Consider the following 52,745-nt stretch of genomic DNA (forward strand, 5'->3'; position numbering starts at 1 on the left):
TAACCGCCTGATTTCAACCAGACATGCCTGTTTAAACTGTTTTGCAAATGTTTTTCCAAAGAATATTTATTAATAAGATTTATTTTCTTTTCGTCGTTAAAAGAAGCACAAATATCAGCTGCTTTCAAGCTTTCATATATCTGCTCAACATCTGTAATAACCATACCATCTTTTTTTAATACAAAATCTTCAAGTACTTCCAACTGTTTATCTTTTTTGTAAACAAGGGTTTTAGCCTTTAAGAAATTAAATTTATTAACTGTTTGATTGTATATTTCAATAGCTTCATTTATATTATTTTCTAAATTCTTTAAGTCTTTGCTTTGGGCATTTGTTCTTAAAATAAAACCATATTCATCAGTACAGAAATGAGAGAAACTATTCTTGTACTGTTCTCTTAACAAACTGTCATCTATTTTTTTTGAAATACTAAAATTATTGTTTCCAACAGTCAAAATAACACTACCAACAGAAATATTAAGTTTCCAGGTAAGAAGATAATCCTTAGTCTTAACCTTATCACCAGCTACCTGAACAAGAATTTTGTCACCCTGTTTTATTTTATGAGGATAATTTTTGAGAGATAAAAAACCTTTACTTTCGCCATCAATTTCCACAAAAGCCGCATTAAGATTTTTTACAATATCCTTAACGTAACCAACATAAATGTTTCCAACAAGAGATTTGTTTTCCAAATTATAAATTCTACTTAATTTATTTTCTTCAAATTGAAAACCTATTATTTTATTTCTTACTTTTGATACTACTAAAATATTACTCAATGTTTCCTCCAATTTCACTAAGAGAAACCAATTTATCATTTTCTAAACAATACATATCCATACGCTCATATTGAACAAATTCCGGTAACTTAGCTCCTGTAAACTGTTCTAATGCACTCATTACCAAATCAGGTTTCAGGTTAGCCGCACTACCCTGAGATACTTTCATAAAAATACCATCTTCATTAAACTTCATTTCATGAATCATTGGCTTTATGTCTACTATTTTCTCACTTTTCTTTGTTTTCTTAAGAATGTTGATTTCATCCTGTGCATAAAAGTCATTAACCTGTTCTTCGGTAAATAAGTCTGTGTAAACAAAATAATCTGCTCCTGCCACAATTGACATGGCGTTTTTTGCACCCTCTGGTAACTCTTTATAACTTACAACTTTTACACCCTCTACATTTTGAGCATTGATGTTTTTAATCATTTCTTTACTTGAAAGAGAGCTGTTTACCTCAATATCAAAATACTCTCCTTTGCTAATTACGCCAACACTTAAAGGGGCAGCAAAAGACATTTTCTGATGTGGGGAAAAGCCTTCTGAATAACAAATATCAACATTGGCACGTCTCATAACTTTTTGAAAATATCTAACCATATCCAAATGACCTATAAATTTCATTTGGCCCTGTTTTTCAAATCTAATTCTAATTTTCAAAACATACACCTCCTCCAAAACTTGCAGCTCCGCAACCTGAGCACTGCATTCTACAGTTCGGAGTTACTTTTTCATTTTGAGCATTGTGCCATTCGTTTAATAAAAATCTCTTTGTTACTCCTGTATCTATAAAATCCCAAGGGAATATTTCGTCATCGCTACGTTCTCTTGTAATATAGAAATCCATGTCTATATTAGTTTCTTCAATTGCCTCGTCCCAAATCTGTCTGTTGTGATACTCTGACCAGGCATCATAAATACCACCTTTTTCGTATACTCTCAAAAGAGTTTTTGATAATTTTCTATCACCTCTTGCAAGTAAACCTTCCAAAATACTAATGTCAGATTCATGCCAGTGATATCTGATACTTTTTCTGTTTAATAAAGTTTTCATTTTGTCATTTACTTTGTGAGCCTTATCTAAAAATGTTTTAGCTGTACACATTGGTGCCCACTGAAAAGGTGTAAATGGCTTTGGCACGAAAAATGAGGTACTTGCTGTAATCTGGCACTTTCCATGTCGTTCTTCTTTTGGAACTGTTTCATAATAAAGTTCAGCAATTTTTTCGCACAAATCCATGATACCGTCTACATCATCATTTGTTTCCGTTGGCTGACCTAACATAAAGTATAATTTTACCTTATTCCAACCACCTATAAATGCCTGTTTACAGCCATTTAAAATATTTTCTTCTGTAAGACCTTTGTTGATTACATTTCTCATTCTCTGAGTTCCTGCTTCAGGTGCAAAAGTAATTGAACTCTTTTTCACATCCTGAACCTTACTCATAACATCAAGAGAAAAAGCATCAATTCTAAGAGAAGGTAATGAAATATTTATTTTTTTCTTCTTACATTCTTCAATTAGGAAATCTATCAATTCCTTTAACTTGCTATAATCACTTGTACTAAGAGAACTTAATGATATTTCATCATGGCCTGTACTTTGTAACTGGGTAAGAGCAATTTCTTTTAATGTCTCAAGACTTTTTTCCCTTAAAGGCTTATACACTGAACCTGCCTGACAGAATCTACACTCTCTAATACAGCCTCTTTGAATTTCAAGAACACATCTGTCCTGAACAATTTTTGTAAAAGGTACTACAGGCTTATCAGGATAGCATACATTATCAAAATCAAGAACAATATCTTTTTTTATTACATCCTGAATATTTGGATTATTGCATTTCATTTCCTTAATCGTTCCATCTTCATTATAAGAAACATCATAAAACATAGGCACATACATACATGGTATGTTTGCTGCTTTTTCAAGAAACTCTCTTCTTGTACCACCATTAGCTTTGTTTTCTTTATACAAATCAATTAAATGGTAATATTCTGTTTCACCTTCACCCATATAAAAGATATCAAAGAAATCTGCTATAGGCTCAGGATTATAAGTGCATGGCCCACCACCAATAACAATTGGATCATCTTCACTTCTATCAACTGACAAAAACGGTATATCGCTTAAGTCAAGTAACTGCAAAATATTTGTGTAGCACATTTCGTACTGAAGAGTAATGCCTAAAAAGTCAAAATTCTTTACAGGTTCCTGAGACTCCAGTGCAAATAATGGTATGTGCTCCTCTCGCATGATTTTATCTAAATCAACCCATGGAGAATAAACTCTTTCGCAGTAAATATCATCACGTCTGTTTAATAAATCATATATAATCTGAATTCCTAAATGAGACATCCCAATTGTATAAACATCAGGAAATGCCATTGCGAATCGAACGTCTACTTTTTTAGGATCTTTTTTTATCATATTAACTTCTCCACCTATATACATAGATGGCTTTTCTATTTTCATTAGTATTTCATCACTAAGTGCTAATTTTCTCATTAAAACTCCTCTTAAATAGTTTATTATTTCCCCATCAAAATAAAATGACGAAATTTTAACATAAGTATTTATATTATAATACAGATTAAGTTTTTTCACAATTTATATGTAGTATTTTGCCATAAACTTTTTGCTGAAATATGTTATACTTATAAATATTAAAATATAGAGGAAAAAACAATGTATAAATACGAAACTCACTTACATACAAACGCTGCCAGTGCCTGTGCTTCTATTTCAGGCAGTGAAACAGCTATAGAATTTAAGAAATTAGGCTATACAGGTATATTTGTTACGGATCATTTTTTTAGAGGCAATTCTAATATCCCTCATAACTTTCCTTGGATTAATAGAATTAATATGTTTTCACGAGGTTACGAAGAAGCAAAAAAAACAGGCGATAAAATTGGTCTTCAGGTTTTCTTTGGTTGGGAAGAAACTTATGATGGACAGGATTTTCTAATTTACGGTTTAGATAAACAGTGGATGATTGAACATCCCGAAATGGAATATTGGACAATTAAAGAACAGTTTCAGGCGGTAAATGATGCCGGCGGAATGGTAATTCATGCACATCCTTTTAGGGACAGACCTTATATACCTGAAATCAGATTATTTCCAAACTATGTAAACGGCGTAGAAATATTTAATGCTAAAAATAATCAGGACGAAAACGACCAGGCATACATGTACGCAAAAAAATATAATCTGCCAATGACTGCCGGGGCGGACAACCACCACATTCCTATCGTTAATTCTGGAATTGATGTTATGAAAAAATTTAATAGCGAAAAAGATTATGTGAATCTTATAAAAAATAATTTGCCAAAGGATTTGATTATATAAGAAATCACGGATAAATTTCTTATTTCATAAATAAAAGGTCTAAAACCATTATTGTTTTACACAATTGATTTAGACCTTTTTATGTAGTATAAAATTTCCGTTACATGAAAATTTATTATTCATTGCTATCTTCTTGATAATTCTTTTGTAATTTCCTTCCAGCTTACTCCTTTTTCAGCCATAAGTACCATTACATGATATAAGAAATCAGATATTTCATATTTTACTTCCTGTGGATCAGGATTCTTAGCAGCTATAACAATTTCTGTTGCTTCTTCTCCTACTTTCTTAAGAATCTTGTCGATGCCCTTGTGGAATAAGTAATTAGTGTAAGACCCTTCTTTTGGATTCTCTTTTCTATCCAAAATTACGTTAAATACATCTTCAAATACTTTCATTGGATTAGTATCGTCATATTCTTTTTTCACAAGATTATTAAAGAAACATGTATCTGCTCCTGTGTGACATGGCACACCAACCTGTCTTACTTTTGCAAGCATTGTGTCCAAATCGCAATCCATAGCAAGTTCCTTAACATACTGGTAGTGACCTGATGTTTCACCCTTTACCCAAAGTTCATTACGGCTTCTGCTAAAATAAGTCATTTTGCCTGTTTCGATTGTGTTATTAAATGCCTCTTCATTCATGTAAGCCAACATAAGAACCTTGTTAGTTTTATAATCCTGAACTACAACAGGAATCATACCGTCTGAATTTGTCTTAAAATCAGCAAACTTCATAGGACTTTCAAAAACATTAACCTTAATGCCCTTTTCCTTTAATTCTTTTTTATATTTCATAAAGTCAAAATCATTTACAAATGTCTCAGAGCAAACACCGTAACATTTATTGTCTGCTACAGCTTCAACATTGTTGCTTATATAGAGCACATCTTTCAATGACTCAATATTTTCTTTTGTAGTAATTACTAATGAAATTTTCTTCTCAATATCTTCTGACAAATTATAATTTGAAATAAGTGCTATGTTATCGCTACCAAATCTGCTTGAAGCTTCTTCTAAAAGATGCATATCTGTATCAACATTTAGTACAGCCTTTTTAGCACCTGTATAAATGTATTTTTTAACATCTTCAAGTCTTTTAATATTGCCACCAACAAGCATTGGTATATCAACAGAGTCTGCAATATTAATCATGGCACTAATATTTGCTTCGTGTTCACTGTCATTTGAAGAAATGTCAAAAACAAGAAGTTCATCTGCTCCATTATTGTCATAAACAGTTGCTATTTCTACAGGATTACCTGTACCAATAACTTCCTTTGTATCTTTATTTACCACCTTACCTTCAAATAAATAAATTGAAGGAATTAAATTTATGTAATTCATTATAATGTTCCTTTCGTAGATAATACGTCTTTAATTCTGTCATCAAATAAAGTTGCCTGGTCAAGAGCTTTCGCAAAAGCTTTGTATATGCCTTCAATCATATGATGATTATTGCCCGGTTCTAAAATATTAATATGCAAATTCATTCCTACCCCATAAGTAATTGCATGGAAAAATTCCTTAACCATTTCTGTATCAAAATCACCAACTTTATCTGTTGTAAATTCCCCCTTAAAAACAAGATATGGTCTGCCTGACAAATCAAGAGCACATAAAACCAATGACTCGTCCATTGGTAAAATTATGTTGCCATAACGCTTAATTGATTTCTTGTCTCCCAAAGCTTCTTTTATAGCCATGCCAAGAGTGATACCTGTATCTTCAATTGTATGATGACAATCCACATACAAATCGCCATTGACCTTAACGTCTAAATCAAAGAAACCATGTTTTGCAAAACTTATAAGCATGTGGTCAAAGAAACCAATGCCTGTATGTATATTTGATATTCCACTACCGTCTAAATTAATGGAAATTTCTATTTGCGTTTCACTTGTATTACGAACACATTTACCTATTCTACTCATTTAATATTCCTTTCTGTTAAAACAAAAGTTTAATATCTCTAAAACAAGAGACTTATTTGATTATCTATTTAGTCATCAAATCTGACTTTAATTGAGTTTGCATGAGCTGTTAATCCTTCAGCCTTAGCAAATTTCTGAATATCCTGACTCATTGGTTCAAGTGCTTCTCTTGAGAATGAAATAATACTTGATTTCTTAATAAAATCATCAACACTAAGTGGTGAGAAGAATTTTGCTGTTCCATTTGTTGGTAAAACATGGTTTGGACCTGCAAAATAATCTCCCAAAGGTTCAGAACTGTATTCACCAAGGAACATGGCACCTGCATTTTTTACTCTTGTCATTGTATCGAACGGATTCTTTGTTAAAATTTCTAAATGTTCTGATGCTATTTCATTTGCTGCATCAATGGCATCATCCATAGTTTCAGCAACAAGAATATAACCATAATTTTCTAAAGATTTTTCCATGATTTCTGTTCTGCTAAGTTCTTTTACAAACTTGTCTACCCACTTTGAAACTTCATTAGCAAGTTCTTCACTTGTAGTAACTAAAATTGCCGATGCAAGTTCATCATGTTCAGCCTGTGAAAGTAAATCAGCAGCAACATATTTTGGATTAGCTGTTTCATCTGCTAAAACTAAAATCTCACTAGGACCTGCAATTGAGTCAATACTTACAAAGCCAAATACTGCTTTCTTTGCAAGAGCAACAAAAATATTACCAGGGCCAACAATTTTGTCTACTTTCTTAATAGATTCAGTTCCGTAAGCTAAAGCACCAATAGCCTGTGCCCCACCAACTTTATAAATCTTATCAACGCCTGCTTCATTTGCAGCAATTAATGTGTTAGGATTAACTTTTCCATCTTTTCCAGGTGGTGTTACCATAACAATTTCTTCAACGCCTGCAACTTTTGCCGGTATAACGTTCATTAAAACAGATGATGGGTAAGCTGCCTTGCCCCCCGGTACATAAACACCCACTCTTGCAATAGGTGTAACTTTCTGTCCAAGTAAAGAGCCATCAGGCTTTGAATCAAACCAGCTATATTGTTTTTGCTTTTCGTGATAAACTTTTATATTATTTAATGATTTTCTAATAATATCTACTAATTCTTTGTTTTCTAATGAATCATACGCTTCCTGTATTTCTTCTTTTGTAACCAAAATATTTTCAGCGTTAATATCCGCACCGTCAAATTTCTTTGTGTAATCAAAAATAGCCTTATCGCCATTTTCTTTTACATTAGAAAGAATTTCATTTACGCTGTCTGCATACTGATCATAGTTGTTAGGACTTCTTTTTAATAAATCCTCTAAAATATTTTTCTTTGAATCTTCATTTAATTTTACAATTCTCATGTATATCACCTTTCCCAAAACAATAATATTTTTGCTATATTGTATTTTTAACTGCAAATCCACTTAGTAATAAATTTTTAATTGTTGATTACTTCCTTTAAATCAGCAATTATTTTTCTAATTCGTTCATCTTCCATTTTCATGCTTACCTGATTAACTACCATTCTGGCTGATAATGGACAAACTTCTTCTAAAACACCTAACCCGTTTTCTTTTAGGGTTGTACCTGTTTCAACAATATCAACTATTACTTCTGACAAACCTACAATTGGTGCAAGTTCTACAGAACCGTTAAGTTTGATAATTTCTACAGTCTGATGTTTTTTATTATAAAAATAATCTTTTGCAATCTTTGTGTACTTTGAAGCCACACGAATCATACCGTGATTATTAAGCAATTCTCTTGCTGATTCAGGTCCGCATACACACATTTTACACTTTCCAAAGCCTAAATCCAATACTTCATATAATTTTCTGTCTTCTTCTAAAATTGTGTCCTTTCCAACAATACCAATGTCCGCCGCACCATATTCAACATAAGTAGGTACGTCACTTGCTTTTGCTAAAAAGAAACGTAATTTCAATTCTTCGTTAACAAAAATTAATTTTCTTGTTTTTTCATCTTCCATTTCTTCGCACTGGATACCTATTTTTTTAAACATTTCCATTGCTGTCTTTGCTAATCTGCCCTTTGCTAGAGCGAAAGTTAAATATCTCATTTTATCTCCTATAATCTTATGCCTTATTCGTTAATATATGTTACTTTTGTAGCACCATCCTCTGTCTTAAACTGCTTATATTCTTCTATGTCAATGTCTTTTTTCTTTAACAATAATTCAGTTTTGACACCTTTATCTCTTAATTCAGTTGCGTACACAAATGCTTTTTTTCTATATTTGGGTTCATAAATTACTACTTCATATTCGTAATCTGTTTTTTCGTTTTTACCACTGTGTGCAATAAGAATCTGGTCCATATAAATTGCAAAACCAATGGCTGATGCGTTTTTACCAAACTGTGCTAAAAGCTTATCATATCTTCCACCTGCAGCAATTGGTTCACCTGTTCCATAAGTAAAACCTTTAAAAATAATACCTGTGTAATAACCATAATTGCTAAGAGATGCTAAATCAAAACTAATATATTTTGTCACACCATATTCTTCTAATATAGCATATAATTTTTCTAATCTTCTAATTGCATCTAATGCTTTCTTATTAGTTGTTAAAGTCTTTGCTGTATTTAACACTTCTACTGAACCGAAAAGTTCAGGTAACTTTAACATAGCATTTTTTACTTCTCCAACTACAATATTTTCATCAAGAATTTCTTCTACACCAAAGTCGTTCTTATTAACAATCATTTCTCTTAATTTTTCTTCTGCTTCTTCATCAAGGCCGCTTTCTTCAATTAAACCATTGTAAAAATCTACATGACCGATTTCTACAAGAAATTCTTCAAGGCCTGAGGCTTTCAATGATTCAACAGATAAGGCTATCATTTCAGCATCTGCTTCAACAGAATCATCATTAATTAATTCGCAGCCAAGCTGTGTGTTTTCTTTTAATTTTCCCTGAAGTTCAGAATTGTTTACGTATGTATTTGCATTGTAACAAAGCTTAATTGGAACATTCACGTCCATATAATATTTTGCTGCAAGTCTTGCAATTGAAGGAGTTATATCAGGTCTTAAAACCAATGTATTACCTTCTCTGTCAAAGAACTTATACAAATTCTTTGAAGCAACAGAACCTCTTTCTTTATTAAAAATATCAAAAAATTCAAACGTAGGTGTTTGAATGTTATGATATCCATATAAATTAAATACCTTGTTAATGTTATTTTCTATTGTTAATTTTACAGCACATTCTTTGCCATAAACATCTCTTACTCCAACAGGAGTATGTAATAATGCCTTACTCATAATTCCTCCAGTATATTTCGTTTTCGCTTTAGTGTTGTAAAGTGGTAATTCGCTACTATGTTAGTGAGTTGAAATCAATTTTACAACAATCTAAATTTTATGTCAAGTTAGTTATTTCCTATATATTAATTATATCTTTTTAGTTATCTCTTAGAGATAAATCTCTTTGAATCCCTTCTAAATAATGTACTGGTGCTCCCGGAGCACTTTTTAAAATAAACTCTTTATCAATTTCTTCAAATCTGAAACTTTTTCTACCACCATTTATGCTTCTCTCATAAAAAGCCTTAATTTGTGTAAAAGGCAAATAATAAATTTCGTTTCTATGGGAATAAAATAATATAATAAAGGATATGCCACCCTGTTCTTCAAAATCTTCCATAAACTTAACCTGATGCTCATGAATATTCATCATTGGAAAAGTATCAACAGCGCACTCTTTAGCATCAAAACAAATTGGAATTCCTTGAACAGCTCCAATATAGTCAACTGTACTTTGCTTTTCAAAATAAGCTAATGTAATATGTCTAGTTTGCTGATCTATTTTTACGGGAGTAATAGGTGTTGGTATTTTCTGAATCAAAGCAAGCTTTTTATCTCTATAATTTTCATTTGTCATATTAATCATGTCTTCAAGAGTTGAACCTCTAAGACCTCTAGACGACCAAGTACCCATTTTTCTTCCTTTCTCTATTCAAAATTGTTCATATAAAAATAAAAATTTCGTTACAATCTGTTCTGTTTGGTTTCGTTATTTGTTTTGAAAATCAATGAAATTTGCATATTCTTTTGAAGGTCTTGCTACAAAAGTTTTGTATGATAAATTCCTGCAACTACCCTCTACCTTTTCAAAAATCAACTGCCATGAATGTAACATTTGATTTTTTATACCATAGGTTTCTTTGTATTTATCGTTAATCTCTTTTTTGCCATATTTGTAATCACCAATAATCGGATGATTAATTGAAGCCAAATGTGCTCTAATCTGATGTGGCTTGCCTGTAACAAGTTTTACTTTAAGAACTGTAATTCCAGCCTGTTTAAGTCCCTTCTTATATTCTAAAGGCTCATAAGCCGTTTCAATATAGTCACCATTATTTTCAGCCTGTGAAATTGTAACCTTGTTTGTTTTGCTATTCTTACTTAAATAACCTTTTATGTTCATGGACGAATCAACATATCCACTTACAACAGCTAAATAATACTTATCCATTGTACGTTCCTTGAACATTTTAGACATTATCTGTAATCCTTCCAATGACTTTCCGGCGACAATTAAACCACTTGTATTTCTGTCTAATCTGTTACAGACTGCCGGTTTAAAAGTTTCTAAGTTCTGCTCTGTTATCTGACCTGAATTTACTAAATAAGAAATAACGTATTCATTTAAAGACACATCGTTGTCATTTGCTTTTTGGCTTAACATTCCTGCCGGCTTATTTATGAATAAAACATTGTCATCTTCATATACAATATCTAACTTAACAGGCTTAACTATATTAGTTTTATGCTCACCTTTAAATTTTGCAATGGTGTCCTCAGCCATAAAAATTTTAATACTATCTTTTTCTTTTAGCTTATCTTTTCCATCAGATTTTTTTCCATTAAGAACTATATTTTTCTTTCTAAGCATTTTGTATATAAAACTACTTGGAGCTTCCTTAAAATACTTAAAAAGAAATTTATCAAATCTCTGTCCTGCCTGATTTTTTTCTATAATAATTTCTTTCATTTAAATTCCTTATTTTTATATTCTAATCTTATACATTGCTATTTTTAATTAAACCTATCTGCCAGATATCTCATATTATGATTTGCATTTCAGCTAAACCTTTTATGAAACAACTTTAATTGTTTAATTATCCTTATGTTTTAGTAAAAAATTAATTTCATCTTTACTTAATTCTCTATATTCTCCCGATGCCAAATCATCATCTAAAACCAGCGGTCCCATTTCCAAACGTTTTAAGTAAGTAACCCTTAAGCCGAAATGCTTAAACATTCTCTTTACCTGATGATATTTTCCCTCTGTTATTGTAACATAAGCTTTATTTTCATCTATGATTTCAAGGAGTGCCGGCTTTGTATTGTTCTTTAAGCCAATATCAAATCCATTTTTGAATTCATCAATATATTCTTTTCTTATTTCTCCATCTGTTTCCACATAATATTTTTTTGAAACATGCTTGTTAGGAGAAAGTAGACAATGGGATAATTCCCCATCATTTGTTATAAGCAATAAGCCTTCTGTATCTTTGTCTAATCTACCAACCGGAAACAAACCCTTCTTAGGCTGGACATCCATAATATCAATAACCGTTGTATATTGAAAATCTGACACTGCAGTAACTACGTCCTTTGGTTTGTTTAACATATAATAATAAAATCTATGATAATTCAAATCCAAACCATCTAAATTTACAACGTCTTCTTCCTCATTTATATGAGTTTCCGGTTTATTTACCGTAATATTATTTACTTTTACTTTGCCTTTTTTTATTAATTCTTTTGCCTGACTTCGTGAGCCAATTCCAAGTGTGGTTAAATATTTATCTAATCTCATAAAACACCAAAATGCGCTAAGCTTTATGCCTAGCGCTTATTTACCTTGTTATATAATTCAACAATTTTATTGCTTTGTTCCTTTGTAATTTTGATTTTAGGAGAATTGTCATCTGTTGTATTTTTATTTTCAACAATTAAACATGTACAGTTCTTTTCAGGTGTATGTGTGTGAAAAGTTCCTTTCTTAACATTGTACAATTTCAATGGTTCTAATTTAATGGCTTCTATTTCTCCAATCTCATCACCATTTCCACCAAGAAATAATGTAAAATCCCCTTCTAAAACAACAAAAATTTCATCTGTTTCATTATGCTTTTGCATATTATCAATTCTATCTGGTTCAAGTTCATCAATATATCTTAATTCAGCGACTCTCCAACTTTCAAAATCGATTAATGGTAAATAGCCTTCACCATTAAAACTTGAAACCTCCAATGTGTCATTAAACATGTTTTCCTTCTTCATATAAAAGTTTCTCCTATATCCTTAATTTCAAAAATTATAAATTATATTTCTGCAATAACTTCTACTTCACATAAAACATTCTTTGGTAAAGTCTTTACAGCAACACAGCTTCTTGCAGGTTTTCCTGTAAAATACTTTCCATAAATTTCGTTAAATGCTCCAAAATCATCCATGTTATCTAAAAAGCAAACAGTCTTTACAGCATTTTCATAAGTTGCTCCAGCTTCTTTCAAAATAGCTCCAAGGTTCTTCATAACCTGTTCTGTCTGTTCTTCTATTGTTGTTCCAACAATTTCACCTGTTGCAGGATCAAGTGCAATCTGACCTGATGTAAATAATAAATTTCCTGTCTTTACAGCCTGTGAATATGGTCCAATAGCTGCAGGTGCATTATTAGTATTTAATTTTTCCATTATAAATTACCTTCTTTCTTTTAAACTAATAGTATTTTACACTTTATATTAATTTATATCAAGACACATACTGAATTAATATAAATTTTTATGCATATATAAACATATTATTCAAATGTTTTATGACCACACTATGGCATTTATTTAATTTTTTAAGCTTTGTGACATTTCTTTTCAATAATTTGCATAAAGTATACAATTTTCCAAATATTTCAAAATATAATATGGATTTACACTTAATTCCTCATAATTATCAGTTTTAATATATATGCCAAAATGCAAATGGACATCGAACTTGCCTTCTGTGCCAATACTTCCATAACCGGTATTACCCATATAGCCCAGCAATGTTCCGGCTTTTACCACAGCTCCTTTTTTTATATTTGAATAACAGGACAAGTGTGCATAATAAAAATAACCGCCATTATCGCTTCTAATTCCTACCCTGTAGCCGCCTTTTGGTAGCCACCCTATATTTTCCACAATTCCATCTGTAGAACTTATTATGGGATAAAAACCTGATACATTATTTTCTGCCATAATATCGCAACCTTCATGTTTATATTTTCCCATAAAATTTCTGCTTTCACCAAAGCCGTTCTCATAGCCAACCCAGTAATTTGTATTTCTGCCTTTTGCTACCGGAAAATATTTTAAATCATTGTATATTGCAGAGAAAGCTTTTAATAATTTATAATATTCCTCTTTGTTATTAAAAACAAATTGCTTTCTTATTCTTTTAATATTATTTCCATCTACCTTCGTTTTTCTCAAAGAATAATCATTCAGTAAATAATTAGCTGTTATAAATTCGCTAAAATCTCTATTACTGTTTAATGAATTTTCCTTTAACTCCTTTAAGACTTTTTCATTTATGTAAGGATTCCTAAATTTATTACGTTCTACAATATTTTTTTCTATAGTAAAGGATTTACTAATTATTTTGTTGTAAACTAAAACATTTCCAATAGCAAAAACTATCACTAACACAACAATGTTTATTTTGTTAATTTTCATACTCATAAAACTATCCAAACCTAAAAAGAACACTCACATTTTAATATATGCAAGTGTTCCTTAAAACTATATTATTTTGAGTTTCCTGTTTGAAGTCTGTAATATGTTCCTTTTTGTTCCATTAATTCATCGTGACTACCACGTTCAATAATTCTTCCCTGTTCAAGTACCATAATACAATCACTGTTCTTTATGGTTGAAAGTCTGTGGGCAATAACAAATGTTGTACGACCTTCCATTAAGGCATCCATACCCTCTTGTACAATTCTTTCAGTTCTTGTATCAATACTTGATGTAGCTTCATCTAAAATTAATGCAGGTGGATTAGCAACAGCTGCTCTTGCAATAGCAAGTAACTGTCTTTGACCTTGTGAAAGGTTTCCACCATCACCTTTAATTAAAGTATTGTAGCCTTCAGGTAATCTTCTAATAAAACTATCGGCATTAGCTAATTTTGCAGCAGCTATTACTTCTTCATCAGTTGCATCTAGCTTACCGTATCTGATGTTTTCCATAATTGTTCCTGTAAACAAATGTGTATCCTGTAAAACAATACCAAGGGAACGTCTTAAATCATCTTTTTTGATTTTATTAATATTGATTCCATCATATCTGATTTTTCCATCCTGTATGTCATAGAATCTGTTAATAAGGTTTGTAATAGTTGTTTTTCCAGCACCTGTTGAGCCTACAAAAGCAATTTTCTGGCCAGGTTTTGCATATAATTTAACGTCATGTAAAACAATCTTGTCATCGTTATATCCAAAATCAACTCCATCAAATACAACTTCCCCCTTCATTTCCTTATAGGTTGTTGTATTATCTTCCTTATGGTAATGCTTCCAAGCCCACATACCTGTACGTTCCTTACATTCAACGATTTCGCCGTTTTCTTTTTTACAACGTACTAATGTAACATAACCGTCATCAACTTCGGGTTCTTCTGTAAGAAGTTTAAATATTCTATCAGCACCTGCTAATGCCATAACAATACTGTTCATCTGCATTGTAACCTGATTAATTGGTTGGGCAAACTGCTTATTATATTGCAGGAAACTTACCAAAGCTCCCGGAGATAAAGTAAAGCCCATAAATCCGTTAATTGCAATAACAGCACCAAAACATGCACATAAAACATAACTTAAGTTACCAAGCTGTGCATTACAAGGTCCTATTACATTTGCAAATTTATTTGCATTATTAGCTGAATGATAAAGCTTATTATTGATTTCATCAAATTCTTCTATTGCCTCATCTTCATGACAGAAAACTTTTACAACTTTCTGACCTGCCATCATTTCTTCAATATAACCATTTACAGCACCTAAGTCCTTCTGCTGTGCCAGGAAAAATCTACCTGAAAGACTTGTAAGCTTCTTTGAAACAAACATCATTAAAGCAACCATAATAATTGTGAGTATTGTTAATGGAAAACTTAATGTAATCATGGCAACAAGTACACTTACTACAGTAATTACACTATTAATAATCTGTGGTAAAGACTGACTTACCATCTGTCTTAATGTATCAATATCATTTGTATACATTGACATAATGTCCCCATGTGCATGTGTGTCAAAATATTTAATTGGAAGTGACTGCATGTGGTTAAACATTTCTATTCTTAAGTCTTTTAATGTTCCCTGTGTAACAAAAACCATTATTTCAGACTGTGCAAAGGTTGCTATAATACCAATACCATAAAAAACACCAACTCTACCCATGGCACCAAGAAGTGGTCCAAAGTCGTTACTGCCTTTTGTTATCATTGGTAAAATGTATTGGTCAATTAAAGCCTTCATAAACCATGTTCCCTGAACATTTGCCAAAACGTTTGTAACAATACATATAAGAACAATAATTAAATGTGGTGCATAATGCTTGCCCATAAACTTTAATATCTGGCCCATTATTCTAAATGGATGATCAATTTTCTGTCTAGGTCCCATCTGATGTTTTCCAGGACCCTTAACTGTTTTTGGCTGTGCCATTACATTTCACCTCCATTCTTGTCAAAATCACCATTATCGTTTGTCTGCTGTAAATAAACTTCTCTATAAATTTCGTTATTGTCTTTTAGATAATCATGTGTGCCTATTTCATTTATTTTTCCATCGTCCATAACAATGATTCTGTCTGCATCCTGAACTGATGAAATTCTCTGTGCAATAATAATTTTTGTTGTGTCAGGAATTTCTTCCCTAAAAGCTTTTCTGATTTTTGCATCTGTAACTGTATCAACAGCACTTGTTGAGTCATCCAAAATCAAAATCTTTGGATTCTTTAGTAATGCTCTGGCAATACATAGACGCTGCTTTTGACCACCTGAAACATTGGTACCGCCCTGTTCAATATGTGTATTATATTTATCAGGCATTCTTTCAATAAATTCATCTGCACATGCTAATTTACAGACTCTAATACACTCTTCATCTGTTGCCTCAGGATTTCCCCATCTAAGGTTATCAAGAATACTTCCTGTAAATAAAACATTGCTCTGTAGCACAACACTAACTTCCTGTCTTACAGTTTCCAAATCGTAAGATCTAACATCTTTTCCGCCAATGCTAACATAACTTTCGATTGGTTCTTCACCATCTTTTACCGCCTGCTCTTCAATGTCATATAATCTACTGATTAAGTTTACCAAACTTGACTTAGCACTACCTGTACCACCAATAATACCTATTGTTTCACCTGACTTAATTTTAACATTAATATTTTCAAGTATTGGTTTTTCGCTTTTACTGTTATATCTAAATGTTACATTCTTAAATTCAATACTTCCGTCAGGTACATCAAAGTCAGGGTCTTCTGGATTTGTAATGTCAGGCTTTTCATTTAACACTTCTACAATACGTCTTGCACTTGCCATAGACATTGTAATCATTACGAATACCATTGATAACATCATAAGATTCATAAGAATGTTCATACAATAAGCAAGCATTGATGTTAAGTTACCTGTTGTAAGACCAAGTGCTGCGTTATTACCACTTGCCACTATCATGTGTGCTCCAACCCAGCTGATTAACAATATACATGTATATACTGTTGTCATCATTACCGGATTGTTTAAAGCAACAATGCCTTCAGCTTTTACAAACATTTTGTAAATAGCTTCGCTGGCTTTTCCAAATTTTTTCTTTTCATGGTCCTCTCTAACGTACGCCTTAACAACTCTCATGGCTGTTACATTTTCCTGAACGCTTTCATTTAAGGCATCGTATTTCTTAAATACCTGATTAAAATATTTAAAAGCGAACTTAATAATTAATGCACAAATACAACCTAAAATAATAACAGCAATTAAGTATATAGATGCTAATCGTGGGGATACCGTAAATGCCATAATCATGGCAACAATCAAACTAAATGGAGCTCTAACAGCCATTCTAAGTATCATCTGATAAGCATTCTGCATATTTGTTACATCAGTTGTCAGTCTTGTAACCAAACCTGCTGTGCTGAACTTATCAATATTAGAAAAGCTAAAAGTCTGTATGTTTTCAAACATTGCTTTTCTTAGGTTTCTTGCGAAGCCGGCTGAAGCATTAGCTCCAAATACACCACCAAGGTATCCGGAAATTAAACCTGCAATTGCAAGAACAATCATTATACATGCTGTTCTGTAAATACTGTTTAAATCACCTGAACCAATCGAATCAATAATTGTTGCCATCAAAAGTGGTATAAAGTTTTCAACAATTACTTCTGCTAACATGGCAATAGGTGTAAGAATGGATACCAGTTTAAATTCTTTAATCTGTTTTCCTAATGTCTTTAACATTTTAATCTATCCTCCTACTTAAATTCTTCATATAAAAATTTACTTTCTAATTGTTTTATGTAAACATTTTAAATCTTCTTCGTTAAGCTGACTGTCATCTAATAAATTGGCATACAATCTTTCAAGAAAGTTTTCCAATTTGTTTTTTTCATCATCATTGAAACCCTTAACCAGGATTTCTTCTGTTTTAGATTTATATAAATCTAACTTTTCCTTAATACCGTATGCTTCTTTCGTAACATAAATATTTTTGAATTTCTTGTTATCCTCATCTATTTTAATGTCAATTAAATTTTTGTCCTTCATTCTATTTAAAATTCCTGACATGGTAGAATGCTTAACTTCAAATTCCTGACACAAACATTTCTGTGTTACTTTCTGGTCGGGATGATGTAATAAATACATTAATACATGCATCTGACTGTTAGTTAATCCACTCTTTTCTAAATTGCGGTCCATACGCAATTTAAATAACCTATCAATACGTTTAATCTGATGACCTAAATCCTCCATAAAAATTCTCCTTAACATAATAAAAGAGCTACGACATGTAGCACGCTACATATCGTAACTCTTTTTAATATTATAGTCAATATATTTTTTTATTTTTCAGTTAAATAATATAACAACCTATAAATAGATTATAAATCAAACTATTTATATACAGGCGCTTGTATTAAGGATTAAATCAATCTGTTCCCTTGTGTTTTCTTCTGAATATGAATTGTCAATAAATTCATCAGCCACTTTATTATATTCTTCATCAGCCGGCTGACTTTCAATAACACTGATACACTTTTCTTTAGAGTAACCTCTTGTCTGTATTAGTCGTTTAATTCTTGTATCCCTGTTACAAAAAACAAACCAAAGTTCGTCACAATATTGTTCAACTCCGGAACCTAATAAAATTGCTGACTCTACAACTATAATTCTGTTTTTGGATGACTTAATTCTTGAGACAATTTCCTTAACAGCTCCAGGGTGGGTAATACTGTTTAATTTTTCAAGTTGTTCCTTGTTATTAAAAACAATCTCCGCAAGTTTTTTGCTATCAATTTTATTATCAGCTATGACTTCAGGAAATGTTTTCACAATTTCATTGTATACATCATTTCCGGGAAGCATAACTTCTTTTGCCACCTTATCTGCTTCAATTATGTTTGCCTCATAGTTATTTTCCAAATAGTTAAGTACCGTTGACTTACCTGAGCCAACGCCTCCCATCACACCAATAATCATTTTTTATATCCTTCGTTATCTTTTATATTTTAATGAGCTTCATCCCAATTGTTTCCTACTTTTGCTTCAACAAGAAGTGGTACTTCAAGATTTGCTGCCTGAGACATTTCATTTATTAAAATATCTTTTACCTGTTCCACTTCTTCCTTTTTTGCCTCGATTAAAAGTTCATCGTGAACCTGTAGAACAATTCTTGATACTAAATTGTTATTTTTTAAGGCTTTGTCCACATTAATCATGGCAATTTTCATAATATCTGCAGCAGTTCCCTGAATTGGGGCATTCATTGCTACTCTTTCACCAAACTGTCTTCTCATAAAATTAGACTCTTTTAATTCAGGAATAGGTCTTTTTCTGCCAAACATTGTAACAGAATAACCTTTTTCTTTTGCACTGTTTACAGAATTATCTAAGAACTGCTTAATGCTCGGATAACTTTCAAAATAATTGTTAATGTACTGCTGTGCTTCTTTTTTGCCAATTGATAAATCCTGACTTAAACCAAAAGAACTTATGCCATAAACAATTCCGAAGTTTACAGCTTTTGCATTACTTCTTTGTGTTTTAGTAACTTCTTCAATTGGGACACCAAAAACAAGTGAAGCTGTAGCAGCATGTATATCTTTTGAATGTTTATAGGCATTAATCAAATTAGCATCACCTGACATATGGGCTAAAATTCTAAGTTCAATCTGAGAATAATCGGCATCTACAAATACGCACCCTTCTTTTGGAACAAAAACTTTTCTTAGCTGTCTGCCAATTTCTGTTCTAACAGGAATATTTTGTAAATTAGGTTCTGTACTGCTGATTCTTCCTGTTGCAGTAATTGTCTGGTTAAATTTTCCGTATATTCTGCTGTCATCTTTTATAAAAACACTTAATCCATCTGCGTAAGTAGATTTCAACTTAGTTAATTGTCTATACTCCAGTACATCTTTAACAAATGGATAATCCGGTTCTAATTTTTCCAAAACAGAAGCTGATGTGGAAAAACCTGTTTTTGTTTTCTTACCACCTGGTAATCCCATTTCTCCAAAAAGTATTTCACCTAGCTGTTTTGGTGAATTAATGTTAAATTCGTGACCGGCACTTTCGTAGATTTTCTTTTCTAAATCAGCAATTTTGATACCAAGTTCATCGCCATATTTCTTTAAGGCCTCACCATCAACTTTTATACCAATGTTCTCCATGTTAAATAAAGCAATTGATAAAGGTTTCTCGATGTTATTGTATACAGCCTCCATTTCCAATTCTTTTAATTTCTCCTGAACAGGCTGAAAACCTTTATAGAAAATAAATGCGTTATAGCAGGCATATCTCATTTGATTTTCAACTATTTCAATAGATGGTGTTTCCTTCTTTTTTGTCTTTGGAAAAATTTCCTCATAAGTTGGAACTGTCATTGAAAGATAGTCCCTTGCAACATCATCATAATTATAAGAATGACCATTTGGATTAATTAAATATTGCATTAAACCTAAATCTTCAAGATTTATATATTTTTCATCAACTAATGATGTTTCAAAAAGATTATTGTTCTCTTTTATATCAGTTGTGTAAATCTTTGTTTTATCAACCATTTCTTTTAACTTATCTTTGATATATTCTTTTGTAATAAATCCTACTACCGGTATATAATATATTTTTTCTTCACTTAAACATAAACCTATACCGAAAATATCAGTTTCATTTAATATAAATAAGCCTACCTGCTCACTGTTATTTATACATTCGTTAAAAATTTCTTCTGCTTCAACGTAATCATTAACTAATTTAAAATTCTCCTCTATGTCCATTGATGCTGAAACATTAGAAAATCTTGATATCATACTCTTTAATTCAAGTTCTTTTATTATGTCTAAAGCTTCTTCTGTATAAATATCTCCAAAAACACACTCTGACGGTTTAACACCTACAGGTGATTCAATATTAATTGTTGCCAAAACTTTACTCATTTTTGCCAATTCGAAATGATTAATTAAGGCATTTCTGTTTCTTGTGTTTGAAATTTCATCTGCGTGTTCTAATGCATTTTCAATTGAACCAAACTGAGAAATAATGGCAGTAGCTCCCTTTTCTCCAATTCCCGGCACACCCGGTATGTTGTCAGAAGAATCCCCCATTAAAGCCTTTACGTCAATAAATTCAAAAGGTGTCACCTTATATAAAGCCTTTACGTCTTCTGTATTATATCGTTCAATTGTTGTTTGACCTTTTTTTGTTTTAGGAATACAAACAGTTATTTTTTCAGATGCAAGCTGCAATAAATCCCTGTCACCGGAATAAATGCACACATCCATACCTTCTTTTTCACCTTCTTTACACATAGTTCCTATTACATCATCTGCTTCATAACCCGGAAGTTCAATTACCGTAATATTCATTTTCTTTAGCAAATCCTTGATAATTGGAACCTGCTCCCTTAATTCAGGTAACATAGGTTTTCTTGTTCCTTTATACTCCTTAAACATTTCATGTCTGAACGTTGGCTGATGAACATCAAATGCAACTGCAAAATGAGTTGGCTGCTCGTCATCTATAAATTTAAACATCATATTAAGGAAGCCGAATACTGCATTAGTATGTACTCCTTTTGTATTTCCAAATAAAGGAACTCCGTAAAAAGCCCTGTTTAATATACTGTGTCCGTCAATTAATAATAATTTATTCATGTCTACCTCGTTTTAAATAATATTTGTTAAAATAAAATAATTTTCACTATAACATAGGAAAATGTGGAAAGAACAATTGCTAAAATGGCAATAATTGAAATTCGTGCAGCTTTTTTATAGGACTTTTGCCTTTGTAAATATTCATCATAGTATTCAATTAAATCCTGCAATTCTTCCTCTGCCTTCTTCGTCTCCTCACCCTCAAAAGGAGCCGGCACATCTTCCAAACCTCTATGTATAGTATAATACAACTGTAATTCTTCCATACAATCTTTGCATTCTTTTGCATGACTGAGAAAATCTTCTAAATCTTCTGAATATTCAATTCTATCAAAAATAAAATCATTTATTTTCTCCTGAAACACTTCGCAATTCATATTTACCCTCGTTTCATCTTACATTTATTCGCTCATTTTGTACTTTTTTATTTAAAATCCAATTGCTCATTTTGTTTTTATTCAATTCAAATCTCATTTTTCTTTTTTAAGCTAATTAAAAATTTTTCTGAAATCAATTATACATTTTTATTGACATTTATACAACAAAATGATAAGATTTTTATTGCTTGCGGATATGGCGGAATGGCAGACGCATCAGACTCAAAATCTGACGCCCATAAAGCGTGTGGGTTCAAGTCCCACTATCCGCATTGATTAACACCACATAATGTGGTGTTTTTTTATGTAATAAGAAACGTTCCACTAGGGATGTACACTCGCGTGAAAGGAAAAATGTTCCACTAAGAACGCACCCTGGTGTAATAAAACAATAGTTACATGATAACACGCACTCAGGTTATACATTAATGCAAAAAAGCCAATTTCTACTGTAAATCATAATACAATTAACTATATTCAACAGTTTTAATTGTATTGCTACTTACATAGAAATTGACTTTTTTTAGTTTCTTTTATTTTGACTTTTTTTAGTAACTGTTTTTTTATTATTCTTGCTAATTTTTCTCTGCATATTTGAACAATTATTGAAAACAATGTAATATCTTTAAATTAATCCAAACTGTAAGAACCACCATTATACTTTACTCCATACACGGTACCCGATTCGCACGATACTGCATATGACTGTGAAGACACACTCTTTCCATCCTTGTCCTCAATTTCACAATTAATAATGTAGTATTCTTCTGAAGAGATTTCAGTTATCTTTTTATATTCCAAATAACCTACATCACCGTTTTCAAATTCACCATAATTATTTTCAAATTTACCATTTGAAACAAGATAATCTGTAAGGCTATTAGATGCCTGACTATAAGATATTCTCTTAGGTACATAATTATATGCTCTTGTAACAACTGAGCTTGTTATACCCTGATCATCTATTGCAACAAAACAGTAAATAGAATTCTTTTTTGGAATTTTGATTGGCTCTGTATATAACTGACTTTTCTTTGTTGGAGTTGTACCATCTGTTGTAAAATATACACTGCAACCACTATCAGCAGTTACGGTAATCTTCTCCTGAGTCGAGTATTCACCACTTTTCAAATCTACTGTAGGCTCATTTATTTTCTTAAATTCTAATATATACTTGTAGGCTGCTTCTTTACTTTTCTTTTTGTTTTTGTCAACCGAATATGCTCTTAAAGTATATGTTCCTTCTGTTGCAAAAGAAATTGTACCTGAATATTTTTTTCTTGAAACACTGTCACTTGGATCTGAACCATCTGTTGTATAGTAAATCTTTACATCATCACTGGCACTTAGTTTCACTTCTATTGGTTTATCATAAGTTCCTGCCTTTACGCTGGCTGATGGAACTGTGCCATCAAAATTCTCCAACTCTTTTCTTAAATTTGCAGGTGCAGAATTAACTAATGTTTTGATGTTCGAATCCATGTCATTATTCTGATAAAGAACAATCAGTTTCTTATAATAGTCAATATTCTGATTATCAACGTCAATTAAATATTCAAGATATTTCATTTCTTCTTCATCATATTTCCCAAGAATTTCGTCTACCTGACAAACCTTTTCATAGGCTTTAATTTTCTGTTCTTTTGTAAAAGCATTACTTGAAGCTAAAATATACTGAGACTTGGCATACTCATAATTTTCTTCTTTGTAATATTTTTCACCAATATTATAATATTTGTCAAACTTACCTGTCATAATTGATTTCTTGACAGCTAATGTTCCCACAGATGTTGCTGCCATTAGTACAATTATCAAAACAATTAAACCAAGTACCTTCTTCTTTGACATTTTCTTCTTAGGTGCCTTTTTCTTTGAAATATTCTTTTTTGTTGTGTTCTTTTTAACTTTATTGCTACTTGAGTAATTATGTGAAGCACTTTTGTAATTATGCTGTTTAGAGTGGGATATGTAAGAGTCATCAAATTCCTCTAAATCCTCTTCAACCTCATCATCTAACTTCTGTATTTTATAACTACTCTTCTTATTTTCGTTTTCACTATAACCTTCTCTGCCGGACTCTATTTTAATACCGGCAAAAATATCTTCTTCTGTATTATCTATTTTATCTATTGATGTTTGTGTAATATCACTATGAAAGCTATTGATTTTTGTACCACATTTTCTGCAAAACATAGCATTATCATCACACTCACATCCACAATTTGGACATATCATATTTTAATTCCTTTCTGTTTTGAAAATATAATATTTACAGCCTAGAATATATCATATAATATTCTATCTTTCAAATATATATTTTGTCTATATATTATACTAATTTCATTCATCCCTTTTAGAGAATACACAACCACAAAAATTTTGTCTATACAAATTATGTTCTTTTGACAACTCAATAGATCTCTTATAACCGTTTTTCTTTTTAAAATCAGAAAATAAATAATCTATATTATACTTTTCAGATATTTCTTTTCCAATTTCATTTAATTTCTGTGCGTTTTTAAGGGGACTAATTGACAGAGTTGTTGTAAAATAGTCGTACCCGTTATCCTTTGCATACTTTCCGGAAAATTCCAATCTTAACCTATAGCATTTAAAGCATCTTTCGCCACCTTCTTTTGCTTTTTCATATCCTTTTACATATTCATAAAATTCTTTAGAATCATAATTAGCAATAATGGGTTTTACACTATGTTGAAATTCCATTTCATTTATAAATCTGATTAACTCTTCTGCTCTATGATTATATTCCTCTGTTGTTGAAATATTAGGATTATAAAACAACACATCTATCTCAAAATATTTAGACAAATATTCTAACACATAACTACTGCAGGGTGCGCAGCAGGCATGAAGAAGTAATCTTGGAGTTTTATTTTCGTTAATATTATTCTCTATTGTCTTTTCAAGTTCTTTTTGATAATTTGTTTTGTTCATTTATTATCACACTTTCATATAAAAGATAAGACAGGATATGCCCTGTCTTATCTTTTGTTCTTTTTCTTATTTAATTCTAAATATTGCTTATAAGCTTTCTTGAGTATCATTCTTTCATTTGGAAATTTCAACAAATGATACGCTTCAATATACTTATAATATCCAGAATCGTAAAAATATTCTTCGCGCTGTGGTTTACTATAAAAGCTATTAGAAGACATTAGGTACCAATGCACCTCTTTTTCAACAATATCTCCAGGAATATTAAATGTATATTCGCTTTTTCCCACATACTCATTAATTTTTGCACTTACGCCGGTTTCTTCTTTCACCTCACGTAAGGCAGTTTCTTCATGAGTTTCTCCCAGTTCAACTGTTCCTTTTGGAAGAACCCATCCTTCATACCTATTCCGAAAATTTTTGTATAAAAGTAATATTTTATTTCTATATATAACCACACCGCCACAACTGACCGCCTTTTCCATAGGTTGTCCTCCTGTTTTGTAGTGTGTTAAATTACTTTTAGTATACAGTAATAGAGATATCATTGCAATATTTCATCTAATTAAAATATTCATCAAATACTTCTTTTGCGCAATTTACTGCAGAGTTGCTTCCTTCCGGCATATTTTCTAAAACTACTGCAATTGCAACTTTCTTTTTGCCTTTCTTTGCATAGCCTACAAACCATGAATTAACATTGTCTTTTTTGTCAACTTCTGCAGTACCTGTTTTACCGTAAGCTGTATAATCTGAATAAGCCATCACTTTACCTGTACCGTATTCACAAACAGCTCTCATATATTCCTGTAACTGCTTTGCCTGTGCCTTTTTCATCAAACGCTTATATTCTGTTTGTTCTGTGGATTTAACCACAGTTCCATTACTGTTTTGTACGTGGTCTACAATATAAGGTTTCATTAAAACACCATTATTTGCAATAGCTGACGCAATCATTGCCATATGAGCCGGTGATACCGTTGTTTTACCCTGGCCTATACTTGTCTGTGTAATATCAAACTGCGAAGACTTCTTTGTTAGTGGAAAAACACTTTCGTTATAATCCATATCCAATGGCAATTCCTGATTAAACAATAACTTCTCTGCTGTCTTTCTAAACTTTGACACATTAAGTTCATTACCAATTGTTGAAAATGCGCTGTTACATGAATATGCAAAAGCGTGTGTTAAATCTACACTATAATGGGCTGTTCCGTCAAAACATTTAATTGAAAAATTATTAAAGGTTGCCTTACCATTACAATTATAAGAAAAATCAGAATAATTCTTATTTTCTTTCATGTATTCTAATGTAGTAATAATTTTAAAAATCGAACCCGGTATATATTTACCCTGTGTGGCCCTGTTTACTAATCGTGAGTCACTTGAATCAGATGTGATTTTATCCCATATATCATCTATACTTTCAGGATCATAAGATGGTCTTGAAACCATTGCTCTAATTTCTCCTGTATTAGGATCCATTACAAAAACTGCTCCTTTATACCCTGAAAGACTGTTATATGCAGCTTTTTGTGTGCTAACACTTAAAGTTGTATACACATCACATCCCCGCTCTTCTGTGTCAGAGAAATCATCAATAATCTTCTGCACTGCTGAAGTCTGAGATGACAATAAATCATAATTGCACATTTTTTCCAAACCATACTTTCCATGTGTGGTTATTCCTATTGCATGAGAAAAAATCTTACCGTATGGATATTTTCTTTCATCGTCAGACAAATCTGTCTCTGTCCCTTTCGTATCAGTATAAGCAAGTCTTTTTTTACTTTTACTGTAAATAGTGCCTCGCACTACTTTAGATGCACTTCCATCAATTCGTCTGTTGTATGTATTATTAATAATCTTTGGACTTTGATTAACAACAAAATTAGCATAAAAACCTATCATAAATACAAAAATAAGCGAAATTACTACAGTTGTAACCATTGCCTGTCTATTAAGTTTTTTTCTTTCTATTTTAGCGTATTTTGATTTCCTGCGTTCTATCGAGGCCTTGGATTTCCTGCGTTCTTCTTTCCTTGACATGTCTTGCTCCTTTTTCTGTTACTCTTCTTCTTGTGGACTTTTGCGCCGTTCCCACAATTGCCAACCCTTGAATAATTGCAAATACAATCAGCGTACTTAGAATCGAACTTCCACCATAACTTAATAATGGGAATGTAACACCTGTTGATGGAATCATGTTAATTGCCCCGCCAACTGTAACGATAATCTGTACTGCATACTGCATTCCTAAACCAATACATACCAACTTGTTAAACAAACTTATTTGCTGCATAGCTGTATTTAAAAAGGCAACAAAACATGTTAAACATAACAAAAGTAAAAGTATTGCAAATATTGCACCAAGTTCTTCACCAATAGCTGAGAAAATAAAATCCTGATCTACAACCGGTACATCTTTTGGTCTGCCCTGATATAATCCTGTACCAGTTAAGCCACCATTACCCAGCGCAAACAAAGACTGGGTTACCTGAAACCCTGTATCCCCGGGATCAGCCCAAGGATTAAGCCAAACGCTCACTCTAACTCTAACATGAGCAAAAACCTTGTATGCGAAAACTGAGGCAATGGAAAGTCCTGCAAAGCAGATGAAAATATAGCCTACTTTTCTTGTGCCAACATAAATCATAAAAACATAAATCATAAAGAATATTAATGCACTACCTAAATCTCTTGAGGCTACTAGCAATAACACATGGGTACCAGCCATTATGGCTGATAAAACCACGTTTTTAAAACTTGTTGATTTACTTAACAAGCCTGCAATAAAGAAAACAAAAATTATTTTCACAAATTCTGATGGTTGGAAAGTAAAGAATTTTCCAATTGGTATTGCAAGCTTAGCTCCATTATCTGTTTTACCTACAGCTAAAACCAATGCCAGTAAGGCTATCCCCACAAAACAATAAATCCATGTAAATGATTTCCATAATTCATATTTGCTCATTAAATAAGGCACAATTAGTGACAGCATCGTTACCACAGCTACGATTACAAACTGTCTTATGCTATTGGCAAACTTTAATCTTGCTAACATAATAAAACCGATTGTCAATAACATGCACATATTACTTAAAATTGCTTTATTAATATTAGGATAAATGATTGGAAAAATTCCCAGCACAACTATCAAATAACAAAGTTGTGCACCTCCTAATATTATTACTCCTATTTCCGTAGTATCCTGTTGGTTCATGTAAATTGTCGCAATCCCCAAAAAATACGTTAGAAATATTATTCCATTTTGTCTTTGAAAAATACCTGACGCCTTGTATGGATTCTTACATCTAAGTGCACTAAAGCATTCCCATACGTAAAAAAACATAAGTAAAATAAAAAGGTATTTTGTCACAATAATTAAAAATGTACTCATTTTTCAATCTCCATATTACTCTACAGAACTCCTCTTTTAAAATGTCCCCTAGTGGAATCTGTTTTATCAATGATATTCTTATTATATAAAAATGAATCAATATAATCTTTAGCTATATTTTTCACTTCATCCTGAGATTCAATTGTAAAATTCAATCTGATTGTCTGAGGACTTAATTTGTTAATATTATCCCTATATCCTAACAAAGATAAAGGTTTGCAATTATACATTAAATTATAACAGTAATCGCATACACACTTTATATTAAATATATTATTTAATCTGTCTTTAATTCCATATATATCATTGTTCTTTCTACAATTGTCTACTGTTTTTAAGCAACAGTTGGCAGAAATCATTGTAGGTATATAACCATAAGCAACAAAATTCTCACCCTCACAACCGCGCTCTCTTAATTCTGCATAATTAAGTTCTAACGGGCTTGTAGTTGTTATGTGATTATCACAATAATATTTTTTCGAAATACTGTTATACGCATAAACATTATAATCAAAAACATAAAGAGTTTCCATCTTTTTTTCTTTCAAATAGAAATATTCCTCTATATTTCTTATTAAAAATCCGTCAAAATTCTTTAATGCTTCACCAAATTTAGCATTAAACTTTTTAACGTCCTGTTTTCTAAAAACATACGGCATTGCCAAATATACTTCTTTTTTTACGCGTTTGCATTGCTCAATTATATCACTTATGTCATTAGAAAACAAAAACTCTTCCAAATATACTTTTGAAATTTCTTTAAATGATAAAACGACATTTAATTGTTTCTTGTTAGAAACCATTGCTACAAAATCATATTTTCCATCATTATCATTATAATTATTAATTTCTAACGAGTCTTTTTGTTCAAATAATATATTCTTTCCTTCCGTTTCCTCTATGGTTCTATTATATTTAACTATAATTTCATTGTATGTTTTTTCAATGAAATCACGTCTTAAATTATTCAATGCTCCAACAGGTACGAATAAATTTCCATCTATATTTATTGATAAACTCCTGAATTTAAAATCTGTGTTTCCGAGTTTACTTAATTGTTTAATAACTGTTTCTTTAGTTATCGGCTTATTTTCAGCAATAAACGGTACCTGTCCTTGTGCTACAACCTTCTTATGATTAATCGTTGTACTAATTTCTATAGGATAGTTTTCCTTTATTACTACAGTTGCATCTAATAGATATTTTTTTCTTTCTTTTAAATATTTTTCTCTAATATAACTAATATATTCTGTATTTTCTAATCTAAAGGATGGCTTCTTTAAAGAAATCATGTTCCTTCCATTATGTTGTTTAAAATAACTTTCATTAAAACCATTCCTGTTAAATAAACCCCATAATTTCTGTAAATCTGATTGTTCTACTTTATATCGTATTTGGGAATTTTCCTGAGTCTTCAAATATAAATCAACATATTTTCTGTAAATACTTACCACTCCCGCAACATACTCAGGTTTCTTCATTCTGCCTTCTACTTTCAGTGAATACACACCACTTTCTATTACTTCCGGCAGAATTTTTAATGTACAAATATCTTTTGGACTAAGTACATATTTTTCATTCTTTTTATTTAATACTTTTCCGTTTAATATAACATCATACTCCATTCTGCAAGGCTGGGCACATTGGCCTCTGTTTCCGCTACGACCACCTATAAAACTACTTAGGAAACACTGGCCTGAATAACAATAACATAAAGCTCCATGAACAAAACTTTCGATTTCGAGATTTGTCTTTTGATGTATATCTGATATTTCATTTAAAGAAAGTTCTCTTGGTGTGACAATACGTGACACGCCAAGTTTTTTCAGATATTCAACTGTCAAATCACCGAAAATTGTCATCTGGGTACTTGCATGAATATGCATCCCTGGAAATTTTTCTTTTATAAACAATAATACTCCTATGTCCTGTACAATAACGGCATCCAACCCATTAGTATACAGCGGAAGTAAATAATTATATAGTTTTTCTTTTATTTCATTATCTTTTACTAAAGTATTAACTGTTAAATAAATCTTTCTATTAAATAAATGTGCATACTGTATTGCACTTATTAATTCATCCTCCGATAAATTATTTGCATTAGCTCTTGCTCCAAATAATTCTCCACCGGTATATACTGCGTCAGCTCCGGCATTTATGGCTGCTATAACGCTTTCATAATTTCCACCCGGTGCAAGTAACTCAACTAACATAAATTTCTCCTATAACTGTTTTATTAGTAAGAAACGACCAGGCCGAAGCCTGATCGTTTAATTTACTTTTCAAGTTCTGTCTGAAGTTTAACAATCTCTTTTTCGAGATTCTTAATTTTTTCAAGAGCTTCATCTAATTCTTTAGTTGCTGTCTCAGCTTTTGAATCTGAAACTATCAACTCATGTTTTAAATCGTATACTTCTTTTTCCTTTAGTTCTAAATCACCTTCAAGCATGTCTGCCTGTTTTTTTGCTTTAAAATAATCATTTGCTATATTAATTTCAAGAAGTATTCTCTGCATATCCATATTCTGCATACGATAGCTTTCATTCTGTTTAAAGTCCTGTATCATATTATTGATATATGTAGCAACCTTCTGTAGATACGCTTCACTTTCAAATCCACCTATATTGTAAATCTTCCCATCAATAATAACATCCACATAGTTCTTTGATGACATAATTATCTCCTTGTACTAAAATCATTGATTATAATATCACAAAATCTTTTAAATTAAAAGAAGTATGTAATTTATCACTTTAATTATTTAACCTTAATGCTCTTTGCCTTTGACCATACTGTGTATCCAGCCCTTGTTTTAACTCTTGTTCTAACATAAATCTTCTTCTTTGATTTAATCTTCTTACCTGTTAATTTAACAGTGTTCTTCTTTGAAGCAACTTTTGTCTTTGAGCTAAAGTTCTTCTTTGCTGAATACTGGAATTCGTATGACTTAGCGCCTTTTACCTTTGAAGCTGTAGCCTTAATGTAAGCTTTCTTAGCTTTCTTTGTCTTAAGTTTTGGAGCCTTTGATGTTGCAACTGGATTTCCTGCGACTACCTTAAAGTCTTTAATTTCAACCTGACCGCTCATGTCGTTTTCATCTGGGAATTCTTTTAAGAAAGCACCCATAGCAAACATAAAGCCCATTGTTTTCTGCTTATACTTAATTGTATCACCAGGTACTGTAACCTTAGCTGTAACTGTAACATAGTCATCATTTCTGCTGTCTAATTTAATCATGTTCTTGAAATCCTTTGTGTTTGAAAGAACATTTGCTCCCTTATATGTAGCCTTAACAGCATAAAGCTTTTCTGATGGATCTCCGTCCTTTGTGTTATTTCTGTAAGCTTTTAAATGAACATGCTTAATGTAGTTCATCTTACCTGTTCCTACATTGTATCCTGTTCCATCTTTACGTTTCTTTGTCTGTTTAATTTCATTCTTTAATGTTGACTTAATCTTAAATGAAATTGTGTAAGTACGTCCTCTATCAATGTTAAGGATTTTCTTTAATGTAACACCCCAAGGGTTGCTCTGTACTACAGTTCCCATTGGTGTCCACTGAGCACTATAACCTGTACTTGTAATGTTAAGTAATGCATCTCCGTTTGTTGAAGCTGCAGCAAGCTTAGCATTTTCGCCATAGCTCTTGAAAGCGTCCTTCTTGTTGTTATAAACCTGACCATCTTTCTTTAATTCATCTTCCCATTTTCCACCATCTTCTCTAGTGTGAATTGAAAAAGCCTGCCACTTAACTCCGTTAGAGATATCTGTACCTGTTTTAACTGCGGCTGGTACTGTACCGACCATTCCTACTACCATTGTTAAAGATAATGCAACGGCAGAAATCTTTTTGAAAAAATTCTTTCTCATTTTATACACCCTCCTAAAAAATTTCATCTCTTTTATATTACCATTTTTAAACGTTTTTTTCAACACCTATATGTGTATAAGCAAAGTCTGTTACCACTCTGCCTCTCGGTGTCCTTTGAATAAATCCGTTTTGAATTAAATATGGTTCATAAACATCTTCTAAAGTGCCTGCATCCTCGCCTAAAGCAGCCGCTAAAGTATCAAGTCCCACAGGTCCGCCTGCGAACTTGTAAATTATGGTTTCCAGTATGCTTCTATCACCTTTATCAAGACCTAGCTTGTCAACTTCTAAAAGGTTCAAAGCATCATTTGCCACTTCATATGTAATCTTACCGTCGTATTTAACCTGAGCAAAATCCCTTACCCTTTTTAACAAGCGGTTTGCAAGACGTGGTGTTCCTCTTGAACGTCTAGCCATTTCAACAGCTCCCTGTTCATCAATTTCAACATTAAGTAAGCCAGCAGACCTTATAATAATCTGCTTTAATTCATCTATTGTATAAAACTCCAGCTTATTAATAACACCAAATCTGTCTCTAAGAGGGGCTGTTAATAGTCCTGCTCTTGTTGTTGCCCCAACCAAAGTAAACTTAGGCAAATCAAGTCTAATAGATCTGGCCCCCTGACCTTTACCAATCATAATGTCAATTGAATAGTCTTCCATGGCCGGATACAAAACCTCTTCTACCTGTCTGTTTAATCTGTGAATTTCATCTATAAACAAAATATCATTTTCCGATAAATTATTAAGTATGGCAGCCATCTCTCCCGGCTTTTCAATTGCCGGTCCTGAAGTAATCTTAATATTAACGCCCATTTCATTTGCAATTATAGTTGACAAGGTTGTTTTTCCTAGTCCCGGTGGTCCATAAAACAATACATGATCTAACGGTTCATTTCGCGATTTTGCTGCTTCTATAAAAATTTTCAAATTATTTTTTGCTTTCTCCTGACCAACATATTGATCAAGAGAAGATGGTCTAAGACCTTTTTCTATTACAACATCCTCGGATGCTGCTTCTGTTTGAATAATTCTTTTCGCCATTTATCTTTCCTTCATATTCCAAAAGTTATATTATATTCTTCAATGCCTTTTTCAATACTTCCTCAACATCCATGTTTTCAGTAATTTCTATCTTCTTAACTGCGCTGAAAGCATCGCCCTTAGAATAACCAAGTGCTACTAATGCGTCAACTGCGTCTGACTGGACACTATTTGAAATATCATCATTTCCTGGTGTATGAATCATATCTTCCAAATCTATCTTATCTTTTAATTCTATAATAATTCGCTGAGCAGTTTTGGCACCTATTCCCTGGGCTTTTGAAATTGCCTTGGCATCACCTGAAATTATTGCCATTTGAAGTTGTTCTCCAGGCAATGCAGAAACAATGGCAAGACCGCCCTTTGGGCCAACACCACTTACACTTATTATTTTTTTAAATAACTCTAATTCTTCTTTAGAAAAAAAGCCAAACAACTGCATTGCATCTTCACGTACATTAAAGTATGTGTAAATCTTGACTTCTTCTCCTATACCTAATTTTTCAAGTGTCGTTACCGGCATTAGAATATTATATCCTATCTGATTATTTTCAATAACAACTCTGTCCGATTCAACCGAATCAACAACACCTTTTATGTATGAAATCATTATCTGTCTCCCTTTTTCACTTCGTTCATCAATAGAACAAACGTTTACCTCGAAGATATAATAACACATTTTTTTATCTATTACAATTCAAATTATAATTTAAAACAGGATTCTCTTTCAACCAGTGTACAAGGCATTTTTACCTTAACCGCAGTTGAAATACTCAAATTTGAGGCTCCATATAAGAAATTAACACCATATTGTCCCATATCATAAGCCGGTGCATGTAACGTTGTAAGTGAAGGTGTTGTGTAGTTACAAATACTGGCATCATCAAATCCAACAATAGATATATCCTCCGGCATCTTTAGTCCTTTTTCATTAATTGCCTTCATTGCGCCAAAAGCAATGTAGTCACTTGCACAAACAACAGCTGTGGGTATTTCATCTGAATCTATCAAATTCTTCATCATTTCATAACCTGATTCGATACTGTAGTTACCCTGTCTTAAGAAAGTATCACAGTCCATTTCATTTTCCCTGCAAAATGACACATAAGCATTTAATCTCTCATCTTCTACAATCTCATTTTCATCTAACACTTCTACTCCTGCAAGGAAGCCTATTTTTTCATGACCTAAAGATAAAAGATAATCCATTCCCTTGTAAATTGCATCTTTGAAGTCCATGGAAAAAGTTGTCACATTGTAGTCAGGCATTTCCATATCCAAAAATACTGTGTTTGACGTGATTTTAGTAATAGACTTTATATCTTTTTTACTAAATTTTCCAATGCAGATTATTCCATCTACGTCATTTAAATTTTCAATATAGTTCTCGTCACTTTTAAATACTCTTATAATTTGTATTGAGTTTTTAAGACAAAAATCTTCAATTCCATTTCTCACCGAAAGATAATATGAATCCTGCATCTCCTGTTCTGCAGAAAACCACTGGACAATTCCTAATGTAAAATTACTCTTCTTACTTCTACCTGTTTTTTTATAATTTAGTTTTTTTGCAGCCTCCATTACCCGCATTTTTGTTTCTAAAGATGTACTAAGACTGCTGTCATTATTTAAAATTCTTGAAACTGTTGCCATGCTCACATTTGCCATTTGGGCAATATCTTTAATCGTAGCCATTTTTTACCTCCAAAATTATGTATCTTAATACTATATCATTTATAGGACCAGCTATCATTTTTAATGTTTATCAAAAACATTAATCAATAACTAATCAAAAAAGCCATAATAAGCACCTTATTTTCAATACTTATATATTACAAAACCCATTTACTTTTTTCAATAATTATTTTACTAAATTTTACTAAAAGTTTACCATAAAGAAATGACGATTTTATACATACATTTATGCTAATTTTCTTTTATTATATTTATTACTTTTTCACAAAGATTTTTTATTTTAGTAAACTTTGTTGATTTTTTAGTAAAATAATTTTATATTTACCTTAACAGAAGAAATTTAAAAGTTTTCAACTAATTATTTGTTACGGTTTCACTACATATTTTGGAGGTATTTTATGAAAATAAACGAATTAAAGAAACAAATATTAAATAACAAATTCAACTCTACTTTAGCAGATATATACTATGACGATTCTGAAATGATTGATTATCAGAAAAATCGTTATATTAATGCATTAAGTAAATACGAAAATTTTTTCGACGATGAAGATGTTGAAATTTACAGTGCTCCCGGCAGAACTGAAGTTGGTGGCAATCATACAGACCATCAGCATGGTATGGTTCTTGCAGCTTCAATTAATTTAGATGCAATAGCCATTGTTGGAAAAGCTACCGAAAACACTATTGAACTTATATCTGAAGGTTATGACCCAATTTCAGTTTCTGTAGAAGACTTGAATGTAAACGAAAAAGATTTTGGCACTACTTCTTCTTTAATTAAAGGAGTTCTTGCAGGAATGAAAAAAGAAGGCTATAAAATAGGACCTTTTAAAGCTTATATTACAAGCGATGTAATAAACGGTGCCGGTCTTTCATCTTCAGCAGCTTTTGAAGCAATTATCGGAACCATTATTTCAGGTATATATAACAATATGGAAGTATCTTCCACTGAAATTGCTCAAATCGGACAATATGCAGAAAATGTTTTCTTTGGAAAACCTTGCGGCTTAATGGACCAAATGGCTTGTTCCGTAGGTGGTTTTGTACATATTGATTTTAAAAATCCTGACTCACCAATAGTCGAAAAAGTCGACTTTGATGTTGAAAAAGAAGGCTATAGTCTTTGCATCACAGACACCAAAGCCTCACATGCAGATTTAACAGATGATTATGCTGCCATTCCTGCTGAAATGAAAGAGGTTGCCCAGTATTTTAACAAAGAATTTTTAAATGAAATACCTGCAGATGATTTTTATGATAAAATTTCTGAACTCTATTCTGCTGTTAGTAATCGTGGGTTATTAAGAGCAATCCACTTCTTCGGTGAAAATGCCAGAGTTCAGAAAGAAGTTGATGCATTAAAAAATAACAACTTCAGGCAATTCCTTACTTTAGTTAAAGAATCAGGTAATTCATCTTATAAATATTTACAGAATATTTATTCAGGAAAAGATTATAAAAATCAGCCTGTTTCAGTTGCCTTGGCAGTTAGCGAACTTGTATTAAAAGACAATGGTGTTTGTCGTGTACATGGTGGTGGTTTTGCCGGAACAATACAGGCATTTGTAAAAAATGAATATGTTTCAACTTACAAGGAGCAAATGGAAAAATTATTAGGTGAAAACACATGTCATGTTTTAAAGATTAGAAAATATGGAGGAATTAAAGTATTATGATTAATGTAGTTATAGATGAAAATATAAAAAGACTTGTACAATATGGAATTGATAATAAATTAATTCCTGAATGTGAAAGAATTTATTCTACAAATATGTTGTTAGAAGTTTTTGGTAAAGAAGATTTCAGCGATCCTGATGTAGAATATAATTTAACTTTAGATGAAATATTAAGAAACTTACTTGATGCAGCAGTAAAACTAAATATAATAGAAGATTCCGTTACTTACAGAGACTTGTTCGACACCAAAATTATGAACTGTATCACTCCAAGACCAGGGCAGGTTATTTCTACTTTTTTTGAAAAGTATGAAAAATCACCAGAAGAAGCAACTAACTTCTACTACAATTTTTCAACAAAAACAAATTATATAAGGAAATCAAGAATCGAAAAGAATAAAAATTGGAAATACCAATGCGAATATGGAAATTTAGATATTACAATCAATTTATCTAAACCTGAAAAAGATCCGAAAGCTATTGCCGCAGCTAAAAACGTAAAGGCATCTTCATATCCTAAATGTGCATTGTGTATTGAAAATGAGGGTTATGCCGGCAGAGTTAATCATCCTGCAAGACAGAATCACAGAGTTATTCCTTTAACTCTTAATAATTCTAAGTGGGGCTTTCAATATTCCCCTTACGTTTATTACAATGAGCACTGCATAGTTTTTAACGGTGAACATACACCAATGAAAATTGAAAAAAGCACTTTTGTAAAATTATTTGATTTTGTAAAAATGTTCCCTCATTATTTTTTAGGTTCAAATGCAGACCTACCAATTGTAGGCGGTTCTATTTTAACACACGACCATTTTCAAGGGGGCAACTATACTTTTGCCATGGCAAACGCACCTATAATTAAAGAATTTTCTGTTGGCGATTTCCATGATGTAAAATGTGGAATTTTAAAATGGCCTATTTCAGTAATAAGACTTGAATCTGAAAATTTGGATTCTTTAATTAACCTTGGCAATCATATTTTGGAAGTTTGGAGAAACTACAGTGATGAAGAATATTTCATTTTCTCTGAAACTGATGGTACTCCTCATAATACGGTAACTCTTATAGCAAGAATTAAAGATGAAAAATATCAGGTTGACATTGCTCTTAGAAACAACATTACAACTAAAGAGCATCCATTAGGTGTATTCCACCCTCACGAAAACCTGCACCATATAAAGAAGGAAAACATCGGTTTAATTGAACTTATGGGACTTGCTGTTTTGCCGGCAAGACTTAACAAAGAAATGGACATTCTATCTGATTATATTTTAAATAACAAAGATATCCGTTCAAATGAAGAAATCAAAAAACATGCTGACTGGGCATACAATTTTATTCCTAAGTATAAATCAATTACTAAGGATAACATTAATGAAATTCTTCAACAGGAAATCGGAAAAACTTTCGTTAAAGTATTAGAAGATGCCGGAGTATACAAATGTACCCCTGATGGAATGAAGGGCTTTATGAAATTCATTCAGCAACTATAAAACAATAAGCTGTTAATATCTTATGCTGATATTTTTTTATCAAAATATCCACAATTAACAGATAATAATTAAAAATAACAGGAGATTTCATTTATGATTATTGAAGATTTTGGCACATTAAGTAACGGTAAGGAATGTAAATTATATACTTTACAAACCCCTGCTCTCGATTTATCAGTTACAGATTATGGCACTACTCTTGTAAACCTGATTATTAAGGATGGTGCAAAAAGAACTGACATCGTTCTTGGTTTTACAAATGCAAAAGATTATGAAACTAAAAACGATCCATGTTTCGGTTGCAATGTAGGCAGAAACGCCAACAGAATAAAAAACGGTAAATTTACTTTAAACAATGTTGCATACAGTCTTGACCAAAACGATGGTAAAAACAATTTGCATAGTGGTAACAATCCTTATTTTAAACGAATATGGAATGTTGAAACTTATGATGATAACCACATTACATTTTCACTGAACAGTCCTAATATGGATCAGGGATTCCCCGGTGAGATAAAAGTATTTGTAACTTACAAAATTATAAACAATAATTCATTTGAAATAATTTTTGAAGGTATACCAAAGGAAGATACAATAATTAATATTACTAATCACTCCTACTTTAATCTTAACGGTGAAGGTTCAGGTTCGGTATTAGACCATAGCGTACAGATTTTTGCAGACTACTATACTCCTGCTAACAGGGAATCGATTCCTTTAGGAACTGTTGAATCGGTAAAAAACACGCCTATGGACTTTACGAGCCCTAAAAAAATTGGGTTAGAAATAGAGAATGATTTTCAGCAATTAATTTACGGTAAAGGTTATGACCATAACTTTGTAACCGTAGAACCTAATAAGGCAGTTAAATACGAAGATTTACCTTATAATGGAAAACTTCACAAAATTGTTGAAGCTACCGGTAATAAGTCAGGAATTAAACTTTCCATAGAAACAGATTATCCGGGTGTCCAAATGTATACAGCCAATTATGTAGAGAATATTTCAGGAAAAAACGGGCATGTATACAACCAGCGGGCCGCTGTTTGTTTTGAACCACAATTTTTCCCTGATGCAATTAATAATCCAAATTTCATCAGTTCAGTATGCCCCAAACATAAAACATTCAAAAAACATATTTTGTACACACTAAATACATAATTTCAGACTACTATATGATTATAGAACAGTTAAATAATTAAAACTCCCCTTTAAAATATATTATTTAACTAAAGGGGATTGTGGATTTCCCTCTCACACAATCCCTAATCATATAGATATTTAACTTTTAATATAGACGGCGCATGTGTTGTATTTTATTTCTCCTTTTTGTTAGCACATGCGTTAATTTTTGTCTCACTTTTTCATTTTTATTGAAATTCTAAAAAATCTAAGAAGAAATTTTTTCAAATCAAAAGGATATAATGGATATATATAACTTGTCCTTGCAATGGTTCTGTTAGAAACTATTGTTAAAACCGTAATCACCAATCCTATAATTAAACCTGTTAAATTAAATAGCTGTGTCAAAACAAGCATTATTAATCTCAAAAATTTAATAGAGTATGCAAGCTCATAATTTTCATGAGTGAAATTAGCAATGGCTACTACCGCCATGTAAAGCATTGTCTGTTCATTAAACCACCCTGTATTAACTGCAAACTCCCCAATAATTATTGCTGCAATTAATGACAACGGGGTGTTCAATGTACTTGGCGTATTTATGGCAGCCAGCTTTAAACCGTCTACCGCCAGCTCTAAAATTAGCAATTGCAGGAAAATAGGGACATATTGTGGCTCAGTTATTTTTGTAAAAAACAGCCAGTCTGGCACAAACTCAGGATTGTTTGCGTAAAGCAAAAATAACGGCGTTAATATTAGGGATACCAACGTCACAATTGTTCTTGCCAGTCTTAAATAAGTTCCTGTAATTGGTGGAAAATAATAATCATCTGCTTCTTCTATTACGTCAAATATAGTTGTGGGAAGTAACATTGCAGCAGGTGAATTATCAACCAATATACAAATTTGTCCCTCTAATATTTCCGCAGCAACTGTGTCCGGTCTTTCCGTATATCTAAACTTTGGAAAAGGATTAAACCAATGTCCTTTATGCAAACATTCTGACAAACTTTCCTGATTCATGGGAAGGGCATCTGTTTTAATTTCACGAAGTTGTTTCTTTATATAATTTAAAAGTTTTTTGTCAGCTTTATCTAACATATAACACACTGCTATATCGGTTCTCGAACTTCTACCAACCTGTACAACCTCGCACATATATTTAGGATCACGTATTCTCCTTCTGATTAAAGCAGTATTCCTTATTATATTTTCCACGAAACCATCTCTAGAGCCTCGCAAAACCTTGTATTTTTCAGGTTCTTCTATACTTCTGTCAGGATATTTTCTAATATCAATAAGCATTGCCTTATCGAAACCTTCAACTAAGAGACATACAACACCTGACAAAATAAAAGTAACAACATTATATTGATCCTTATATAAATCTATTTGTACATAAGGAATTTTATCTCTGACAAATCTTTCAGGCGTATCCGGTATTTCATCGGCTCTAAGCTTACAAAAAAATTCCTCTATTTTCTGAATCATGTCACTGTCACAAAAGCCGTTAATATAATACATTACAGCTTTTCTATTACCTACTGTAAGTTCTCTTTTTAGTAAATCAAAACTTTGTTCCACATAAAGCAGTTTATCTATTTTTTCCACATTCATTTGTAAATTATCTGATATAAAATTTACATCGTTATATTCAATGCTATTATTACCATTTGTATTTCCTTTTGGATAAATATTCACTCCATTATTACCATCATTCTTAGAGCTATCACTATCTATAGTATCCAAGAAAGGATTTTTTCTGTTATTATTTTTTTCCATAAAAATACCTCACACTAAGTTATAGTATAAGGTGATTTTTATTAATTATTCATTTAAATATTTTCAATAACTTTCTTAGGACATTTTTCTGCACAAATACCACAGTTTTTACATTTGTCCTGATTAATAACTGCTAAATTAAATTCAAAATCAATAGCTTCGTTTGGACAGTTCTTTGCACAAAGTCCACATCCAATACAGCCTGCTGTACAAGCCTGCATTACATCTCTACCTTTATCTTTTGAACTACATTTAACAACATATTTTGAATCATATGGAATAATTGAGACTAAATGTTTTGGGCACGCCTGAACGCATTTACCACATGCTTTACACTTATCTCTGTCAACAACAGCCTTACCGTTTACAACATGTATTGCATCAAACTCACACGCTTTCACACATGAACCTAAACCTAAACATCCATAACTACATGCCTTTGCACCGCCACCAGGTATGTTTGCAGCATCTTCACATGACATATTTCCATAATAATTATATTTATCTTTTGCCTTATCACAGTCACCGGAACAGGCAACGTAAGCAACTTTTTTTACTACGTTTGCTTCCACACCAATGATTTTGGCGATTTTCTTTGCAACTTCTGCTCCACCAACAGGACAGGCTCCCGGATCACATTCGCCTTTTGCAATTGCAGCAGCTAAACCGTCACAGCCCGGAAATCCACAACCACCACAGTTATTTCCCGGAAGCTCTTCTCTTATTGCAGCTTCTGTTTCATTAACTTCAATTGCAAAGAATTTTCCTGCAATTCCTAAAACTATACCAATTATAAGTCCTACACCACCAACAATAAGAACAGCCAAAAGTATTCCTTTTATAGTGGCACTTAATGCTAAAATTCCCATGTTCTACCTCCTTAAATAATGCCGGTAAAACCGGTAAATGCTATTGCCATTAAACCGGCTGCCAATAAAACCATAGGTGTTCCCTGAAATGCTTTTGGTATATTATTATTTTCTGATTTTTCTCTAATGCCGGCTAAAATAACAATGGCAATTAGAAAACCAACAGAAATACCAAAAGAATTTGCCATACTTTCAGCAAAATTATATCCGCTGTCAATATTAGAAATTGCAACACCAAGTACAGCACAGTTTGTTGTTATAAGTGGCAAGTATACACCTAATGCCTGATATAAAGGTTTAATAAATTTCTTTAATATCATTTCAACTAACTGAACTAAAGCTGCAATAACCAAAATAAATACTATAGTCTGTAAGTATTCTAATTTAAAAGGCACTAAAAGTGCATAATATAATCCGTAAGTAACTGCTGACGCAATCATAATAACGAAAATAACGGCAGCTCCCATGCCTGCAGCAGTATCTGTTTTCTTAGATACTCCAATAAAAGGACATAAACCTAAAAACTGGCTTAATACAACATTATTTACTAATGCTGCAGCAACAGCTATTAACATACAATTAACCATTTATTTGTCCTCCTTTTCTTCTTTATCACAGGAATCAAAATTAATACAGCCCTGACAACTTGCACAGCCTTCTTCACAATGCAATTTTCTTGGCTTTTTACCATGACTAATTCTAATCTGATTCTGAATGGCAATTAAAAATGCCAATACAAAGAAGGCACCTGGAGCCATAACGAAAATTCCAATTCCATCCCAGTTAGGAATGTTAATTCCAAGAATTGTTCCTGCACCTAAGATTTCTCTGAAGCCACCTAAAATTGAAAGGGCAATTGTAAATCCAAGTCCCATACCCACACCATCAAAAATCGATGGTATAACAGGATTCTTTGACGCATAACTTTCTGCTCTACCTAAAATAATACAGTTTACAACAATAAGAGGTATATAAATACCCAACGCACTATTTAAGGATGGTAAATAAGCCTCTAATAAGAACTGTAAAATTGTAACAAAACTTGCAACGATAACAATGTACGCAGGCACTCTCACACTGTTTGGAATAATATTTCTTAAAAGTGAAATTACACAGTTAGATAATATTAAAACAGCCATTGTACTAAGTCCCATACCTGCACCGTTAATTAATGAAGAAGTAACCGCAAGCGTCGGACACATTCCAAGCACCAACACAAATGTTGGATTTTCTTTAATAATACCGTTATATAATCTCTCAACTATCTTTCCCATTACTTGCCACCTCCTGTAATATATTTCACACAGTAGATAGCAGCATTAACACCATGAGTTACTGCATTACTTGTAATTGTAGCACTACTTATAGCATTAATTTCATTATCTGCTGAAGCTCCACTTTTTGAGTAAACAAAATAATCTGCTTTTTTATTTTTAAACTGATTCTTAAAACTATCTTCATTTGCCTTCATACCAAGTCCAGGTGTTTCAGATAAAGATAAAAATGAAATACCAAGAACCGTACCGTCATTTTTTATACCAACTGTCATCTGAAGACTTCCATCGTAGGCTTCATTATCAGTTACAGTTACAATATAGCCTAATGCTTCTCCACTATTATCTTTCGCCTCTACCACTTCATTAATATCACAGTTAAACGCTTTGATAGTAGTGATGTTATTGTCTGTTTCGTTTTTCTTAACCTGTTCTTTAATGTATTTAACACAGGCGCTGTCAACTTTCACATTTTCAAAGCTTTCCATTCCAGGCATTACTGACTCGTAAGCAGTCATTTTAGTTTTTTCTTCCTGGTCATTTCTAGCCTTTGATGTAACATTATAAACAAAGCCAAGTCCTAAGCCTGCCACTAAAGTAATGGCAAATAATATTAATGTGTTCTTAACAATATTCTTCATATTATCTGCCTCCCTTCTGCTTAACAATACCGAAAGCTCTTGGAATTGTGCATTTTTCAATTAAAGGCACTAAAAGGTTACAGAAGATAATTGCATAACTTACACCTTCTGCTGTGTTTCCAAAAGTTCTGAATATAGCTGTTAAAATACCTAAGCAGGCTCCAAAAATATAACGACCTGTTTTTGTAATTGGTGAAGTTGTGTAATCTGTTGCCATAAAGAAAGCTCCGAAAATTAAACCACCACCACAAAGATGCATTGCAAGGAAATCAATATCTGTCTTACCATTAAATAACATAATACAAATTGCAAATACAACTATATATGTAAGTGGAATTCTTAAATCTATTACCTTCTTAACTACTAAGTATAAAGCGCCAATTAAAAGTGCAATTATACTTGTTTCACCTATTGTACCTGCATGGTTACCAATAAACATGTCAAATAAAGATGAAGAACTTTCGCCTACATTCTTTAATGCTGTCAACGGTGTTGCACTTGATGTAGCATCTATTCCACTAACATCTGTAGGGTAGAAAGCTGTCATGTTACCTGCAAAACTTAACATTAAAAAGCATCTTGCTCCAAGTGCAGGGTTCATAAAGTTCTGTCCAAGTCCGCCAAATAACTGCTTTACAATTATAATGGCAAACACACCACCTAATGCAGCTTTCCAATATGGAAATGTGCAGGGTAAATTAAGTGCTAAAATCATACCTGTTACAACTGCGCTTAAATCGAAAATTGAAACAGGATTATTTGTAATTTTGTTATATATGTATTCAGAAGCAACACATGTAATAACTGTTAAAATTATTAATAATGCTGAATGAATACCGTATTTTATGCCAAAAAGGTTGGCTGAGTTATATATTCCAAAAATTGTAGCCGGTAGTAACGCAATTATTACATCTCGCATAATTGACATAGTTGTAACTTTTGCTTTTACATGAGGGCTTGATGATACATTATACATTTCTTTCACTCTTACCCTTTCCTACGTGAAGCCTGAACTTTTCTTTTCATAGTTCTAACTGATTGTGTAATATTTCTGTTAGCAGGACAATTAAAATTACATGTACCACATTCAATACATTCCATACCATGCATTTTAATAAATCCTTCCATGTCATCAGCTACAGCAGCCTGTGCTAATTTGGCACAAACTAACCCTTCAGGACAAACCTGAACGCACTTGCCACAATTTAAACAATTAGTCATTGTGCCATGTGCAACCTGATCATGTTTAAACGCAAGTAAGGCTGATGAACCTTTTATAACAGGCACATCCAAATTGAACATAGCCTGCCCCATCATAGGACCACCGGATAGAATTTTTTCTGTATTTTCATCAATTCCACCTGCTTCGTCAACTATTAACTGATGCATTGTTCCAAAAGGAACTTCCAAATTACAGGGATTTTTAACTCCGTCACCTGAGACAGTAACAATTCTCTCTGTTAAAGGTTTATGTAATTTAACAGCTCTGTAAACATTGTATACAGTATCAACATTGTCAACTATGCAGCCTGCATCAGCAGGTAGCATTGATGAATTAATTTTTCTTTTTGTTACTGCATGAATAATATGTCTTTCAGAACCCTGTGGATATTTTGTTTTAAGTGTTGCCACCTGAATTCTGTCTTCATTGGCTGTAAGCTTTGTTAAATTCTCTATTACATCCATCTTATTATTTTCAATTGCAATAACACCTTTTGCATTGTCAAATAATTGAAGAATAATCTTTAATCCTTCTATAACTTCCTTAGGATTCTCAACTAATCTTCTGTAATCAGATGTAATATATGGCTCACATTCCGCTCCGTTAACAATAATATAATCAATGGCATTTTCATCTTTCGGTGCAAGCTTAACATGTGTTGGAAAACATGCTCCACCTAAACCAACAACACCACACTCTTTTACAGATTCTCTTATATATTCCTTAGTGAAAGGCTCACTTGGAACTTCATACTCCATTTCTTCATATTGTTCATCATTTTCAATGATAATAGATAAAACTTTTGAACCATTTGGTACAAGTCTTGGTTCTATCTTTTTAACAGTTCCTGAAATTGATGAATGAATATTGGCTGAAACAAATCCATTTGCCTTGGCAATTAGCTGTCCCTTAAGCACTCTGTCACCGATTTCAATAACAGGTACTGCCGGTGCTCCTATATGCTGAGATACAGGAATTACAACCTCTTTTCCCGGATTTACTTTTCTAACAGCCACATCTTTTGAAAGTTCTTTTCCATCGTATGGATGAACTCCTCCTTTAAATGTTAGAATAGACATTTTTTTACCTCTCTCTATTTTTTATAGCCTTCTTTTATAATAATACTTTTGATGATTTTCTTCAATAAATACATTAAATTTATCATATTTTTATGTTAAAATCGCTCTTATCCTGAAATATTTTCTTTAAACATTTTCTAAAGACTACTTTTAATTTTCGTCTGCACTTTTTCTTTTTTTAATCCTATGATAAAATACACTTATGATAGTTATAAGAAATAAAGCAGATGTAAAAATTGAATACCCTATAGAAACACTTTCGTCTAAGGACAAAGTTATTTTTTTTGACATTGAAACAACCGGTTTTTCTAGAAAATACTGTAACATATATTTAATCGGCTGTATGTATTATGCAGGTGAGCAGTTAATGTATACACAGTGGTTAGCAGAAAATTTCAATGATGAAGCTAACGTTTTAATGGCATTTAACAAGTTCATAAAAGATTTCGACACGATAATTCATTTTAACGGTAATTCTTTTGATATTCCTTTTGTAAAAGAACGTGGCGAAAAATATATGCTGGATTTTAATTTTGAGAAATATAAGCAGATAGATATTTATAAGTCAGTTAATTCAATTAATCATATTTTAAAAATAGAAAATCAAAAACAGAAAACTTTTGAAAAACTCTTAAATATCGAAAGAACAGATCCATTTTCAGGCGGTGATTTAATTGAAGTTTTTAAGCAATATGTAGAATCTAAAGATGAGCGTTTACTTTTCCCACTTCTGCTTCATAATAAAGAAGATGTATTTAACATGGGATATCTACTCTCACTTTTGGCTTTCAATGACTTGTTTAATTATAAATATAATATTAAGAAATATGCTTTTTATGATTACACTGATTCTAACGAGAATCCACAAAAAGATTTGTGTGTTAATTTTGTTTTAGATAATCCGCTTCCAACTAATATTTCTTATAATATTAGTGGCATATCATTAATAATAAAAGAAAACGTTGGTGAACTTACTGTTAATGTTTTAAATGGTACTTACAAATATTTTTATTCAAATTATAAAGATTACTATTATCTTACTACCGAAGATGTTGCCGTCCATAAAAGTGTTGCCCACTATGTTGACACAAAATACCGCAAGCAGGCTACTGCTTCCACATGTTATGAAAAGCACACAGGAGAATTTCTTCCGGTAAAAGATTCTACTGATTTTAAATATTTATTTAAAGAAGAATATAAAGATAAATATCAGTTTATAAAAGCTGATTCAATTAATGATGATACCATTAAAGTTTATGTTAATTCCATTATTGATTTCATCAAAGTTAAGCCTAAATAATTTATTTTTTAAGCTTAAATTGTTTTTTCAAAATTTGTCAAAAAAACAACAACTTACCAGTTTATATTTTTTATATTTCCACATAATAGTAGTGTAACAAATATTCAATTGAAAGTTAGTTACTATTAAACAAAAATGTGGAGGTGTATTATGAGTAACACAAATAACGTTAATGTTCCAGAAGCAAAGAGTGCAATGAACAGATTTAAAATGGAGTGTGCATCAGAAGTTGGTGTACAGCTTACAGATGGTTACAATGGTAACTTAACATCAGCTCAGGCTGGTTCTGTTGGTGGCCAGATGGTTAAAAAGATGATTGAAGCTCAGGAAAAACAGATGAGCGGAAAATAATCGGATTTTAACGCTGTTAAAATTCAATTAAATAATAGACTTTTCTATTATTAAAAAGAGAGACTGCTAATTGTATGTTAAAGATTTTTCTAAACTATACAATTCTCAGTCTCTCACTTTTTACTTCTGAAATTTATTTACAATTTCTTTAAACTTCATGCTGTTTGAAGCCTTAATTAAAACTGTATCGCCTGTTTTGATAATGTCATCCATCTGTTCAAGAAATTCTTCCTTTGTCTCAAAATGAAGACATTGACCTGCACCAGCAAACGCCCCCTTATGTATTTCTTTTGCAAGTTCACCTATAGTAATTACCAGATCAATTTTTAACTGACCTGCAGTTTCTCCAACCTCTCTATGAAGTTCAAGCTCTTTAGCTCCAAGTTCAAACATGTTACCAAGAATAGCAACTTTTCTACCTGTTGCGTGAGATAAAACTTCAAGACTTGCTTTCATTGACATTGGATTAGCATTGTAGCAATCATCAATTACTGTAACTCCATTTGCTTCGAACATATTGTTTCTGCCACCTATGGCTTTTAACTTTCTAATACCTTTGTCAATTTCATCAAAACTCATACCAAAATGAACGCCTATACATGTTGCCGCCATGGCATTGTAAAGCATATGGTAGCCCGGTATTGGAATTACTGTTTCAAACTTATGGCCAAAATAATTAATAACAGCCTTTGTACCCATTACTCCTATTTGCTCATATTCATCTATAGATACATTTTGTTTTGTTTCAACACCAAAGAAAACAGGTTTGCTTCCTTTTACTTCCTTAACATTGACAAGTTTGTCATCATCACCATTTAAAACAACAAAAGGATTTTCCTGTGCGTAATCAAACATTTCTGTTTTAGCCTTAAACACACCATCTCTGTCACCTAAATTTTCAAGATGACATGTGCCAATATTTGTAATTACACAAACATCAGGTTTAGATACTTTTGCAAGTCTGTGCATTTCCTCAAAATCACTAATACCCATTTCGATTACAGCAATTTCGTGGTTATCACGAATTTTAAGAACTGTAAGGGGTTCTCCAATTTCATTATTATAATTTCCTTCTGTTTTTAAAACACTGAACTTTTCAGACAATACAGAAGCGATAATTTCCTTTGTACTTGTTTTACCCACACTGCCTGTTATACCAATAACTTTACAGTCAAGCTGTTCTCTGTAAAACTCAGCAATATCCTTTAAAGCCTGTGCTGTTGATTCAACCAAAATATATGGTCCGTTAACATTATCAAGTTTCTTTTCGCTTAAACTGCAAATTGCCCCTTTTTCAAAACACTGATTTATAAAATCATGACCGTCTACTCTTACCCCTGCAAAAGGCACATAAAGAAAGCCATCCTCAATTAATCTGCTGTCTTTTTCCACACCTGTAATTATATTGCTCTTTAAACTTTCATCGCCAATGTATTCACCATTACAGGCTTTAGCGATATTTTCCAATGTCATATTTTTCATTTTCATGTTTAATTCCTATTTCTTTCTGTAAAATTATTTCTTATGCAATTTATCTTATATGCATGCTATTTGTATTAAGTAATGAAAATATCTTTGTTTAGTTATATTTTTTAATAATATATTTTTGTTTACTAATGTTTCTTAAATAACTGCCTTAATTTACTGATATTTCTTAAGTGAAATATTAATTAAGTTATCGCATAAAGTTGGATAATCAATTCCAATTGCTCTTGCTTCATCAGGAATAAGACTTGTTGCAGTCATACCCGGTAATGTATTTACTTCCAAACAGAACATATTGCCATCCTTATCCATCATTACATCTGCTCTTGAATAGGCTTCACAACCAATGGCAGCACAGGCGCCTTCTGCAACTTTCTGCATTTTCTTTGTTAATTCTTCATCAAGCTTTGCAGGACATACATGAGTTGTAGCACCTTCTTTATATTTATTTTCATAGTCATACCAACCTTCATTTGGAATAATTTCAACAATAGGATATGCCATGCCATCAACTACACCAATTGAAAATTCTCTTCCTTCAATAAAGTCTTCTACCAAAATCTGATTATCATATTTAAAGCACTCTTCTACGGCGCTATCATATTCAGAAGCTTCTTTGACCAAAACAACACCTACGCTTGAACCACCGTTACATGCTTTTACAACAACAGGTGCTTTCATACCATGTGCTTCTAAAGATGTGTCTTCACCTTTTTTAATCCATACACTTTTAGCTGTTGGGACTCCTTTTGCAATAAAAATCTGTTTTGTAACAGCCTTATCCATACCAATTGCAGATGCAAGTGCACCTGAACCTGTATACTTAATTCCGTGTAAATCTAATGTTGCCTGACATTTTCCATCTTCTCCGTTTTTTCCATGTAAAGCAAGAAATACAATATCAGCCTTAGCGCAAACTTCCAATACATTTTCTCCAAAGAAAGATTTTCTGATTTTCTCTTCTTCCTTTACTTTTGAAGATAAACTTCTAATATGGTCTCTTTCTGCCATTACATCATATTCTTTCTCTGATTTTTCAAATATTGAAAGATCCTTGTTTCCAAAAAATACATCTAATAAAATTGCGTTATGGCCTTTTTCTCTTAAAGCTCCGCAAACATTATAACCTGAGTTAATTGATACTTCTCTTTCTGTACTATTTCCACCACATAAAACTACAATATTCATATTAAATCGTATGTAAAACATACGCTCCTTTCTATATATTAATAATACCAGTATCCTGATATTTTAAAATTTCTTTTTCTTCGTCTGTTACTTCCACCTGATTATTTTCTATTAAATCAGCAGCCTGTGCCGCCTCTTTTAAAACTTTGGCATCATTCATAATGTCTCCGATTTTAAATTCAAAATCACCACTTTGTCTTACACCAAAGAAATCACCGGGACCTCTAAGTTTTAAATCTTCACTTGCTATATAAAAACCATCATTTGACCTATTTAATATATCAAGTCTGTTGCTGGCGTCTTTCTTGCCTGAACCATTAATAAAAATACAATAAGACTGATGTTTTCCTCTACCAACACGACCTCTTAACTGATGAAGCTGTGCCAAACCAAATCTCTCAGCATTTTCTACCATCATTACTGTAGCGTTTGGAACATTAACACCAACCTCAACTACCGTTGTTGAAACCAGAATTTGAATTTTATTTTCGGCAAATAGATTCATTTTTTCATTCTTCTCTGCCGGTTTCATTCGACCATGTAAAAAGTCTACCTTTACAGAGGGCGGCATGACAGCCTGTAACTTTTTGGCATATTCAATAACGTTTTCCCCTTCCACAGCCTCGCTGTACTCAACAGTAGGACAAATAACATACGCCTGTCTACCCGCGGCGATTTGCTTCTCAATAAAATCATAGGCTCTTGGTCTATAATCAGTACCTACAACGCAGTTTGCAATAGGCTTTCTTCCACTTGGCAATTGGTCGATTATTGATATGTCCAAATCACCATACATAATAATTGCCAAGGTTCTTGGAATTGGAGTTGCACTCATTACCATTGTATGAGGGTAATCTCCTTTTTCTGCTATTGTTTCTCTTTGTTTTACACCAAATCTATGTTGCTCATCTGTTACCACCAATGCAAGATTTCTGTATTTTACCTTTTCCTGAATAAGGGCATGTGTACCGATAATTATGTTGGCATAACCTGTTTCAATAGCCTCATAAGCCTCACGCTTTTCTTTTACCTTCATTGAGCCAACCAAAATTGCAACTTTCAGGTTAAGATTGTTCTTCTTAATTAATTCACAAATATCTTCATAATGCTGTCTTGCAAGAACTTCAGTTGGTGCCATTAAAACACCCTGCTCACCATTTAACGCAGCAGTTAATAACCCTAAAATAGCAACGATTGTTTTACCTGAACCAACATCACCCTGAACTAATCTGTTCATAACCTTCTCAGAAGCCATATCATTTTTTATTTCATTCCAGGTTTTCATCTGGGCATCAGTTAATGTAAAATCCAAATTATTAATGACCTGTTTAATTTCTTTTGGTTCCTTCAAAACATGATGATTTGAAACAAAACTGTTATTTTCTTTTAGTTCTCTTAATGTAACAATAAATCTGAAAAATTCTTCAAAAACAAGTCTTTTTCTTGCAATGTGAAAATCCTCATTATTAACTGGAAAATGTATCTTCTTAATTGCTTCCTGACAATTAATTAAATCAAATTTTTCTCTAATAGATTTTGGAATATATTCCTTTTTCTCAACAAGAGAAAATGCCTGTTTAACCGCCTTAATAACTATATTGTTTGTAAGCCCTGAAACTAAAGGATACACCGGTTGCATTTTGCCCATTTTCTTTTGATACTGAGCTTTCGTAAATGTTTTCGGCTGATCAATAACGTAACTGCCTCTGCTCTCATGTATAAATCCTCTAAATATTAAAATATCACCATTATGTATAGTACTTTTAATATATGGAGCATTAAACCATGTTGCCTTAATTCCGTTACCTTCTAAATCCCTTATATAAGCCTCTACAATTTGAAGATTTCTAACTCGCCTTAAAGAAATCTCCCTAACAACTGTTCCAAGTACAGCCTGAGTTCTATTTTCTTCAAGATTTCTAACTAAAACAGGCTCCTCATAGGTATCGTAATATCTTGGATAATAATCAAGTAAATCCTCTACTTTTTCAATGCCTGCTCTATTCAATGTTTTTTCAGTTTTTTCGCCAATACCTTTTAATTGTTTTAATTCCATAAAGAAAACCTCAATAGCTTTTTTGCCATGTTTAATTATACTTAACTGATAGGGAGAAATCAACCTCTTCCTGATGCAAGCATCATTCTTTCAACGCGAACGCTTTCTTATAGAAAATATATTTTTCTGTGAAAAATTATATTTTCTATAAGCGACGTTGCATTTTTCAAATGAACGTCGCCAAAATAAAACAGAAGCAACCTCTTCCTGATGCAAGCATCATTCTGGGATTGCTTCTGTTTTATTTTAAGCGTTCGCTTGAAATAATTGCCTTCGCTTAGTTGTTGATTAATTTGCCGCTTTCGTCATTCCAACTGTAAAGTT

47 protein-coding genes and 1 tRNA gene (1 of these 48 cut by a window edge) are annotated in these 52,745 nt (G+C 32.1%); 7 read left to right on the forward strand and 41 right to left on the reverse strand.

What is annotated here, in order from left to right:
* The 3 genes in view from DW006_RS06900 to DW006_RS06910 are tightly spaced (each overlapping or abutting the next) and all read right to left on the reverse strand, a layout consistent with a single transcriptional unit that may run on beyond the window.
* A protein-coding gene (locus DW006_RS06900; RefSeq protein WP_158561087.1) for a ribonuclease E/G crosses the window boundary here: on the reverse strand, positions 1–782 show its 5' portion. The gene continues 343 nt to the left of window position 1, outside the view; only the first 782 of its 1,125 coding nucleotides appear in the window; its start codon is at positions 780–782; the stop codon falls past the left edge of the window.
* On the reverse strand, positions 775–1,446 hold the full coding sequence (locus DW006_RS06905) for a TIGR03936 family radical SAM-associated protein (RefSeq protein ID WP_117999623.1): 672 nt from the start codon (positions 1,444–1,446) through the stop codon (positions 775–777). The genes DW006_RS06900 and DW006_RS06905 overlap by 8 nt, the downstream gene beginning before the upstream one ends.
* On the reverse strand, positions 1,436–3,298 hold the full coding sequence (locus DW006_RS06910; RefSeq protein WP_117999624.1) for a TIGR03960 family B12-binding radical SAM protein: 1,863 nt from the start codon (positions 3,296–3,298) through the stop codon (positions 1,436–1,438). Before DW006_RS06910 ends, DW006_RS06905 begins: the two co-directional genes overlap by 11 nt.
* Before the next feature lie 180 nt (positions 3,299–3,478).
* Here DW006_RS06910 and DW006_RS06915 point away from each other — a divergent pair, with 180 nt between their 5' ends.
* On the forward strand, positions 3,479–4,144 hold the full coding sequence (locus tag DW006_RS06915) for a PHP domain-containing protein (RefSeq protein WP_117999625.1): 666 nt from the start codon (positions 3,479–3,481) through the stop codon (positions 4,142–4,144).
* A gap of 125 nt (positions 4,145–4,269) precedes the next feature.
* Here DW006_RS06915 and hisIE read toward each other — a convergent pair whose 3' ends face one another.
* The 17 genes from hisIE to DW006_RS07000 form a co-directional block, all read right to left on the reverse strand.
* A complete protein-coding gene (gene hisIE / locus DW006_RS06920) occupies positions 4,270–5,493 on the reverse strand; it encodes a bifunctional phosphoribosyl-AMP cyclohydrolase/phosphoribosyl-ATP diphosphatase HisIE (RefSeq protein WP_117999626.1) in 1,224 nt (407 codons plus the stop codon).
* Complete coding sequence (gene hisB / locus DW006_RS06925) at positions 5,493–6,080, reverse strand: imidazoleglycerol-phosphate dehydratase HisB (protein WP_117999627.1); 588 nt, start codon at positions 6,078–6,080, stop codon at positions 5,493–5,495. The genes hisIE and hisB overlap by 1 nt, the downstream gene beginning before the upstream one ends.
* 68 nt (positions 6,081–6,148) lie before the next feature.
* Complete coding sequence (gene hisD, locus DW006_RS06930) at positions 6,149–7,444, reverse strand: histidinol dehydrogenase (RefSeq protein ID WP_117999628.1); 1,296 nt, start codon at positions 7,442–7,444, stop codon at positions 6,149–6,151.
* A gap of 77 nt (positions 7,445–7,521) precedes the next feature.
* A complete protein-coding gene (gene hisG, locus DW006_RS06935; protein ID WP_117999629.1) occupies positions 7,522–8,163 on the reverse strand; it encodes an ATP phosphoribosyltransferase in 642 nt (213 codons plus the stop codon).
* Between the two features lie 23 nt (positions 8,164–8,186).
* Positions 8,187–9,368, reverse strand: coding sequence for an ATP phosphoribosyltransferase regulatory subunit (gene hisZ / locus DW006_RS06940; protein ID WP_117999630.1), 1,182 nt, complete (start codon positions 9,366–9,368; stop codon positions 8,187–8,189).
* Positions 9,369–9,507: 139 nt separating this feature from the next.
* A complete protein-coding gene (locus tag DW006_RS06945; RefSeq protein ID WP_117999631.1) occupies positions 9,508–10,044 on the reverse strand; it encodes a Holliday junction resolvase RecU in 537 nt (178 codons plus the stop codon).
* A 75-nt stretch (positions 10,045–10,119) separates the two neighbouring features.
* Complete coding sequence (locus DW006_RS06950; protein ID WP_117999632.1) at positions 10,120–11,100, reverse strand: RluA family pseudouridine synthase; 981 nt, start codon at positions 11,098–11,100, stop codon at positions 10,120–10,122.
* A 123-nt stretch (positions 11,101–11,223) separates the two neighbouring features.
* Positions 11,224–11,931: a pseudouridine synthase gene (locus tag DW006_RS06955; RefSeq protein ID WP_117999633.1), complete on the reverse strand. Its 708-nt coding sequence runs from the start codon at positions 11,929–11,931 to the stop codon at positions 11,224–11,226.
* 29 nt (positions 11,932–11,960) lie between these two features.
* Positions 11,961–12,398 (reverse strand): hypothetical protein, encoded by a 438-nt coding sequence (locus tag DW006_RS06960; protein WP_243002592.1) that lies wholly within the window; start codon positions 12,396–12,398, stop codon positions 11,961–11,963.
* A gap of 41 nt (positions 12,399–12,439) precedes the next feature.
* A complete protein-coding gene (locus DW006_RS06965) occupies positions 12,440–12,811 on the reverse strand; it encodes a RidA family protein (RefSeq protein ID WP_199521890.1) in 372 nt (123 codons plus the stop codon).
* Between the two features lie 174 nt (positions 12,812–12,985).
* Positions 12,986–13,834, reverse strand: coding sequence for a M23 family metallopeptidase (locus DW006_RS06970; RefSeq protein WP_243002593.1), 849 nt, complete (start codon positions 13,832–13,834; stop codon positions 12,986–12,988).
* Positions 13,835–13,899: 65 nt separating this feature from the next.
* The gene (locus DW006_RS06975; protein ID WP_117999635.1) at positions 13,900–15,819 is read right to left on the reverse strand and encodes an ABC transporter ATP-binding protein; all 1,920 of its coding nucleotides are present in this window, start codon (positions 15,817–15,819) and stop codon (positions 13,900–13,902) included.
* Positions 15,819–17,618, reverse strand: coding sequence for an ABC transporter ATP-binding protein (locus tag DW006_RS06980; protein WP_117999636.1), 1,800 nt, complete (start codon positions 17,616–17,618; stop codon positions 15,819–15,821). The genes DW006_RS06975 and DW006_RS06980 overlap by 1 nt, the downstream gene beginning before the upstream one ends.
* 39 nt (positions 17,619–17,657) lie before the next feature.
* Positions 17,658–18,131 carry a MarR family transcriptional regulator gene (locus DW006_RS06985; RefSeq protein ID WP_158561088.1) on the reverse strand — a complete coding sequence of 158 codons (474 nt, stop codon included), beginning with the start codon at positions 18,129–18,131 and terminating at the stop codon, positions 17,658–17,660.
* 144 nt (positions 18,132–18,275) lie between these two features.
* On the reverse strand, positions 18,276–18,857 hold the full coding sequence (gene coaE, locus DW006_RS06990; RefSeq protein ID WP_117999638.1) for a dephospho-CoA kinase: 582 nt from the start codon (positions 18,855–18,857) through the stop codon (positions 18,276–18,278).
* Between the two features lie 29 nt (positions 18,858–18,886).
* Complete coding sequence (polA, locus tag DW006_RS06995) at positions 18,887–21,532, reverse strand: DNA polymerase I (RefSeq protein ID WP_117999639.1); 2,646 nt, start codon at positions 21,530–21,532, stop codon at positions 18,887–18,889.
* 26 nt (positions 21,533–21,558) lie between these two features.
* Positions 21,559–21,909, reverse strand: a complete 351-nt coding sequence (locus DW006_RS07000) for a hypothetical protein (RefSeq protein WP_117999640.1) — start codon at positions 21,907–21,909, stop codon at positions 21,559–21,561.
* A 190-nt stretch (positions 21,910–22,099) separates the two neighbouring features.
* Between DW006_RS07000 and DW006_RS07005 the strand changes: the two genes are divergently transcribed.
* Positions 22,100–22,181: transfer RNA gene (locus DW006_RS07005), tRNA-Leu, on the forward strand.
* A 358-nt stretch (positions 22,182–22,539) separates the two neighbouring features.
* On the opposite strand, the gene DW006_RS07010 is transcribed toward DW006_RS07005, so the two are convergent.
* The 11 genes from DW006_RS07010 to DW006_RS07060 all read right to left on the reverse strand — a co-directional run bounded on the left by DW006_RS07010 (position 22,540) and on the right by DW006_RS07060 (position 34,877).
* On the reverse strand, positions 22,540–24,144 hold the full coding sequence (locus tag DW006_RS07010) for a chitobiase/beta-hexosaminidase C-terminal domain-containing protein (RefSeq protein WP_117999641.1): 1,605 nt from the start codon (positions 24,142–24,144) through the stop codon (positions 22,540–22,542).
* Between the two features lie 105 nt (positions 24,145–24,249).
* On the reverse strand, positions 24,250–24,864 hold the full coding sequence (locus DW006_RS07015) for an epoxyqueuosine reductase QueH (protein WP_117999642.1): 615 nt from the start codon (positions 24,862–24,864) through the stop codon (positions 24,250–24,252).
* A 47-nt stretch (positions 24,865–24,911) separates the two neighbouring features.
* Complete coding sequence (locus tag DW006_RS07020; protein WP_117999643.1) at positions 24,912–25,349, reverse strand: NUDIX hydrolase; 438 nt, start codon at positions 25,347–25,349, stop codon at positions 24,912–24,914.
* Positions 25,350–25,425: 76 nt separating this feature from the next.
* Complete coding sequence (locus DW006_RS07025) at positions 25,426–26,913, reverse strand: penicillin-binding transpeptidase domain-containing protein (protein ID WP_117999644.1); 1,488 nt, start codon at positions 26,911–26,913, stop codon at positions 25,426–25,428.
* Positions 26,846–28,264, reverse strand: coding sequence for an FtsW/RodA/SpoVE family cell cycle protein (locus tag DW006_RS07030; protein WP_117999645.1), 1,419 nt, complete (start codon positions 28,262–28,264; stop codon positions 26,846–26,848). Before DW006_RS07030 ends, DW006_RS07025 begins: the two co-directional genes overlap by 68 nt.
* A gap of 20 nt (positions 28,265–28,284) precedes the next feature.
* Positions 28,285–30,480 carry a U32 family peptidase gene (locus DW006_RS07035; RefSeq protein WP_117999646.1) on the reverse strand — a complete coding sequence of 732 codons (2,196 nt, stop codon included), beginning with the start codon at positions 30,478–30,480 and terminating at the stop codon, positions 28,285–28,287.
* A gap of 62 nt (positions 30,481–30,542) precedes the next feature.
* A complete protein-coding gene (locus tag DW006_RS07040; protein ID WP_022165270.1) occupies positions 30,543–30,941 on the reverse strand; it encodes a cell division protein ZapA in 399 nt (132 codons plus the stop codon).
* An 83-nt stretch (positions 30,942–31,024) separates the two neighbouring features.
* Entirely contained in the window at positions 31,025–32,137 is a 1,113-nt protein-coding gene (locus tag DW006_RS07045) for a hypothetical protein (protein ID WP_117999648.1), read from the reverse strand.
* Positions 32,138–32,183: 46 nt separating this feature from the next.
* Complete coding sequence (gene ruvB / locus DW006_RS07050) at positions 32,184–33,182, reverse strand: Holliday junction branch migration DNA helicase RuvB (protein ID WP_022165269.1); 999 nt, start codon at positions 33,180–33,182, stop codon at positions 32,184–32,186.
* A gap of 25 nt (positions 33,183–33,207) precedes the next feature.
* Positions 33,208–33,792, reverse strand: coding sequence for a Holliday junction branch migration protein RuvA (gene ruvA, locus DW006_RS07055; protein ID WP_117999649.1), 585 nt, complete (start codon positions 33,790–33,792; stop codon positions 33,208–33,210).
* 92 nt (positions 33,793–33,884) lie between these two features.
* The gene (locus DW006_RS07060) at positions 33,885–34,877 is read right to left on the reverse strand and encodes a LacI family DNA-binding transcriptional regulator (protein WP_117999650.1); all 993 of its coding nucleotides are present in this window, start codon (positions 34,875–34,877) and stop codon (positions 33,885–33,887) included.
* A 398-nt stretch (positions 34,878–35,275) separates the two neighbouring features.
* Between DW006_RS07060 and DW006_RS07065 the strand changes: the two genes are divergently transcribed.
* The 3 genes from DW006_RS07065 to DW006_RS07075 all read left to right on the forward strand — a co-directional run bounded on the left by DW006_RS07065 (position 35,276) and on the right by DW006_RS07075 (position 39,213).
* A complete protein-coding gene (locus DW006_RS07065) occupies positions 35,276–36,556 on the forward strand; it encodes a galactokinase family protein (RefSeq protein WP_117999651.1) in 1,281 nt (426 codons plus the stop codon).
* Positions 36,553–38,052, forward strand: coding sequence for a UDP-glucose--hexose-1-phosphate uridylyltransferase (gene galT, locus DW006_RS07070; protein WP_117999652.1), 1,500 nt, complete (start codon positions 36,553–36,555; stop codon positions 38,050–38,052). Before DW006_RS07065 ends, galT begins: the two co-directional genes overlap by 4 nt.
* A 93-nt stretch (positions 38,053–38,145) precedes the next feature.
* Positions 38,146–39,213 (forward strand): aldose epimerase family protein, encoded by a 1,068-nt coding sequence (locus DW006_RS07075; RefSeq protein WP_117999653.1) that lies wholly within the window; start codon positions 38,146–38,148, stop codon positions 39,211–39,213.
* A gap of 195 nt (positions 39,214–39,408) precedes the next feature.
* Here DW006_RS07075 and DW006_RS07080 read toward each other — a convergent pair whose 3' ends face one another.
* The 7 genes from DW006_RS07080 to rsxC form a co-directional block, all read right to left on the reverse strand.
* Positions 39,409–40,791, reverse strand: a complete 1,383-nt coding sequence (locus DW006_RS07080) for a spore germination protein (RefSeq protein ID WP_117999671.1) — start codon at positions 40,789–40,791, stop codon at positions 39,409–39,411.
* Positions 40,792–41,009: 218 nt separating this feature from the next.
* On the reverse strand, positions 41,010–41,825 hold the full coding sequence (locus DW006_RS07085) for an RnfABCDGE type electron transport complex subunit B (protein ID WP_117999654.1): 816 nt from the start codon (positions 41,823–41,825) through the stop codon (positions 41,010–41,012).
* Between the two features lie 11 nt (positions 41,826–41,836).
* Positions 41,837–42,412, reverse strand: a complete 576-nt coding sequence (locus DW006_RS07090; protein WP_022165789.1) for an RnfABCDGE type electron transport complex subunit A — start codon at positions 42,410–42,412, stop codon at positions 41,837–41,839.
* A complete protein-coding gene (locus tag DW006_RS07095) occupies positions 42,413–43,099 on the reverse strand; it encodes an electron transport complex subunit E (protein WP_117999655.1) in 687 nt (228 codons plus the stop codon).
* On the reverse strand, positions 43,099–43,740 hold the full coding sequence (locus tag DW006_RS07100) for an FMN-binding protein (protein ID WP_117999656.1): 642 nt from the start codon (positions 43,738–43,740) through the stop codon (positions 43,099–43,101). Before DW006_RS07100 ends, DW006_RS07095 begins: the two co-directional genes overlap by 1 nt.
* A 1-nt stretch (position 43,741) precedes the next feature.
* A complete protein-coding gene (locus DW006_RS07105) occupies positions 43,742–44,725 on the reverse strand; it encodes an RnfABCDGE type electron transport complex subunit D (RefSeq protein WP_117999657.1) in 984 nt (327 codons plus the stop codon).
* Between the two features lie 2 nt (positions 44,726–44,727).
* Entirely contained in the window at positions 44,728–46,041 is a 1,314-nt protein-coding gene (rsxC, locus tag DW006_RS07110) for an electron transport complex subunit RsxC (RefSeq protein WP_117999658.1), read from the reverse strand.
* Positions 46,042–46,243: 202 nt separating this feature from the next.
* Here rsxC and DW006_RS07115 point away from each other — a divergent pair, with 202 nt between their 5' ends.
* The gene (locus DW006_RS07115; protein WP_117999659.1) at positions 46,244–47,341 is read left to right on the forward strand and encodes a ribonuclease H-like domain-containing protein; all 1,098 of its coding nucleotides are present in this window, start codon (positions 46,244–46,246) and stop codon (positions 47,339–47,341) included.
* A gap of 150 nt (positions 47,342–47,491) precedes the next feature.
* Positions 47,492–47,692 carry an alpha/beta-type small acid-soluble spore protein gene (locus DW006_RS07120; RefSeq protein ID WP_022165783.1) on the forward strand — a complete coding sequence of 67 codons (201 nt, stop codon included), beginning with the start codon at positions 47,492–47,494 and terminating at the stop codon, positions 47,690–47,692.
* A 120-nt stretch (positions 47,693–47,812) separates the two neighbouring features.
* On the opposite strand, the gene murF is transcribed toward DW006_RS07120, so the two are convergent.
* The 3 genes from murF to recG form a co-directional block, all read right to left on the reverse strand.
* Positions 47,813–49,180 carry a UDP-N-acetylmuramoyl-tripeptide--D-alanyl-D-alanine ligase gene (gene murF, locus DW006_RS07125; RefSeq protein WP_347475094.1) on the reverse strand — a complete coding sequence of 456 codons (1,368 nt, stop codon included), beginning with the start codon at positions 49,178–49,180 and terminating at the stop codon, positions 47,813–47,815.
* Between the two features lie 153 nt (positions 49,181–49,333).
* Entirely contained in the window at positions 49,334–50,386 is a 1,053-nt protein-coding gene (locus tag DW006_RS07130) for a D-alanine--D-alanine ligase (protein WP_243002594.1), read from the reverse strand.
* 10 nt (positions 50,387–50,396) lie between these two features.
* Positions 50,397–52,484 (reverse strand): ATP-dependent DNA helicase RecG, encoded by a 2,088-nt coding sequence (recG, locus tag DW006_RS07135; RefSeq protein ID WP_347475095.1) that lies wholly within the window; start codon positions 52,482–52,484, stop codon positions 50,397–50,399.
* Positions 52,485–52,745: the final 261 nt, after the last annotated feature.

The sequence above is a fragment of the Eubacterium sp. AF36-5BH genome (assembly GCF_003460505.1).
In the GTDB taxonomy this organism is placed as follows: domain Bacteria; phylum Bacillota; class Clostridia; order Lachnospirales; family Lachnospiraceae; genus Eubacterium_G.

Excerpts from the sequence above, each read along its gene's own strand:
- DW006_RS07040 (WP_022165270.1), bottom strand. The coding sequence starts at position 30,941 with ATGTCATCAAAGAACTATGTGGATGTTATTATTGATGGGAAGATTTAC.
- DW006_RS07090 (WP_022165789.1), bottom strand. The coding sequence starts at position 42,412 with ATGGTTAATTGTATGTTAATAGCTGTTGCTGCAGCATTAGTAAATAAT.
- DW006_RS07100 (WP_117999656.1), bottom strand. The coding sequence starts at position 43,740 with ATGAAGAATATTGTTAAGAACACATTAATATTATTTGCCATTACTTTA.
- polA (WP_117999639.1), bottom strand. The coding sequence starts at position 21,532 with ATGAATAAATTATTATTAATTGACGGACACAGTATATTAAACAGGGCT.
- ruvB (WP_022165269.1), bottom strand. The coding sequence starts at position 33,182 with ATGGCGAAAAGAATTATTCAAACAGAAGCAGCATCCGAGGATGTTGTA.
- coaE (WP_117999638.1), bottom strand. The coding sequence starts at position 18,857 with ATGATTATTGGTGTGATGGGAGGCGTTGGCTCAGGTAAGTCAACGGTA.
- DW006_RS07115 (WP_117999659.1), top strand. The coding sequence starts at position 46,244 with ATGATAGTTATAAGAAATAAAGCAGATGTAAAAATTGAATACCCTATA.
- DW006_RS06970 (WP_243002593.1), bottom strand. The coding sequence starts at position 13,834 with ATGAGTATGAAAATTAACAAAATAAACATTGTTGTGTTAGTGATAGTT.
- murF (WP_347475094.1), bottom strand. The coding sequence starts at position 49,180 with ATGAAAATGAAAAATATGACATTGGAAAATATCGCTAAAGCCTGTAAT.
- DW006_RS07120 (WP_022165783.1), top strand. The coding sequence starts at position 47,492 with ATGAGTAACACAAATAACGTTAATGTTCCAGAAGCAAAGAGTGCAATG.
- galT (WP_117999652.1), top strand. The coding sequence starts at position 36,553 with ATGATTAATGTAGTTATAGATGAAAATATAAAAAGACTTGTACAATAT.
- DW006_RS07085 (WP_117999654.1), bottom strand. The coding sequence starts at position 41,825 with ATGGGAATTTTAGCATTAAGTGCCACTATAAAAGGAATACTTTTGGCT.
- hisZ (WP_117999630.1), bottom strand. The coding sequence starts at position 9,368 with ATGAGTAAGGCATTATTACATACTCCTGTTGGAGTAAGAGATGTTTAT.
- DW006_RS07060 (WP_117999650.1), bottom strand. The coding sequence starts at position 34,877 with ATGGCTACGATTAAAGATATTGCCCAAATGGCAAATGTGAGCATGGCA.
- rsxC (WP_117999658.1), bottom strand. The coding sequence starts at position 46,041 with ATGTCTATTCTAACATTTAAAGGAGGAGTTCATCCATACGATGGAAAA.
- DW006_RS07080 (WP_117999671.1), bottom strand. The coding sequence starts at position 40,791 with ATGAATGTGGAAAAAATAGATAAACTGCTTTATGTGGAACAAAGTTTT.
- DW006_RS07000 (WP_117999640.1), bottom strand. The coding sequence starts at position 21,909 with ATGAATTGCGAAGTGTTTCAGGAGAAAATAAATGATTTTATTTTTGAT.
- DW006_RS06945 (WP_117999631.1), bottom strand. The coding sequence starts at position 10,044 with ATGGGTACTTGGTCGTCTAGAGGTCTTAGAGGTTCAACTCTTGAAGAC.
- hisIE (WP_117999626.1), bottom strand. The coding sequence starts at position 5,493 with ATGAATTACATAAATTTAATTCCTTCAATTTATTTATTTGAAGGTAAG.
- DW006_RS06950 (WP_117999632.1), bottom strand. The coding sequence starts at position 11,100 with ATGAAAGAAATTATTATAGAAAAAAATCAGGCAGGACAGAGATTTGAT.
- DW006_RS07095 (WP_117999655.1), bottom strand. The coding sequence starts at position 43,099 with ATGGGAAAGATAGTTGAGAGATTATATAACGGTATTATTAAAGAAAAT.
- DW006_RS07075 (WP_117999653.1), top strand. The coding sequence starts at position 38,146 with ATGATTATTGAAGATTTTGGCACATTAAGTAACGGTAAGGAATGTAAA.
- hisB (WP_117999627.1), bottom strand. The coding sequence starts at position 6,080 with ATGAGTAGAATAGGTAAATGTGTTCGTAATACAAGTGAAACGCAAATA.
- DW006_RS06910 (WP_117999624.1), bottom strand. The coding sequence starts at position 3,298 with ATGAGAAAATTAGCACTTAGTGATGAAATACTAATGAAAATAGAAAAG.
- DW006_RS07045 (WP_117999648.1), bottom strand. The coding sequence starts at position 32,137 with ATGAGAAAGAATTTTTTCAAAAAGATTTCTGCCGTTGCATTATCTTTA.
- hisG (WP_117999629.1), bottom strand. The coding sequence starts at position 8,163 with ATGAGATATTTAACTTTCGCTCTAGCAAAGGGCAGATTAGCAAAGACA.
- DW006_RS06985 (WP_158561088.1), bottom strand. The coding sequence starts at position 18,131 with ATGGAGGATTTAGGTCATCAGATTAAACGTATTGATAGGTTATTTAAA.
- DW006_RS06915 (WP_117999625.1), top strand. The coding sequence starts at position 3,479 with ATGTATAAATACGAAACTCACTTACATACAAACGCTGCCAGTGCCTGT.
- hisD (WP_117999628.1), bottom strand. The coding sequence starts at position 7,444 with ATGAGAATTGTAAAATTAAATGAAGATTCAAAGAAAAATATTTTAGAG.
- DW006_RS06955 (WP_117999633.1), bottom strand. The coding sequence starts at position 11,931 with ATGAGATTAGATAAATATTTAACCACACTTGGAATTGGCTCACGAAGT.
- DW006_RS07010 (WP_117999641.1), bottom strand. The coding sequence starts at position 24,144 with ATGATATGTCCAAATTGTGGATGTGAGTGTGATGATAATGCTATGTTT.
- DW006_RS06965 (WP_199521890.1), bottom strand. The coding sequence starts at position 12,811 with ATGGAAAAATTAAATACTAATAATGCACCTGCAGCTATTGGACCATAT.
- DW006_RS06975 (WP_117999635.1), bottom strand. The coding sequence starts at position 15,819 with ATGGCACAGCCAAAAACAGTTAAGGGTCCTGGAAAACATCAGATGGGA.
- DW006_RS07035 (WP_117999646.1), bottom strand. The coding sequence starts at position 30,480 with ATGTTAGTTGAGTTACTTGCACCGGGTGGAAATTATGAAAGCGTTATA.
- DW006_RS07025 (WP_117999644.1), bottom strand. The coding sequence starts at position 26,913 with ATGTCAAGGAAAGAAGAACGCAGGAAATCCAAGGCCTCGATAGAACGC.
- ruvA (WP_117999649.1), bottom strand. The coding sequence starts at position 33,792 with ATGATTTCATACATAAAAGGTGTTGTTGATTCGGTTGAATCGGACAGA.
- DW006_RS06980 (WP_117999636.1), bottom strand. The coding sequence starts at position 17,618 with ATGTTAAAGACATTAGGAAAACAGATTAAAGAATTTAAACTGGTATCC.
- DW006_RS07130 (WP_243002594.1), bottom strand. The coding sequence starts at position 50,386 with ATGTTTTACATACGATTTAATATGAATATTGTAGTTTTATGTGGTGGA.
- DW006_RS07015 (WP_117999642.1), bottom strand. The coding sequence starts at position 24,864 with ATGAACAAAACAAATTATCAAAAAGAACTTGAAAAGACAATAGAGAAT.
- DW006_RS06960 (WP_243002592.1), bottom strand. The coding sequence starts at position 12,398 with ATGAAGAAGGAAAACATGTTTAATGACACATTGGAGGTTTCAAGTTTT.
- DW006_RS07030 (WP_117999645.1), bottom strand. The coding sequence starts at position 28,264 with ATGAGTACATTTTTAATTATTGTGACAAAATACCTTTTTATTTTACTT.
- DW006_RS07065 (WP_117999651.1), top strand. The coding sequence starts at position 35,276 with ATGAAAATAAACGAATTAAAGAAACAAATATTAAATAACAAATTCAAC.
- DW006_RS07020 (WP_117999643.1), bottom strand. The coding sequence starts at position 25,349 with ATGGAAAAGGCGGTCAGTTGTGGCGGTGTGGTTATATATAGAAATAAA.